General features: G+C 64.3%; 46 protein-coding genes (1 of these 46 cut by a window edge). 22 read left to right on the top strand and 24 right to left on the bottom strand.

The window, feature by feature from the left end:
• Window positions 1–51: 51 nt before the first annotated feature.
• Window positions 52–870, bottom strand: a complete 819-nt coding sequence (locus M1D32_RS18590) for a methyltransferase domain-containing protein (protein ID WP_458780091.1) — start codon at window positions 868–870, stop codon at window positions 52–54.
• A gap of 20 nt (window positions 871–890) precedes the next feature.
• The gene (locus M1D32_RS18585; RefSeq protein WP_458782231.1) at window positions 891–1,397 is read right to left on the bottom strand and encodes a MarR family winged helix-turn-helix transcriptional regulator; all 507 of its coding nucleotides are present in this window, start codon (window positions 1,395–1,397) and stop codon (window positions 891–893) included.
• Window positions 1,398–1,605: 208 nt separating this feature from the next.
• Between M1D32_RS18585 and M1D32_RS18580 the strand changes: the two genes are divergently transcribed.
• The 12 genes from M1D32_RS18580 to M1D32_RS18525 all read left to right on the top strand — a co-directional run bounded on the left by M1D32_RS18580 (window position 1,606) and on the right by M1D32_RS18525 (window position 14,071).
• Window positions 1,606–3,789, top strand: a complete 2,184-nt coding sequence (locus M1D32_RS18580; protein WP_458780090.1) for an MMPL family transporter — start codon at window positions 1,606–1,608, stop codon at window positions 3,787–3,789.
• A 48-nt stretch (window positions 3,790–3,837) separates the two neighbouring features.
• Window positions 3,838–4,134, top strand: coding sequence for a hypothetical protein (locus M1D32_RS18575; protein WP_458780089.1), 297 nt, complete (start codon window positions 3,838–3,840; stop codon window positions 4,132–4,134).
• 245 nt (window positions 4,135–4,379) lie between these two features.
• Entirely contained in the window at window positions 4,380–6,257 is a 1,878-nt protein-coding gene (gene dnaK / locus M1D32_RS18570; protein WP_458780088.1) for a molecular chaperone DnaK, read from the top strand.
• A 2-nt stretch (window positions 6,258–6,259) separates the two neighbouring features.
• Window positions 6,260–6,964 (top strand): nucleotide exchange factor GrpE, encoded by a 705-nt coding sequence (locus M1D32_RS18565; protein ID WP_458780087.1) that lies wholly within the window; start codon window positions 6,260–6,262, stop codon window positions 6,962–6,964.
• A gap of 175 nt (window positions 6,965–7,139) precedes the next feature.
• Complete coding sequence (locus tag M1D32_RS18560) at window positions 7,140–8,111, top strand: DnaJ C-terminal domain-containing protein (RefSeq protein WP_458780086.1); 972 nt, start codon at window positions 7,140–7,142, stop codon at window positions 8,109–8,111.
• A 14-nt stretch (window positions 8,112–8,125) separates the two neighbouring features.
• A complete protein-coding gene (locus M1D32_RS18555) occupies window positions 8,126–8,551 on the top strand; it encodes a heat shock protein transcriptional repressor HspR (RefSeq protein WP_458780085.1) in 426 nt (141 codons plus the stop codon).
• 322 nt (window positions 8,552–8,873) lie between these two features.
• A complete protein-coding gene (gene urtA / locus M1D32_RS18550) occupies window positions 8,874–10,139 on the top strand; it encodes an urea ABC transporter substrate-binding protein (RefSeq protein ID WP_458780084.1) in 1,266 nt (421 codons plus the stop codon).
• A gap of 35 nt (window positions 10,140–10,174) precedes the next feature.
• Window positions 10,175–11,059 (top strand): urea ABC transporter permease subunit UrtB, encoded by an 885-nt coding sequence (gene urtB, locus M1D32_RS18545; protein WP_458780083.1) that lies wholly within the window; start codon window positions 10,175–10,177, stop codon window positions 11,057–11,059.
• Window positions 11,056–12,213, top strand: a complete 1,158-nt coding sequence (gene urtC, locus M1D32_RS18540) for an urea ABC transporter permease subunit UrtC (protein WP_458780082.1) — start codon at window positions 11,056–11,058, stop codon at window positions 12,211–12,213. Before urtB ends, urtC begins: the two co-directional genes overlap by 4 nt.
• Window positions 12,210–13,019 (top strand): urea ABC transporter ATP-binding protein UrtD, encoded by an 810-nt coding sequence (gene urtD / locus M1D32_RS18535; RefSeq protein ID WP_458780081.1) that lies wholly within the window; start codon window positions 12,210–12,212, stop codon window positions 13,017–13,019. The genes urtC and urtD overlap by 4 nt, the downstream gene beginning before the upstream one ends.
• On the top strand, window positions 13,012–13,704 hold the full coding sequence (urtE, locus tag M1D32_RS18530) for an urea ABC transporter ATP-binding subunit UrtE (RefSeq protein ID WP_458780080.1): 693 nt from the start codon (window positions 13,012–13,014) through the stop codon (window positions 13,702–13,704). Before urtD ends, urtE begins: the two co-directional genes overlap by 8 nt.
• Window positions 13,705–13,840: 136 nt before the next feature.
• Window positions 13,841–14,071 carry a hypothetical protein gene (locus M1D32_RS18525; RefSeq protein WP_458780079.1) on the top strand — a complete coding sequence of 77 codons (231 nt, stop codon included), beginning with the start codon at window positions 13,841–13,843 and terminating at the stop codon, window positions 14,069–14,071.
• Window positions 14,072–14,166: 95 nt separating this feature from the next.
• Here M1D32_RS18525 and M1D32_RS18520 read toward each other — a convergent pair whose 3' ends face one another.
• Window positions 14,167–16,545 (bottom strand): hypothetical protein, encoded by a 2,379-nt coding sequence (locus M1D32_RS18520; protein ID WP_458780078.1) that lies wholly within the window; start codon window positions 16,543–16,545, stop codon window positions 14,167–14,169.
• A gap of 391 nt (window positions 16,546–16,936) precedes the next feature.
• Here M1D32_RS18520 and M1D32_RS18515 point away from each other — a divergent pair, with 391 nt between their 5' ends.
• Entirely contained in the window at window positions 16,937–18,844 is a 1,908-nt protein-coding gene (locus M1D32_RS18515; RefSeq protein WP_458780077.1) for an FAD-binding monooxygenase, read from the top strand.
• Here M1D32_RS18515 and M1D32_RS18510 read toward each other — a convergent pair.
• The 5 genes from M1D32_RS18510 to M1D32_RS18490 form a co-directional block, all read right to left on the bottom strand.
• Window positions 18,826–19,683 (bottom strand): prephenate dehydratase, encoded by an 858-nt coding sequence (locus M1D32_RS18510; protein WP_458780076.1) that lies wholly within the window; start codon window positions 19,681–19,683, stop codon window positions 18,826–18,828. The genes M1D32_RS18515 and M1D32_RS18510 overlap by 19 nt on opposite strands.
• A 38-nt stretch (window positions 19,684–19,721) precedes the next feature.
• Window positions 19,722–21,620, bottom strand: a complete 1,899-nt coding sequence (locus tag M1D32_RS18505) for an alpha-amylase family glycosyl hydrolase (protein ID WP_458780075.1) — start codon at window positions 21,618–21,620, stop codon at window positions 19,722–19,724.
• 96 nt (window positions 21,621–21,716) lie between these two features.
• Window positions 21,717–21,923, bottom strand: coding sequence for a hypothetical protein (locus tag M1D32_RS18500; RefSeq protein ID WP_458780074.1), 207 nt, complete (start codon window positions 21,921–21,923; stop codon window positions 21,717–21,719).
• A gap of 37 nt (window positions 21,924–21,960) precedes the next feature.
• Window positions 21,961–23,133, bottom strand: a complete 1,173-nt coding sequence (locus M1D32_RS18495; protein ID WP_458780073.1) for a Gfo/Idh/MocA family protein — start codon at window positions 23,131–23,133, stop codon at window positions 21,961–21,963.
• A gap of 91 nt (window positions 23,134–23,224) precedes the next feature.
• Window positions 23,225–24,268 carry a substrate-binding domain-containing protein gene (locus tag M1D32_RS18490; RefSeq protein ID WP_458780072.1) on the bottom strand — a complete coding sequence of 348 codons (1,044 nt, stop codon included), beginning with the start codon at window positions 24,266–24,268 and terminating at the stop codon, window positions 23,225–23,227.
• A 153-nt stretch (window positions 24,269–24,421) separates the two neighbouring features.
• On the opposite strand from M1D32_RS18490, the gene M1D32_RS18485 reads away from it, so the two are divergent.
• The 4 genes from M1D32_RS18485 to M1D32_RS18470 all read left to right on the top strand — a co-directional run bounded on the left by M1D32_RS18485 (window position 24,422) and on the right by M1D32_RS18470 (window position 29,617).
• Complete coding sequence (locus M1D32_RS18485) at window positions 24,422–25,942, top strand: sugar ABC transporter ATP-binding protein (protein WP_458780071.1); 1,521 nt, start codon at window positions 24,422–24,424, stop codon at window positions 25,940–25,942.
• On the top strand, window positions 25,939–26,991 hold the full coding sequence (locus M1D32_RS18480; protein ID WP_458780070.1) for an ABC transporter permease: 1,053 nt from the start codon (window positions 25,939–25,941) through the stop codon (window positions 26,989–26,991). Before M1D32_RS18485 ends, M1D32_RS18480 begins: the two co-directional genes overlap by 4 nt.
• 71 nt (window positions 26,992–27,062) lie before the next feature.
• Window positions 27,063–28,145 (top strand): polyprenyl synthetase family protein, encoded by a 1,083-nt coding sequence (locus M1D32_RS18475; RefSeq protein ID WP_458780069.1) that lies wholly within the window; start codon window positions 27,063–27,065, stop codon window positions 28,143–28,145.
• A gap of 200 nt (window positions 28,146–28,345) precedes the next feature.
• On the top strand, window positions 28,346–29,617 hold the full coding sequence (locus M1D32_RS18470) for an ROK family protein (protein WP_458780068.1): 1,272 nt from the start codon (window positions 28,346–28,348) through the stop codon (window positions 29,615–29,617).
• A gap of 123 nt (window positions 29,618–29,740) precedes the next feature.
• Here M1D32_RS18470 and M1D32_RS18465 read toward each other — a convergent pair whose 3' ends face one another.
• From M1D32_RS18465 to M1D32_RS18435, 7 genes are all read right to left on the bottom strand, one after another.
• On the bottom strand, window positions 29,741–31,837 hold the full coding sequence (locus M1D32_RS18465) for a PQQ-dependent sugar dehydrogenase (RefSeq protein WP_458780067.1): 2,097 nt from the start codon (window positions 31,835–31,837) through the stop codon (window positions 29,741–29,743).
• Window positions 31,838–32,143: 306 nt separating this feature from the next.
• Window positions 32,144–33,544 (bottom strand): alkaline phosphatase family protein, encoded by a 1,401-nt coding sequence (locus tag M1D32_RS18460; protein WP_458780066.1) that lies wholly within the window; start codon window positions 33,542–33,544, stop codon window positions 32,144–32,146.
• A gap of 22 nt (window positions 33,545–33,566) precedes the next feature.
• Entirely contained in the window at window positions 33,567–34,715 is a 1,149-nt protein-coding gene (gene eboE / locus M1D32_RS18455; RefSeq protein ID WP_458780065.1) for a metabolite traffic protein EboE, read from the bottom strand.
• On the bottom strand, window positions 34,715–35,593 hold the full coding sequence (locus tag M1D32_RS18450; protein WP_458780064.1) for a TatD family hydrolase: 879 nt from the start codon (window positions 35,591–35,593) through the stop codon (window positions 34,715–34,717). Before M1D32_RS18450 ends, eboE begins: the two co-directional genes overlap by 1 nt.
• A gap of 12 nt (window positions 35,594–35,605) precedes the next feature.
• The gene (locus M1D32_RS18445; protein ID WP_458780063.1) at window positions 35,606–37,105 is read right to left on the bottom strand and encodes an EboA domain-containing protein; all 1,500 of its coding nucleotides are present in this window, start codon (window positions 37,103–37,105) and stop codon (window positions 35,606–35,608) included.
• On the bottom strand, window positions 37,102–37,983 hold the full coding sequence (locus M1D32_RS18440) for an SCO3242 family prenyltransferase (RefSeq protein ID WP_458780062.1): 882 nt from the start codon (window positions 37,981–37,983) through the stop codon (window positions 37,102–37,104). The genes M1D32_RS18445 and M1D32_RS18440 overlap by 4 nt, the downstream gene beginning before the upstream one ends.
• The gene (locus tag M1D32_RS18435; protein WP_458780061.1) at window positions 37,980–39,227 is read right to left on the bottom strand and encodes an inositol-3-phosphate synthase; all 1,248 of its coding nucleotides are present in this window, start codon (window positions 39,225–39,227) and stop codon (window positions 37,980–37,982) included. Before M1D32_RS18435 ends, M1D32_RS18440 begins: the two co-directional genes overlap by 4 nt.
• Window positions 39,228–39,557: 330 nt before the next feature.
• On the opposite strand from M1D32_RS18435, the gene M1D32_RS18430 reads away from it, so the two are divergent.
• From M1D32_RS18430 to idi, 3 genes are all read left to right on the top strand, one after another.
• Window positions 39,558–40,763 (top strand): ROK family protein, encoded by a 1,206-nt coding sequence (locus tag M1D32_RS18430; RefSeq protein WP_458780060.1) that lies wholly within the window; start codon window positions 39,558–39,560, stop codon window positions 40,761–40,763.
• Between the two features lie 461 nt (window positions 40,764–41,224).
• Entirely contained in the window at window positions 41,225–42,166 is a 942-nt protein-coding gene (locus tag M1D32_RS18425) for a sugar phosphate isomerase/epimerase family protein (RefSeq protein WP_458780059.1), read from the top strand.
• A 225-nt stretch (window positions 42,167–42,391) separates the two neighbouring features.
• Window positions 42,392–42,940 carry an isopentenyl-diphosphate Delta-isomerase gene (idi, locus tag M1D32_RS18420; protein ID WP_458780058.1) on the top strand — a complete coding sequence of 183 codons (549 nt, stop codon included), beginning with the start codon at window positions 42,392–42,394 and terminating at the stop codon, window positions 42,938–42,940.
• Here the strand turns inward: idi and M1D32_RS18415 are convergent.
• On the bottom strand, window positions 42,937–43,599 hold the full coding sequence (locus M1D32_RS18415) for an AmiS/UreI family transporter (RefSeq protein ID WP_458780057.1): 663 nt from the start codon (window positions 43,597–43,599) through the stop codon (window positions 42,937–42,939). The genes idi and M1D32_RS18415 overlap by 4 nt on opposite strands.
• A gap of 133 nt (window positions 43,600–43,732) precedes the next feature.
• On the opposite strand from M1D32_RS18415, the gene gdhA reads away from it, so the two are divergent.
• Entirely contained in the window at window positions 43,733–45,070 is a 1,338-nt protein-coding gene (gene gdhA, locus M1D32_RS18410) for an NADP-specific glutamate dehydrogenase (RefSeq protein ID WP_458780056.1), read from the top strand.
• Window positions 45,071–45,106: 36 nt separating this feature from the next.
• On the opposite strand, the gene M1D32_RS18405 is transcribed toward gdhA, so the two are convergent.
• From M1D32_RS18405 to M1D32_RS18395, 3 genes are read right to left on the bottom strand one after another with little or no spacing between them, the layout of a single operon-like run.
• Entirely contained in the window at window positions 45,107–46,204 is a 1,098-nt protein-coding gene (locus M1D32_RS18405; RefSeq protein ID WP_458780055.1) for an alanine racemase, read from the bottom strand.
• A 57-nt stretch (window positions 46,205–46,261) separates the two neighbouring features.
• Window positions 46,262–47,011, bottom strand: a complete 750-nt coding sequence (locus M1D32_RS18400) for a ThuA domain-containing protein (RefSeq protein WP_458780054.1) — start codon at window positions 47,009–47,011, stop codon at window positions 46,262–46,264.
• Window positions 47,011–48,090, bottom strand: a complete 1,080-nt coding sequence (locus tag M1D32_RS18395) for a Gfo/Idh/MocA family protein (protein WP_458780053.1) — start codon at window positions 48,088–48,090, stop codon at window positions 47,011–47,013. The genes M1D32_RS18400 and M1D32_RS18395 overlap by 1 nt, the downstream gene beginning before the upstream one ends.
• Window positions 48,091–48,482: 392 nt before the next feature.
• Between M1D32_RS18395 and M1D32_RS18390 the strand changes: the two genes are divergently transcribed.
• A complete protein-coding gene (locus M1D32_RS18390) occupies window positions 48,483–49,772 on the top strand; it encodes an ammonium transporter (RefSeq protein ID WP_458780052.1) in 1,290 nt (429 codons plus the stop codon).
• Window positions 49,773–49,912: 140 nt separating this feature from the next.
• On the opposite strand, the gene M1D32_RS18385 is transcribed toward M1D32_RS18390, so the two are convergent.
• From M1D32_RS18385 to M1D32_RS18365, 5 genes are all read right to left on the bottom strand, one after another.
• Complete coding sequence (locus M1D32_RS18385) at window positions 49,913–50,905, bottom strand: glycoside hydrolase family protein (RefSeq protein ID WP_458780051.1); 993 nt, start codon at window positions 50,903–50,905, stop codon at window positions 49,913–49,915.
• Window positions 50,906–50,998: 93 nt separating this feature from the next.
• On the bottom strand, window positions 50,999–54,451 hold the full coding sequence (locus tag M1D32_RS18380; protein ID WP_458780050.1) for a DEAD/DEAH box helicase: 3,453 nt from the start codon (window positions 54,449–54,451) through the stop codon (window positions 50,999–51,001).
• Window positions 54,452–54,680: 229 nt separating this feature from the next.
• Window positions 54,681–55,802, bottom strand: a complete 1,122-nt coding sequence (locus tag M1D32_RS18375) for an NAD(P)/FAD-dependent oxidoreductase (protein WP_458780049.1) — start codon at window positions 55,800–55,802, stop codon at window positions 54,681–54,683.
• 266 nt (window positions 55,803–56,068) lie between these two features.
• Entirely contained in the window at window positions 56,069–56,836 is a 768-nt protein-coding gene (locus M1D32_RS18370) for an amino acid ABC transporter ATP-binding protein (RefSeq protein WP_458782230.1), read from the bottom strand.
• A gap of 50 nt (window positions 56,837–56,886) precedes the next feature.
• Window positions 56,887–57,671 carry the 3' portion of an amino acid ABC transporter permease gene (locus M1D32_RS18365; protein WP_458780048.1) on the bottom strand. It continues 4 nt past the right edge of the window, so 785 of the gene's 789 nt are visible here — the last part of the coding sequence; its start codon lies off the right edge, out of view — the gene reads right to left on this strand; the stop codon is at window positions 56,887–56,889.

The following is a 57,671-nucleotide window of genomic DNA, read 5'->3' as shown; positions in this document are numbered from 1 at the left end:
TGTGCTCACTGGCACAAAGAGTCCGCCGGTATGTGGACAACGACGTGAATCCTATGCCCGGGCGATGACTTCGCCGTTGGGAATCAGGAACCAGCCGTCGTCGGTGGAACCCCAGCGGTGCCAGCCGGCGGAGATCCTGGCTAAATCGGCGGGATTGGCGAAACCGTATTCCAGTGCCTGCTCCGCGAAAGCCGAATGCAGCACGCGTTCGCCCCAGACGCGGGCCTGCCAGCGGCGCTGCTGCCCCGTGGCGTAAAGCCAATTGCTGCTGGTGGGTGCGACGTCCGTGAACCCGGCCGACTGCGCCCAGCTCACCAGCCGCCGCCCGGCGTCGGGCTCAGCCCCGTTCCTGCGTGCGATCCGCTGGTACAGCTCCATCCACTCGTCCAGTTCAGGGATGGCGGGGTACCAGCTCATGCCGTGGAAGTCGGCGTCGCGGACGGCAACGATGCCACCCGGCTTTGCAACCCGCCGCATCTCCCGCAGCGCCTCCACCGGGTCGGTGAGGTGTTGAAGCACCTGGTGGGCGTGCACGACGTCGAACGTCTCGTCCTCGAAGTCGAGGTCGTAGATATTGCCCGCCACGAACTCCACGTTGGAAATATCCCGCTCGACGGCGAGGGCTTTGGCCTGGGCGATGATGTCCGGTGAGCGGTCCAGGCCGGTGACTTTTCCGGGGTTGACCAGAACGGCGAAATCGCAGGTGATACTGCCCGGGCCGCAGCCGACGTCGAGCACTTCAGAACCGGGCGCGAGGTGTGGCAGGACAAATGCCGCGGAGTTCTCTGCCGTCCTGGCGGCATGGGCGCGGACCACCGACTCGTGGTGGCCGTGCGTGTAAACGTCGTCTTCGGGCTGCTGCGCACTCATAACCAAACGCTACCCCCAACCTACTGGGGCCCGCTGGACGATTCTTCCCGCGCGGCCACCGTGGCTTCCACCATGGCTGTCATAAACAGGGTCACCGTTTCCAATTCCTCCCCGCTGAAATCCGCCATGGCACTGCCCATCCGGCGCGAGAGGGGAGCGAAGATGGCGCCGCCGTCCTGGAAGGCCTTGGGCGTCATGCGAAGGTGAACCTGCCGCCGGTCGGAGCTGTCCCGCTCCCGCACTACGTGTCCTGAGCTGTCCAGCCTGTCGATCAGGGCCGTGGTGGCAGGGGAGCTCAGGTTCAGCTCCTTGCGCAGGAGCCCGGGTGTGACGGTGCCCCCGTTCGCGGTGTGCCGCATGATGACCGCCAGCGCGTTCAGGTCTGTCCGGTGCATGTCCTTGCGTCCACCGGCGGTGTCCACATAACGGTTGGCCTCGAGGGTGAATTCCTGAAGAAGCCGTACCAAGGGGTGGGGTCCCCCGCCTGCCGGCGAACCGGGGGCAGCGGAGGTCTCCTCGCCTGCCATGTCCACCTCCAAGAATTTGTGCTCCAAGCGGCAGGTTCCCCGCCACAGCGCCGGGGGCGCCGCTGGACCGTACTGACGGATATTACTTCAGCTGTGCCGGTACCCTCTTATCCGGCCACGGGAAAAAGCTAGTAAGGCTCTTATCTCGATGGTGGAGATACTCTAGTATGGAACCAATTCTACTCCTGATAGCTGCTCGGAAGGCATCATGAAATCCCACCCCCACGCCAAGGAACGCGTTCCGTTCTGGCTGCGCTGGCTCCTCCCCGTAATCCTCGTGTTGACCTGGCTGGCGCTCGCCGGGATCGGCGGACCCACCTTCGGACGGCTCGAAGAGGTCTCCTCCAATGACCAGGCATCCTTCCTGCCGGCCAGCGCCGAGGCTACTGCCGCCCAGGACTGGCAGGCGAAATTCCGGGACTCTGATGAGGTTCCCGGCGTGATTGTCCTGGAAAGCGACGAAGGCCTCACTCCGGCCCAGTTGGGCGAGGCCGCGTCCCTGCTGACGGAGCTTGAGGGCCTGGGGCTGGGCAGTGCGGTGATTGGTCCAATTCCGTCCGAGGATGGCAGGGCAGTCCAGTTCATTGCGCCCATCGATTCCTCGATTGAGATCAAGGAGGCTGTCCAGGAGTTGCGGAATACTGTTGCCGAGGCAGCGCCCGAGGGAATGCGGACCTATGTCACGGGTCCTGCCGGCCTGGCTGCAGATCTCACAGCAGCTTTCGCCGGCATCGACGGCATCCTCCTGTTGGTGGCGCTGGCCGCGGTTTTTGTGATCCTGCTGATTGTCTACCGCTCGCTGTTGCTTCCGATCATGGTGCTCCTGACCTCAGTCTTCGCCTTGTGTGCGGCCATCCTGCTGGTGTTCGGCATGGCCAAGGCCGGGTGGATCCAGCTCAACGGCCAAAGCCAGGGCATCCTGTCCATCCTCGTCATCGGTGCCGCCACGGACTACGCCCTGCTCTATGTAGCAAGGTTCCGGGAAGCCCTGACCCACACCACCAACCGCACCGCCGCCGTGCTGACGGCCTGGAAAGCCTCCTTCGAGCCCATCCTCGCGTCCGGGGCCACCGTGATCATCGCGCTGCTGTGCCTGCTCTTTTCGGACCTGAACTCCAACAAGGCGCTGGGTCCCGTGGCAGCTGCCGGGATCCTTTGCTCCCTGTTTGCGGCCCTGACCCTGCTGCCTGCCTTGATGGCACTCCTGGGCCGCGCGGCGTTCTGGCCCTTCCGCCCGAAGCTTGCCCCCGAGGACGAGCGTGAGCCGGAGCTCATCACCGGGCTGGAAGGCCAAAAGGGGCTATGGCGTGCCACGGCTTCACTGGTTTCGCGGCGTCCCCGCATCGTCTGGGTTGCCTCGGTCCTGCTTCTGCTGGCCGGTTCCGCCGGCGTCCTTCAGCTCAAGGCCAACGGGGTGCCGCAGACTGAAGTTATCCTGGCGGCGTCCAACGCTGTGGACGGCCAGGACGCCCTGGCGCGCCATTTCGATGCCGGCAGCGGAAGCCCCGCCGTCGTGGTGGTGGATCAAGGCAAGGCGGAGGAGGTTTTGGAGAGCGTGAAAGCTGCCGACGGCGTCGGAGAGGCCTACTTGTTGGCGCAGGGTTCCGTGCCCATCACCGGAGCCCCCGGCGCTCCCGACGTCCGCGACGGCAAGGTGCTGATCAATGCCACGCTGAACTCCGCCGCGGATTCGCTCGAAGCGGAGGAGTCCGTGAAGGCCCTGCGTGAGGAGGTGAAGGCTGTGGACCCGGGCGCGCTGGTAGGAGGTGTGACCGCCACGGCGCTGGATACCAACACCACTGCGCAGCGGGACCTGGTGATCATTATCCCGGTTGTCCTGGTGGTCATCCTCTTCATCCTGATGCTGTTGCTTCGCTCCGTGGTTGCACCGGTCCTGCTGGTGCTCTCGGTGCTCCTCTCCTATGCGGCTGCCATGGGTGTCTCGGCGTTTGTGTTCAACAATGTCCTGGGCTTCCCCGGCGCGGACGCCACTGTTCCCCTGTTCGGCTTTGTGTTCCTGGTGGCACTCGGCGTGGACTACAACATCTTCCTGATGAGCCGCGTTAGGGAGGAATCCCTGAAGCACGGCACCCGGCCCGGCATCCTGCGCGGCCTTGGCGTCACGGGCGGTGTGATTACCTCCGCCGGCGTGGTGCTGGCAGCGACGTTTGCCGCCCTGGGCGTCATTCCCATCATGTTCCTGGTACAGCTGGCATTCATCGTCGCCTTCGGGGTGCTGCTGGACACCGTCCTGGTGCGTTCGCTGCTGGTGCCCGCCCTGGCGTACGACATAGGTCCGCGGATCTGGTGGCCGGGCAAGCTGGGCCGTCAGGAGCTTGAAGAGCGTCCGGGCCAGGCTGATGCCCTGTTGGCAGAAACGCCTGCTGGATAGACTGCAAATGCGCCCGCATGGACGCGGAACTCAAAGGAGAGATGCACCATGAGTGAGAACCAGGAATCCGCAGCCGAGCAGCCCCGCAGGGGAAACAGTGCCCCCGGACTGGAAGGCGAAGGCGGCCAGTATGTATCCGGTGACTACGGCGATGCCGGCACTGCCGGAAATCCGGCGGAAAACCTTGAAGATGGCGAATACCCGGACGGCGACTACGGGGATGCCGGTACCGCTGGAACCGGGCATGAAGCTGACACCGTCCGGGAGGGGCTTACCGACGGACAGGTCAACACCACGGCTGATGAGCGTGGACCCCTTCACGGCGACCGGGACAGCGACAGGTAGAACCGCAAGGTAAGCTGCCCGGCACGCCGCCAGTTCTCCAGCAGCGAAACGAGGGGCCGCCGTCGCGTGCTGCTCAAATCCGGCATACTGCGGAACTCCAGGCCAACTCTCCACTGCCCGAACAGAAAGTTGAGCGCACTACGCTCAACTTGGATTGACATCGCTGGCGCCCTGAGTAAAGTTGAGTGCAGAACGCTCAATCATCAGGGCGCCAGTAAGTTTCCAAGGAAAGAAGGAAGCAACACATGTCACGTGCAGTAGGTATCGACCTCGGAACCACCAACTCCGTCGTCTCCGTTCTCGAAGGTGGCGAGCCCACCGTTATTGCCAACGCCGAGGGTGGCCGCACCACGCCGTCCGTCGTTGCATTCTCCAAGTCCGGCGAGGTCCTGGTGGGCGAGATCGCCAAGCGCCAGGCCGTCAACAACATCGACCGCACCATCGCCTCGGTCAAGCGCCACATGGGCACTGACTGGAAGGTGGACATCGACGGCAAGAAGTACACCCCGCAGGAAATCTCCGCGCGTACGCTCATGAAGCTGAAGAACGACGCCGAGTCCTACCTGGGCGAAAAGGTCACCGACGCTGTGATCACCGTTCCCGCGTACTTCAACGACGCCGAGCGCCAGGCCACCAAGGAAGCCGGCGAAATCGCTGGCCTCAACGTCCTGCGCATCGTCAACGAGCCCACCGCCGCAGCACTCGCCTACGGCCTGGACAAGGGCAAGGAAGACGAACTCATCCTGGTCTTCGACCTCGGCGGCGGCACCTTCGACGTCTCCCTCCTGGAAGTCGGCAAGGACGAGGACAACTTCTCCACCATCCAGGTCCGCGCCACCGCCGGTGACAACCGCCTGGGTGGCGACGACTGGGACAACCGCGTCGTTGAGTACCTGCTGAACCAGCTCAAGGTCAAGGGCATCGACCTGTCCAAGGACAAGATTGCCCTCCAGCGCCTCCGCGAGGCAGCTGAGCAGGCCAAGAAGGAACTGTCCTCCTCCACCAGCACCAACGTCTCGCTCCAGTACCTGTCCGTCACCCCCGACGGCCCGGTCCACCTGGACGAGCAGCTGACCCGCGCCAAGTTCCAGGACCTCACCAAGGACCTGCTGGAGCGCACTAAGAAGCCGTTCCACGATGTGATCAAGGAAGCTGGCATCAAGCTTTCCGACATCAACCACATCGTCCTGGTCGGTGGCTCCACCCGTATGCCCGCAGTCTCCGAGCTGGTCAAGGAACTCGCGGGCGGCAAGGAGCCGAACAAGGGCGTGAACCCGGATGAGGTTGTGGCCGTTGGCGCAGCCCTGCAGGCCGGTGTGCTGAAGGGTGAGCGCAAGGACGTCCTCCTGATCGACGTCACCCCGCTGTCCCTCGGTATCGAAACCAAGGGTGGCGTGATGACGCACCTGATCGAGCGCAACACCGCAATCCCCACCAAGCGGTCCGAGACCTTCACCACCGCTGACGACAACCAGCCGTCCGTGGCCATCCAGGTCTTCCAGGGCGAGCGTGAGTTCACCCGCGACAACAAGCCGCTGGGCACGTTCGAACTGACCGGCATCGCGCCGGCTCCGCGCGGCGTCCCGCAGGTCGAGGTCACCTTCGACATCGACGCCAACGGCATCGTCCACGTCTCCGCGAAGGACAAGGGCACCGGCAAGGAACAGTCCATGACCATCACGGGCGGTTCCAGCCTCTCCAAGGAAGACATCGACCGGATGATCCGGGACGCCGAGGAGCACGCAGCCGAGGACAAGGCGCGCCGCGAGGCCACCGACACCCGCAACACCGCCGAGCAGCTCGCCTACTCGGTGGACAAGCTCATCGCGGACAACGCCGACAAGCTGCCTGAAGAGGTCAAGACCGAGGTCCAGGCCGACGTCGACGATCTGAAGAAGGCACTCGAGGGCACGGACGACGCCGCTGTGAAGGCCGCCTTCGAGAAGCTGCAGGCTTCCCAGGGCAAGCTGGGCGAGGCCATCTACGCCCAGGCCGGTTCCCCCAACGGCGCAACCGGTGCCGCAGGTGCTGAAGGTGCCGCTGGTGCTGCAGGCGGGGAGAAGGCTGCCGACGAGGACATCGTCGACGCCGAGATCATCGACGAAGACGAAGCGAAGAAGTAGCCATGCCGCACCACGGTAACGAGGAAGAGCACATCTCATCCGCGGGCCAGGAGCAGCAAGGCAACGGCCACCAGGAACCGGTCATCCGGGACAACCGCAAGGTTGACCCGGTGACCGGGCAGGCCCGGCACCCTGAGGGCGGTCACGCTGAAGGCGGCAACACAGTCCCGGGCGACGGTTCCGCGGTGGACTCCGACGGCGACGCGCTGGCCCAGGCCGAGGAGATCCTCAACGGCATCGAGGTGCCGGCCGAGGAATCCGTGGCGCAGGGGGTTCCGGCAGGCTCCACCTCCGCTGAGGCGGCCGAGCTGAAGAACGACCTCCTTCGGTTGCAGGCTGAGTACGTCAACTACCGCAAGCGCGTTGAACGCGACCGCGCCGTGGCAGGGGAGATGGCCGTCATCGGCGTCCTGAACTCCCTGCTTCCGGTCCTGGACGACGTCGACGCCGCGCGGCAGCACGGCGACCTCGCCGACGGCCCCTTCGCTGCGATCGCCACCAAGCTGGAGAACGCGCTGAAGACCTACGGCCTGGCACGCATTGATGAGACCGGCGTGGAGTTCGATCCCACGATCCACGAGGCCCTCATCCAGCAGCCCGGCGAGGACATCGAAGTTGACACCGTCAGCCAGGTACTCCGCTCCGGCTACAAGTCAGGCGACCGCGTCCTCCGGGCCGCACAGGTCATCGTGGCAGTGCCGGCCTGACTCACCTTGCGCCTCCGCGGATGAGGGGGCCCCGCCCCTACGCGTGGCGGCTTTGGTCCTACGGACAAAGCCGCCACGCTCCGGCAGGCCCGATGCCACTCCCGGGCCCCCTCATCCGCTCCGGCACAGCGGTAGTCTCGCCTTAACGCTTTTGTACTTTTGAAAGGAAACGCCATTGGCTAGCCAGGATTGGGTGGACAAGGACTTTTACGCGATCCTTGGTATCGCCAAGGACGCTTCCGACGCCGACATCAAAAAGGCTTATCGGAAGCTGGCCAGGCAGCACCACCCTGATACGAACTCGGGGAACACTGCGTCCGAGAAGAAGTTTAAGGACATCTCCGAGGCTTACTCTGTACTTTCCGATCCCGAAGAGCGCCAGCAATATGACGCCATCCGGGCCATGGGGGGCGGAGCACGCTTCGCTCCCGGCGGCGCCGGTGCAGGCAACGGCGGATTCGAGGACATGTTCGGCGGCCTGTTCACGGGCAACACCGGACGTCACGCCGGCGGGTTCAACCCCGCCGCAGGTGGCATCCCGCCAGAATTCGCGGACCTGTTCGGCGGCGGTTTTGGGCAGACGGGCTTCCAGCGGACCCCGCAGAAGGGCGCTGACCGCACAGCCTCCACCAGCATTTCCTTCGCGGGTTCCATCCGCGGCACCACCATCGGGCTGCGGGAACCCAGCGGTGAGGTCATCGACGTCCGCGTGCCCGCCGGCATCAAGGACGGCCAGAAAGTCCGGGTCCGCGGCAAGGGCCAGCCCGGTGCCGCCGGCAACGGTGACCTGGTGGTGTCCGTTTCGGTCCAGCCGCACCAGTTCTACACGCGCGACGGCGACAACCTGCGGATCCACGTTCCCGTCACCTTCCCCGAGGCTGCCATGGGCGCTGACATCGAAGTGCCAACCATCGAGGGCGAAAAGGTTAAGGTCCGCGTGCCGGCCGGTACGCCGTCGGGCCGCACCCTCCGGGTCAAGGGCAAAGGCGTGAAGACGTCCAAGGGGACCGGTGACCTGCTGGTGACCATCGACGTCGCCGTGCCCAAGAACCTGAACAAGGAAGCCGAAGCCGCGGTCAAGGCGTTTGCCGAGGCGACGGCAGGAGCTGACGTCCGAGAGGGCCTGGCCGCCAAGGCCCGGCTTTAGCAGCGGGGTGAGCCATGGACATCAACTCAGACCAGCCGATCTTTGTGATCTCGGTGGCAGCTGAACTGGCGGACATGCACCCCCAGACACTTCGGCAGTACGACCGGATGGGCATCGTCTCGCCCAGCCGTGCGCCGGGCAAGTCCCGCCGGTACTCCCAGCGGGACATCAACATGCTGCGCGAGGTGCAGCGGCTGTCGCAGGAAGGCGTCTCGCTGGAGGGCATCAAGCGGATCCTCGAACTGGAAAACCAGGTCGCTGCCCTTCAGCGCCGGGTCTCCGAGCTCAGCGAAGAACTGAACCGGCGCCCGCAGCCCTTCGATTCACGAATCTTCGCGGCGGGCGCAGCGGGTGACGTGGTGAGCCTGGCACGTGGCCAGCGCCCCCGTCCCCGCTCACAGGCTGTGGTGCTCTGGCGGCCCCGGGCGATCGGACAGTAACTCCCGCCGGCCGGTGAACCAGCAGGTCAGGCCCGATCATCGACGGCCCGCTGGTTTATGTCCGGCCAGCGGGCCAACGTTACGCCGCCCCCGCGTTTCCTCCAAGTTAACTTTCCTTCCCCCACTTTTCCGGCGCTTTTCCGCGTTTCCGGCTGTCCACCGGGAGTCCGGCCGCTACGGGGAGCCAGGACGAAACGGTTTCGAAACCCGCCATCGCAACAAGCGAAACAATCCGCTCCTACATTCATCGCAAGGGGTCACTTCCCACGACCTCGGAGGCGAGCCGCTGCCCACGCAGCGGCGGAGTGAGAAGCAGGTACACATGAGGGTTTCGGTTAACAAACGCGCTTTCCTTCCCCTGGCGGCGGCCGCCATGGCAACAGTCCTGGCGGGCTGCGGCAGCCAGATCGCAGACCCGGCATCCGCGGGCTCAACCGCCAGCACCGGGACCTCCTGTGTGGACACGTCGGGCAGCAGCATCAAAGTGGGCTTCATCAACTCCCTGTCCGGCACCATGGCCATCAGCGAGAGCACAGTCTTCGACTCCCTCACCCTGGCTGCCGAGGAGATCAATGCTTCCGGCGGCGTCCTCGGCAAACAGTTGCAGGTGGTGAGTGAGGACGGCGCCAGCGAACCGACCAAGTTTGCCGAACGGGCAGGAAAACTAATCCAGCAGGATTGCACCGCCGCGGTATTCGGCGGCTGGACGTCGTCAAGCCGGAAAGCGATGCTGCCGGTGTTCGAAGCCAACGACGCGCTGCTGTTCTACCCCGTGCAATATGAAGGCCTGGAGGCATCCAAAAACATCTTCTACACCGGGGCCACCACCAACCAGCAGATCATCCCGGCTTTGGACTACCTGGCCGAGCAGGGAACCAAGTCCCTCTTCCTGGTGGGCAGCGATTATGTCTTCCCGCGGACGGCCAACAAGATCATCCAGGCATACGCCGCCGCCAAGGGCATCGAAATCCTTGGCGAGGAGTACACCCCGCTCGGCTCCACGGAATTTTCCACCATCGTCAACAAAGTCCGGGACTCCAAGGCCGATGCGGTCTTCAACACCCTCAACGGTGACAGCAATGTGGCCTTCTTCCGCCAGTACAAGAGCGTTGGCCTGACAGCGGACACCATGCCCGTGGTCTCGGTTTCCATCGCCGAGGAGGAAGTTCCCGGCGTCGGCCTCGACAATGTGGAAGGGCAGCTGACCGCCTGGGACTACTATCAGACCCTGGATACCCCCGCCAACAAAAAGTTCGTTGCAGCCTTCAAAGCGAAGTTCGGGGCAGAGCGCGTGACGAGCGACCCCATGGAAGCTGCCTACACCTCGCTGTACCTCTGGAAAGCCATGGTGGAGAAGGCCGGGTCCTTTGAGGTGGACAAGGTGCAGGCCGCCGCGGACGGCGTGACCTTCGAAGCGCCCGAAGGACTGGTGACGGTCAACGGGGAAAACAACCACATCACCAAGACCCCCCGGATCGGGAAAATCAATTCGGAGGGGCTCATCGACACTGTCTGGTCCTCGCGGGAGGCAGTTGAACCGGATCCCTTCCTGGCCACGTACGGCTGGGCCAAGGACCTGGCCAAGTAACGGCCACCGGAAACATTGAGGAAAGGCCTGCTGGAATGGAACTCCTGATAGGGCAGATGTTCGCCGGACTCAGCCTCGGCTCAGTGCTGCTCCTGGCAGCGCTGGGACTGTCGTTGACTTTCGGCCAGATGGGGGTCATCAACATGGCCCACGGCGAGTTCATGATGGCCGGGGCCTACACAGCCTTCGTGGTCCAGCAGGCCATCTCCGATGCCGGCGTTTCACTGCTGGTTTCCGTTCCTGCGGGTTTCCTGGTGGGAGGTGTCCTGGGGCTGGTGCTCGAGGCGGTGCTGTTGCGCCGCATGTACCACCGGCCCCTGGACACGCTCCTGGTCACCTTCGGGGTGGCGCTCATTTTGCAGCAAGCCGCGCGGGACATTTTCGGCGCCCCCAGCGTGGATGTGCGCGCGCCGGCCTGGCTGCAGGGAAACATCGAGGTGCTGGGCGCACCGATCCCGCTGACCCGGCTTTTTATCCTGGCACTCTCGCTGGTGTGCCTGGCAGGACTGGTCCTTCTCCTCAGGACTACCCCGCTGGGCCGCCGCATCCGGGCCGTGGTGCTCAACAGGGACCTGGCGGAAACCAGCGGCATCTCAACCCGCCGCAGCGATCAGCTGACGTTCTTCATCGGGTCCGGCCTGGCCGGAGTAGCGGGTGTCGCCGTCACCCTCATAGGTTCCACCAGCCCCTATCTCGGCACCAACTACATTGTGGATGCCTTCCTGGTGGTAGTGGCCGGCGGCATAGGCCAGATCAAGGGGGCGGTCATCGCGGCGTTCGCCCTCGGGGTGCTGCAGTCTGTCTTCGAGTACTCGACGACAGCAAGCATCGGAAAGGTCCTGATCCTGATCGTGATCGTGGTGTTCCTCCAGCTTCGGCCGCAGGGAATCTTCAGCCTCAAGACAAGGAGCCTGGCATGAGGGGCCTGTTGCGCGGACAAACTGGTACTGCCGCCGGATTCGCCCTCGGGGCAGTCCTGCTGCTGGTGGTTGCACCCGCGGTGCTCCCGGCCTTCAGCCTGGGTCTGCTGGGAAAGTTCCTCTGCTTCGCGATCGTGGCGGTCGGCATCGGCCTGGCCTGGGGACGCGGCGGCATGCTTACCCTGGGCCAGGGCGTGTTTTTCGGGCTTGGCGCCTACATCATGGCCATGCATATGAAGCTGGCGGACGCCTCGCTCTTCGGCGGCTCCGGGGTTCCGGACTTTATGTCCCTTTACGGCAGCGGCGAGGTGCCCGGCTGGTGGGAACCGTTTCGGAGTCCCGCCGTAACGTTGCTGGCGGTGGTGCTGATACCGGGGCTGGTGGCCCTTGTCCTTGGCCTGGCGGTCTTCAAGCGCCGTGTCAAAGGGGCCTATTTCGCGATTCTTAGCCAAGCGCTCGCGGCAGCATTCGCCGTGTTCCTGATCGGGCAGCAGGCCACCACCGGTGGTTCAAACGGCCTCAGCGGGTTCCGGTCATTTTTCGGCTTCGATCTGAAGGACCCGAACAACAAGGTGATGCTGTACCTGATCGCGGCGGTGGTCCTCCTGCTGTCCATAGCCCTTGCCCGGCAGCTGATGCACAGCAGGTTTGGCGAGTTGCTGGTTGCGGTCCGGGACCAGGAGGAACGGGTCCGCTTCCTGGGCTATGACCCGGCAACCATCAAAACGGTCACCTATGTAGTTGCCGCTGTGCTGGCAGGCATTGCGGGCGCCTTGTTTGTCCCGCTCGTGGGAATCATTTCACCGGCGGATGTAGGCGTGATCCCTTCCATCGCCTTCCTCATCGGTGTGGCTATCGGCGGCCGGGCCACGCTCCTGGGACCAGTCCTTGGTGCTGTCAGTGTCGCCGCCGCCCAGTCAGCACTGTCCTCCACCTTTCCCTCCTTCTGGGTGTACTTCCAGGGCCTGCTGTTTGTCCTGGTTATCGGGTTCATGCCGGGCGGACTGGCTTCCTTGCCCGCGCTCCTGGGCAGGCGGCGCAGACTCCGCCCAGCATCAACGGCGGGAACACCGGAAAACCCAACCCCGGCATCCCTGGCGGAATCACCGGAACCTGAAGAAAAATCGACCGTGCCTGAGGAGGCCCGCAGATGACCACGCCCACCCTGCTCCCAGACGGAGAGCCGCTGGCCGGAGGGCTGCGCCATGGCAGACCGAAGTACCTCGAAGTCCGCGACCTGTCCGTCTCCTTTGACGGGTTCCTCGCCGTCGAGAACGTCAACCTCGATGTAATCCAGGGTGACCTGCGGTTCCTGATCGGCCCCAACGGTGCCGGGAAGACCACCGTGATCGATGCCATCACCGGCCTGGTACCGGCCACGGGCTCGGTGAACCACACCGGCACGGAAATCCTCGGACGCAAAGTGCATCAGATCGCCCGGCTGGGCGTGGGGCGTACGTTTCAAACCGCCAGTGTTTTTGAGAATCTTTCCCTACTCCAAAACCTCGACATCGCGGCCGGTGCCGGCCGCGGCCCGCTTCGCATGCTCCGGCGCCGCAAGACCGTGGACGCGGTGGTGGAAGAAGCGCTGGAGATCATTGGACTGGAGGGCGCTGCCGGGAAGAAGGCGGGGACCCTCGCCCACGGACAAAAGCAATGGCTGGAGATCGGCATGCTCCTCGTTCAGAATTCGGACCTCCTCCTCCTGGACGAGCCAATCGCCGGGATGAGCCAGGACGAGCGTGCGGAAACCGGGGAGCTGCTGCGGCGGATCGCCGCCAGCCGCATCACCTTGGTGGTTGAACACGACATGGATTTCGTCCGGGAGTTCGCAACGTCGGTCACGGTCCTGGCAGCGGGCAAGGTCCTCAGTGAGGGAAGTGTGGCGCAGGTGCAGGCGGACAAAAAGGTGCAGGACGTCTACCTGGGGTCCTCGGGAGTGGAGGCCAGGGATGCTTGAAGTTGATAGCCTGCAGACCGGTTACGGCCGCACGCAGGTAATCACCGGAGTAAGCCTGACGGTCCCGGACGGAGCCGTTGTCTCCGTCCTGGGGCACAATGGTGCCGGCAAAACAACGCTGCTGCGCGCCGTCGTCGGACTTCTCAAACCCACCGCCGGGCACATCAGGCTGGACGGGGAGGACATCTCGGCGCTCCGCCCGCACCGGCGGGTGGACCGTGGAATGGCGTACGTGCCGCAGGGCCAGCAGTCATTCGGGCAGCTCTCCGTCCTGGAAAATCTGCAGCTGGTGGCGGACGGGCGCAGGAACGGCACCGGGCGCGTGGCGGAGGCACTGGACATGTTTCCGGCGCTCCGGCCATTACTGGCGCGGCGGGCCGGGCTGCTCTCCGGCGGCCAACGGCAGCAGCTGGCCATCGCCCGCGCACTCATCACGGACCCGCGCCTGCTGATCCTCGATGAACCCACCGAAGGCATCCAGCCAAACGTCGTGGCCGAGATCGAAGCAACCATTATCAAGCTTTCCCAGCGCAACGGAATGAGCATCCTCCTGGTGGAGCAGCACATCGGCTTCGCCCTGCAGGCCGCGGACAGCTACCACGTCCTCTCGGCCGGAAGGGTTTCCTCCTCAGGGTCAGGAGGCGCCGGATCCGCGGCTGACGTTCGCAAGGCACTGCTTATTTGAGTACCGGAGAACGTCGCTGACCGGAAAATTGAGTACTCACTACTCGCGACGGTACGGGCCCCGGAAACTTGAATGGAACCACTGCCGGATCAGCAGCGGTGGTTCCAAAGGTCCTGGGGTTTCATGTTTGGTTCTCATGGGCACACGCCCGCTTTCCGTCGTCCACGCCGTGGGACAACCGGTGAGCCCGGGGATGGAAGCAGTTGCCTCATTCAGCGGCTCGCTTCCTGGCCAGATGCCCGTCATCTTCCGCCTGCACCACGACAAGGACGAGGACAACTGGTGGAAGGGCAGGGGCAGGAAGCTCGCCCGCTGGGCCCGCCGACAGTTTACCGGCGGGACCGCCGCCGCCCCTGTGATGGCGTAGCCGGTGCCGTAGGCCGCGTCTGGGGGCGGCGATGGCGGGTCAGCACCGCTGGTCGCGGACTGTTGCGCAAGGGGACGTGCGGCGAGGTGAGCGGATCACGGCAACAAACTTGAAATGTCGCTCAGTCCGACGACCTTTTCTGGCTTGGTACCTTTTCTTTCGCCCGTGTTGGAGCCCCAGGCCCAAACTGTCCCGTCGCTTAGCAATGCTTGTGCGGTGGTGTGGATTGAAGCCACGGACTTCACGCTGGTCTGGCTGTGGATCTGCACGGGAACGCTGCTGTTGATGGTGTCGCCAGTGCCCAACTGGCCTTGACTGTTATCACCCCAGGCCCATAGTGTTCCGTCGCCAAGTACAGCGTAGGCGGAGCGAAAGCCAGCAGCCATCGATGTGACTCCGGTCAATCCCGCGACCTCAGCGGGAAGGGCGCTGCTCGTTGTGGTGCCATTACCCAGCTGACCGCTGGCACCCCGACCCCATGCCCGCACGGTTCCATCGGAAAGGACGGCGTACGCCGTAAGGCCCGAGGAGGAAACCATCGAGACAACGTTGCTGAGTCCAACTACCTGCACCGGAACATTACTGTCGATTGCAGTACCGTTACCCAGCTGTCCAAAACCGTTGTTTCCCCAGGAACGGACGCTGCCGTCTTCGAGGACGGCATAAGCCGTGTTTGCGATAGTTGCGATTGATTTGACTCCTGTGAGGCCGGGGACGGGCACCGGAATGCTGCTGTTGGCAGTAGTGCCATTACCCAACTGCCCATTGCCGTTCCAGCCCCATGCCCGGACTGTTCCATCTGTAAGTACCGCATAAGCCGTGAATGCGGTGGTAGTCAGGGATTTAACTCCTGTTAGGCCGGAAACCTGTACGGGAACGCTGCTGTCAGTTTCTGTGCCATTTCCCAGAATCCCATAAAGGTTTGCACCCCACGCCAAGACGGTCCCGTTCCCCAAAACGGAGAATCCGGACGCGTAGCTGGCAGACACAGACTTAACATCCGTCAGCCCGGATACCTGCACAGGGCGGACGCTGTACGTGAGCATACCTTCAGTTATGGTGCCGTTGCCGAATTGTCCAACGGAGTTGTTGCCCCATGCCCGCACGGTTCCATCGTGTAGAAGGGCATATTTCGTGGAGGTTCCGGCCAATTCCGTTACACCCGACAGCCCCGATATCTGGTAAGGGACGGTCCCGGTCTCCTGATAGTAAGCTCCCCAAGTCCAAACGGAACCCGCTGCAGAACCGGGCAGGTAGTAGCCGGCGACGTCGGCGATGAGTTGCGTAGTGCCGGAGGACCGGTTGAAGAGCGTGACTTTGCCATCAGTTCCAACCGGGACTGTGACGAGGTTCGGGACGGTTTGGCCGCCACGGAAGTTCAGGTTGGAGGTGTCCGGGCGCGGCGGCCCGGAGGGGTAGGCGCTGATGAACCCGTGGGACTGGGCCTCGGTGACAGTCAGGTTGAACACGACGGCAGAGACTGCGGCAGGAACCCCATCCCGGCCGGCCACTTGGAAAGATACCGATGAATCCGGCCCCACGGCGGCGGCAGCCCGGGTGTCCAGCATCCGGGTAGGAGCCAGGGAAGAGAAGGCCCCCGGCAGGTTCGGGGTTCCGGGAAGGTAGTAGCCCGCCACGTCGGCGATGAGGTGGGTAGTGCCTGAGGACCGGTTGTAGAGGGTGACTTTTCCATCAGTTCCAACCGGGACTGTTAGGAGGTTTGGGACGGTTTGGCCGCCACCGAAGTTCAGGTTGGAGGTGTCCGGGCGCAGTGCACCGAAGGGGTAGGCGCTGATGAACCCGTAAGACTGGGCCTCGGTGACAGTCAGGTTGAAGACGACGGCAGAGACTGCGGCCGGAACCCCATTCCGGCCGGCCACTTGGAAAGACACTGATGAATCCGGCCTCACAGCTGTGCTGGTCCGGGTGTCCAGCATCCGGGTAGGGGTGAGGGAAGAGAAGGCCCCCGGCAGGTTCGGGGTTCCGGGGAGGTAATAACCGGTGACGTCGGCGATGAGGTGGGTAGTGCCGGAGGACCGGTTGAAGAGCGTGACTTTGCCATCAGTTCCAACCGGGACTGTGACGAGGTTTGGGACGGTTTGGCCGCCACCGAAGTTCAGGTTGGAGGTGTCCGGGCGCGGCGAGCCGGAGGCGTAGGCGCTGATGAACCCGTAAGACTGGGCCTCGGTGACAGTCAGGTTGAAGACGACGGCAGAGACTGCGGCAGGAATCCCATCCCGGCCGGCGACCCGGAAAGATATTGATGAGTCCGGTCCGACGGCGTCGGCAGTCCGGGTGTCAAGCATCCGGGTAGGGGACACGGGTACCAGCGCGCCCGGAGATTCGGGTCCCCCGGAGCCGCCGATGGCACCTGACGGGCCGCTGCCTATGCCTATCGCTTCGGCAGGCGAGGGCGGCAGGATCACGAGAGCCAGGACTGTTGCCAAGGCTGTCAACGCCGATAGCCGTCGCACCTTACGCCAAGGATCAACCAGGCGGACTTCAACACTTCCAGACCGTACGACACCCACAACGCGCCCCCCATTTCCCCAAGCCCACCCTGTAGCAGGCTTTATGCGTTCACCCCCTTTTTGCCAAAGGCAAAAGAGGGCCGGACGTAATCCTACGGTTCAACCCCCTTATTGAGAATGTCCAGGTCAAGCCCGAGCTTGGCACCGTCAGTAGCTGGTGGGGCCGCCATCGCCGGAAGGCTGGATGTACCGGCGGCGAAAGCTCCCTTGTCGTCCATGTCACAGGTGGCGTACAGTGTTGCTCCACGGCAGAGTTTTCTCATATGGAAACCAAAGTTCTATTATCGAACAGGGGCTTCTGGCCCAACCGTCCCACAATGAAGTGAGGAATCCCGTGCAGTTTCATCACCACGGTTATGTATCCGGCGACCCGCGGGTCAAGCCCGCAGCCGGCGTCGGCATTAACCGTCCTGCCGAACTCCCTGACGAAGTGGACGTGCTCATCGTCGGCACGGGGCCCGCCGGCATGCTGGCGGCAGCGCAGCTCTCCATGTTCCCGGGCGTCACGACGCGCATCATCGAGCGCCGTCCCGGGCGCCTCGCGATTGGCCAGGCCGACGGTATCCAGGCCCGGAGCGTCGAGACTTTCCAGGCCTTTGGCTTCGCCGAGCGGATTATTGCGGAAGCGTACCGGATCACCGAGATGGCGTTCTGGAAGCCGGACCCTGCGGACCGCACCCGCATTATCCGGACGGCCCGCACGCCGGATGACCCCACTGGCATCAGCGAATTCCCACACCTGATTGTGAACCAGGCCCGCGTGCTGGACTACTTCGCCGAATTTGCGGCCAACTCGCCTACCCGCCTGAAGCCCGACTACGGCTATGAGTTCCGCGGCCTCGAAGTAGGGGAGGGGGAGTACCCCGTCACCGCGACGCTGCTCCTCACCGCCGGTCCCAGTGAGGGGCAGGAGCGCGTTGTCCGGGCCAAGTATGTTGTGGGGGCCGACGGCGCGCGGAGCAAGGTGCGCGAAGCGATCGGCTGCCGCCTTGCCGGGGACCAGGCCAACCATGCGTGGGGCGTGATGGACACCCTTGCGGTCACGGACTTCCCCGACATCCGCACCAAGTGTGCCATCCAGGGTGAAAAAGGCAGCATCCTGCTGATTCCGCGCGAAGGCGGACACCTGTTCCGCATGTATGTGGACCTGGGCGTGGTGGATCCGGCCACCCACCACGCCGTGCGGAACACCAGCATCGAGCAGATCATCCACAAGGCAAACGAGATCCTCCACCCGTACACCCTTGACGTGCGCAACGTCGCCTGGCACAGCGTCTACGAGGTGGGCCACCGGCTGACGGACAGGTTCGACGACGTCCTGCCGGAGGACCGCGGCAAGAGGACTCCTCGGGTGTTCATCACTGGCGATGCCTGCCACACCCACAGCGCCAAGGCCGGCCAGGGCATGAACGTTTCGATGCAGGACGGCTTCAACATCGCCTGGAAGCTTGGGCACGTACTCGAGGGGCGCAGCCCGGAAAGCCTGCTGTCCACCTACTCGGCGGAGCGGCAGGTGGTGGCAAAAAACCTGATCGACTTCGACAAGGAATGGTCCACCATGATGGCCAAGAAGCCCGAAGAGTTTGAGAATCCTTCGGACCTCGAGGACTTCTACGTGCGCACCGCCGAGTTCCCGGCCGGGTTCATGACCGAATACTCGCCCTCCATGCTCGTGGCCCCGGCGAAGCACCAGGAGCTCGCAACCGGTTTTCCCGTGGGTAAGCGCTTCAAGTCGGCACCCGTCGTGCGGGTGGGCGATACCAACCCCATGCACCTTGGCCACCATGCCACCGCCGATGGCCGGTGGCGCATCTACGTCTTTGCCGACGCAGCAACCGCCGGTGAACCGTCAGGTGTGGCGGACTTCGTTGAGTGGATCTCAAACTCGCCGGACTCGCCCCTGGCCGCGACGCCGTCGGGCGCTGATCCTGACGCCTGGTTCGACGTGAAGGTGATTTACCAGCAGCCGCACACGGCCGTTGACATCGGTGCCGTTCCTGCCGTGTTCAAGCCGCAGGTGGGCCCGTTCAAGCTGACAGACTACGAAAAGGTCTATGCCACCGATCCCACCGCAGACATCTTTGAACTCCGCGGCCTGGACCGCGGCGGCGTTGTGGTGGTGGTGCGCCCGGACCAGTACGTCGCCAACGTCCTGCCGCTGACCGCAACGGCCGGGCTGGGGGAGTTTTTCGCACCCCTGCTGAAGCCGCGCCGCACCGCTGGTCACGCTGTGACGGTCTGACCTGTCCTGTACTCAGCAGCTGAATAGACACCGAGGACCCGCACCTCGGTGGTGAAGAAGTCCAGTTCCTCAAGGGCCAGTTTCAGCGGCAGGTCCTCGGGGTGGCCTTCGACGTCGGCCATAAACATGGTGGCAGCGAATTCGTTGCCCACCATGTAGCTTTCCAGCCGGGTCATGTTCACGCCGTTGGTCGCGAAGCCGCCCAGTGCCTTGTACAGGGCTGAAGGGACGTTGCGGACGCGGAACACAAAGCTGGTGACAGCCGGCCCGGGCAGTTCGTCCCGGGTGGGCAGTTGCGCTTCGCGGGCAAGGACCACAAACCGGGTGGTGTTGGAAGGATCGTCCTCAACCCGGGAGGCCAGCACTTCCAGGCCGTAGATCTGTGCGGCCAGCGGTGGAGCGAGGGACAGCTTGCGCGGATCGTTCCACTCACTGACTTCGCGGGCCGAACCGGCAGTGTCGCCGGCAATGACGGGCTTGAGTCCGTGGTCGCGGATGAGGCGGCGGCACTGGCCGAGGGCGTGGATGTGGCTGTGCACCTCGGTGGCGGCCTCGATGGTGCTGCCCGGGATGCCCAGCAGGTCGAAGTGGATCGGCAGGAAAAACTCACCCACGATCTGCAGGTTGGACTGCGGAAGCAGGATGTGGATGTCCGCCACCCGGCCTGCGATCGAATTCTCGATGGGGATCATGGCCAGGTCCGCCTCGCCGCTTGAGACGAGTTCGAACGCATCCTCAAAGCTCGCGCAGGGCACGCTTTCGAGGTCGGGGAACATTTGCTTGCACGCGATATTGGAGTTGGCGCCGGGCTCACCCTGGTACGCAATCTTTTGGACCATGATCCGTATGGTTTCACGCCCCGCGCCCGCGGTCCCAATCAAGGGGTGGGGGTGACGCGCAGCCAGACGTACTGGCGCGGCAGGAGCGTGACGCTCTCGTCGAGTTGCAGCGCGGCTTCGGAGAGGAGGTCGACGGCGGACGCTGAGAACCCGGCGAAGATGTCAGCAGGAAGGGTCTGCGGTTGGTCGCTGAAGTTGGCCAGTGCAAGGATCCGGGTGCGTTCCCCGGGCCGCTGGTACGCCAAAACCCCGCGGTTGTTGGTATCGAAGTCGATGAGGCGGGTTCCGGCCAGCTCGGGGGCGGCGGCCCGGACCTGGATCATCCGCTCCAGGCCGGCGAAAACCGCGCCTTCAGGAGTGGACGGGTCAAGGCGGCGTTCGTACTGCTCTTCCGGATAGCGGGGCCGGTGCACCCAGCGGCTGTCGTTTTCATGGCCTGGCTCCCGGTCGTATCCGTAGTCGTTGACCTGGGCCACCTCGTCGCCCAGGTACAGCAACGGAATACCGCCGGTGCTGAAGGCAACGGAGTGGGCCAGCAGGATCCGTTCCACGGCCTCGGCCGGGTTAACCTCCATTCCGCACAGTGACGCCGTCGTGCCTGAGATCCTGCAGTCGCCTGTCTTGGGGTTGTCCTGGAACGGAACCCCCCGGGCGAAGCTGCCGGGGAAGCGGTTGACGTAGAACGAGTTCAGGAAGCGGCGGTGGTCAAAGCCGTTGATTTCCAGCCCGGCTGCGTCCTCGTCTGCCAACGTCCAGCCGATGTCGTCGTGGCTGCGGACGTAGTTCACCCAGGTGGTGCCCTCCGGGATGTTGTGCCGGCGCTTCAGCGCCTGGGCCAGCAGTGAGACGTCGCGGGTGGCAAGGGACTCCCAGATCAGGGCCATCTGCAGCGGGTTGTAGGAGATCTGGCATTCGGCGGGGTCGATATAAAGTGCCACCTCGTCCGGATGCACGATGGCCTCGGACTTGAACAGCAGCGACGGCGCCGCCAGCCGGCATACGGCGTTGAAGGCCCGGAGGAGAGTGTGAGCTTCGGGAAGGTTCTCGCAGGGGGTGCCGAGCTGTTTCCAGATAAAGGCCACGGCATCCATGCGCAGGATATCCACGCCCTGGTTGGCCAGGAAGAGCATCTCGCCGGCCATGGCCCGGAAAACGTCCGGGTTGGAGTAGTTGAGGTCCCATTGGTAGGTGTGAAACGTGGCCCAGACCCAGCGGCCGTCCTCCAGCTGGATGAAGGACCCGGGGTGGTCCTCGGGAAAGATCTCGCGCACGTTCTGCTCAAAGGCGTCGGGCATGGTGCGGTCCGGGAAGATCCAGTAGTAGTTGCCGTACTCCGGATCGCCCGCAGCGGCCCGACGCGCCCACTCATGTTCGTCGGAGGTGTGGTTGAAGATGAAATCCACTACCAGGCTGATGCCGCTGGCCCGCAGCTCGGCGGCCAGGCCACGGAGCTGTTCCATGGTGCCCAGCTTCGGGTTCACCTCACGGTAGCTGGAGACCGCGTAACCGCCGTCTGAGTGCGGTTCCGGTGCCAGGAACAGCGGCATGAGGTGCAGGTAGGTGAGCCCCAGTTCCTTGAAGTACGGAATCCGGGCCCGGACTCCTTCCAGGTTTTCCGCGTACCGGTCCACGTAGCAGACCCCGCCGAGCATGTCGTTGGAGAGGAACCAGCCGCTGCCGGCTTCCCGCTCGGCGTCAAGGACCTTCAGTTCGGCGGGGCGTTCCTGCCAGGAGCGGGCGCTCTGGAGTACAAGGGCGGTGAGCTGTTCCGCCCAGTCGTTGCGGGAACCGTACAACGAGTGGAAGAGGCGGTGCAGGTCGGGGAAATGCCGGTGGAACCGCTGCTCAAAACCGGCTCCTGCTTCAATGCCGGCTTTGGCAATGGCTTCGACGACGTGCTGCCGAAGCATCTCGTCATCACCGACGAATTCCTGCATGGAGGGTCCCCTTCCGGCCACCGGCCGGCTGGTCCGGCAGGCACTTGTTATCGGAGTATCCCATGCCGCGCTGCCCGGGTTTCGGCACGTATTGGGCTAGAAGGTGGCGAGGGCACTGTAGAACGCGCGCAGGGCAGCCGTTGGCTGTCCGTCGGTTTCCGTGGATTGGACGTGGTGCTGGGGGAGCGCCGCAGCGGTGAAGCGGCGCCGCCTAATCCAGCCGGTCGGCCAGCACCGGCTCCAGGTCGGCCGGGCGGGCCGGGCGGGCTGGGCGATGCTGGAATTGCGCGGTGGGGTGGGCATTCTGCGTCCCTTGCTGGTGCATTTTGAGACTGCTGGCCTAGATGGTTTTCGTCCAGATGCTGTCGGCTTCCGCGCTGCGTTCCACGGCGTGGAGTACCTTCTGTACCTGGAGCCCATCTGCGAATGACGGTTCCGGACGACGGCCCTCTGCGATGGCTTCAACGAAGTCCTTTGCCTGGTGGGCGAAGCCGTGCTCGTAGCCCAGGGTGTGTCCAGCAGGCCACCAGGCAGATAGGTACGGGTGGGCGGGTTCGGTAACCATGATGTTGGTGAAGCCTTGGCGGGTGCCGGGAGCCGTTGCATCGTAGAAGCCGAGCGAGTTCATGTTTTCAAGGTCGAAGGAGACGGCCCCCGTGGAGCCCGACACTTCAATGCGCAGCGCATTCTTGCGACCCGTGGACATCCGGGTGGCCTCGAATGAGCCGACTGCGCCGGCGTCGAAGCGGCCGGTGAACAGGGCGAGGTCATCGACGGTGACGTCGCCACGCTCTGCAGCGGCGGAGCCTGAGAGCCCGGATGCTCCGGCCAGCAGGGGGCGCTCGTGGACGAAGGTGTTCAGGATTCCACTGACCCCGGTGATCTTTTGGCCAGTGATGAACTGGGACAGATCGACAGCATGTGCGCCGAGGTCGCCGAGTGCGCCGGATCCGGCGTGGTCTTTCTGCAATCGCCATGTCAGGGGGGCTTCAGCGTCAACCAGCCAGTCCTGCAGGTATGCAGCACGCACCTGGCGGACTTCACCGATCGCTCCGGACAGGACGAGGTCCCTCGCGAACGCGGCCGCAGGAACGCGGCGGTAGGTGAAGCCAACCATTGCCATGACGTCCTTGCCCGCGCGGTCCGCGGCCGCTGCCATTGCTTCAGCTTCTTCAAGGGTGTTCGCGAGGGGCTTTTCGCACAGGACGTGCTTGCCTGCCTCCAGTGCAGCAATGGCAATCTCGGCATGGGACCCGCCGGGAGTAACGATGTCTATCACGTCAATGTCGTCCCGGGCGATGGCCGCCCGCCAGTCGGTAGCGGTCTCTTCCCAACCCCATTTCCTCGCCGAAGCCTCCACTCCGCGGGCATTGCGTCCCACGAGGAGCGTCATCTCCGGCGTGGCCGGCAGGTCGTAGAATCGCGGTGCCACCCGCCATCCCTGCGAATGGGCGGCACCCATAAACCCGTGTCCGATCAGGGCAACCTTGAGGGGTGGTACGTCGTTCAGCATGTTTCCTCTTTGTCCGGCGGCAGTTGTATAAACGGTTGAACGGAGGTGGGGCGCCCCTGCCAGCGGCAGGAGCGCCCCACTTATCGCGGTCCTACGATGCGAAAGCAGTCGGCAAGTACTGCTCGACGTTCTCCCCGGTGACAACCGGGGCGTTCAGGACGATGCGCTTCGGGACTTCAACTTCCACGAGGTCGCTCATGGCCTTGTTCTGGGAGATCAGGCGGGCGAGGCGGACACCGTCAGCTGCCTGGGTCGAGGGGTAGATAACGGTTGCCTTCAGGACGCCCTGGCCGGACTTGATTTCGTTCATGGCATTTGCCGAACCGGCACCGCCAACCATAAAGAACTCTTTGCGGCCTGCATTATCGATTGCGGCCAGGACGCCGACGCCCTGGTCATCGTCGTGGTTCCAGATGGCATCGATTTTCGGTGCTGCCGACAGCAGCTGCGAGGTGGCAGCTTCGCCGCCCTGCACGGTGAAGTCAGCGGCTACGCGGTTGTCGACGTCCAGGCCGCAAGACTCCAATGCGTCCTTGAAGCCCTTGCTGCGGTCCTGGGTCAGGGGCAAGGAGTCGATGCCGGCGATCTCGGCGACGACTGCATCCTTCTTGTCCCCGAGCTCTTCACAGATGTAGGTGCCGGCGCTGACACCCATGCCGTAGTTATCACCCAGGATCGTGGTGCGGGCAGCGAAGGAGCTGGAGAATTCACGGTCTACGTTGATGACGGGAATGCCGGCCTCCATTGCCTGGGTGGCAACGGGAGTGAGGGCGGCGCCGTCCGTGGGCAGCAGGACGATGGCGTTGACGCGGTCGTTAATGAACTGCTCGACCTGGCTGATCTGCAGGTTGGCGTCATTGGTTCCTTCGGCAACCCGCAGCTCCACGTCCTGGTACTTCTTTGCCTCGGCAATGGCGGCGGAGTTGATGGCGCCCAGCCACCCGTGGTCTGCGGCGGGGCCGGAGAAGCCGATGACTACTTTGTCACCCTGTGCCTGGTTGCCTTCAACCGATGCGTTGGTGGGCTGGGTGTTGGTCTCGCCCGCGCCTTCTGTACACCCCGTAACAAGGGCGCCAACAGCAAGAAAGGCAGCGGTGGTGACGAGCATCTTCCGGCCCGTACGAACTGCAAGCATGTGTATCTCCTCAATGAGTTAAGTGCGTCTCCGCGTGGTGCAGCATGCTCTTTCATGCCCGCTACTTTGCGTGACTGCCCTCACAATAACAGAAGATTGTGAGAAATCGGCGAAGTTATACCGATCGCCGACATAATGTGTTAGGTTCGTCGCATGTTCGAAGAAGATCAGCCACAGCCGTTGCTCGAAGTTCGGGGACTTACCAAGCGCTTCGCTGGCGTCCAGGCGCTGAAAGGCGTCGATTTGCAGGTACTTCCCGGGGAAGTCCATTGCGTTATGGGTCAGAACGGGGCCGGTAAATCCACCCTCATCAAGACACTCGCGGGCGTCCATCAGCCTGACAGTGGAGAAATCCTCTGGGAGGGCAAACAAATTACGCTGCCTGGTCCCACTGCAGCACTCGACTTGGGCATCGCCACGATGTACCAGGAGCTCGACGTCGTCGATGGGCTTTCGGTTGCCGAGAACATCTTCCTCGGCCACGAACGCGCCACGGGGGGCGTCCTCCACGTGAAGAAGGCGAACGCGGTTGCGCGTACCCTTTTGAAGCGGCTCGGGCACGGCAGCCTGTCGCCGTCCACGGAAGTCGGGACGCTTTCCGCCGCCAACAAGCAGATCGTCAGCATGGCCCGTGCACTGTCGCGGGATACGAAGCTGATCATCATGGACGAGCCCAGCGCCATCCTCGATTCCGGTGAAGTTTCCAACCTCTTCCGCGTGGTCCGGGAACTTACGGCCCAGGGCATCGCCGTTGTTTACATTTCCCACCGCCTCGAGGAAATCCGGCAGATTGGCGACCGCATCTCGGTGATTAAGGACGGGCGCAGCACGGCGAACGGCCTCAGCGTCACGGAAACACCCAAATCGGAGCTGATCCGCCTGATGACCGGGCGTGAGGTCGCGAATGTGTTCCCGGAGAGAAAGCCCCTCCCGGCCGACGCTCCCGTGGTGCTCGACGTGGATAACCTTGAGCTTTCAGGACACTTCGACAAGGTCAGCTTCACTGTCCGCGCGGGTGAGATCATCGGCTTCGCCGGATTGGTGGGCTCGAAGCGCTCCGAGATCCTTGAAACCATCTACGGTGCGCGCAAGGCCTCGTCGGGCAGGGTTTCGGTAAATGGCAAGGTTCTCCGGCCGGGATCCGTTACATCGGCGGTCAACGCTGGAATCGGTCTTTCGCCGGAGGAGCGCAAGAGCCAGGGGCTCATCCTGGACGAACCGATATTCAAGAACGTCACACTGTCCACCTTTGAGCGGTTCGCCCGTGCAGGGCTCCTGGACGAATCAGCTGAACGCCAGGCGGCGCGTGAACAGATCACCGCGCTGGAGTTGCGCCCAGCTGACCCGGAGCGGCCGGCCCGCACGCTCTCAGGAGGTAATCAGCAAAAGATCCTCCTGGCCCGCTGGCTGGTGCACGGCACCCCGGTGCTGCTGCTGGACGAACCGACCCGTGGAGTCGACGTCGGCGCCCGCTCGGAAATCTACCAACTCATCCGCAAACTCGCGGCAGCCGGAACGGCAATCATCGTCGTATCGAGCGAAATCGAAGAAGTCCTGGGCCTTGCCGACAAGGTACTGGTCATCGACGACGGCAACGTCCTCACCCAAACCAAAGCAAGCGATATAGACGAGCATGGAGTGCTCGACCTCGTCATGAAGGGAAGTGCCGCGTGAGCGAGCAGATTACCAAGGTGGCTAAACCACAACCCGTGGCACCGGCCGGCCACAGCACCCCCCAGGCCAATTCCCTGAAGAAGTTCATGGAGGGATCCGCCGGCCGCAGTATGGGGCTCGTCATCGCTCTTGCGCTGCTCTTTGTCATAGGCGCCGTCACCAGCGGGGACCGGTTCCTCAGTGTTGAGAACGTGCTCACCATCCTCAGGCTCGCCTCCATTACCGGCGTGGTTGCTATTGGCGTCACTTTCGTTATTACTGCAGGCGGCATCGACCTTTCCGTCGGCTCTGTCCTGGGCCTGACCACGGTTGTTGCAAGCCTGGCCAGCATCCAGCTTGCCGCTACGCAGTCGTCTTGGCTCCTCATTGTTGTCGTTGCCCTTGCAGTCGGCGTCGCCGCAGGCCTGATCAATGGCCTTGTCATCGCCTATGGCAACGTCGTGGCCTTCATTGCCACGCTGGCGGTGCTGGTGGGTGCGCGGGGTCTGGCCGAGCTTATTTCCGGCCGACGTACCCAGATCGTCAGCAACCGCGACTTGCTGCAGGTCATGCGGGCTGAATTCCTCGGTGTCCCGATCCTGATCTGGATCTTCGTCCTCGTAGCCGTTGCGGGTTGGTTCCTCCTGAACCGCACCACTTTCGGTCGTCGCACGGTCGCTATCGGCGGAAACCTTGAAGCATCCAAGCTGGCCGGTATCAAGGTGAAGCGGCACCTGGTTTACCTGTATGTGCTTTCAGGACTCGCGGCCGGTATCGCCGGCGTCATGATGCTGGGGCGTACCACGGCAGGAACGTCCACGCACGGGTACCTTTTGGAATTGGACGTCATTGCTGCAGTTGTTGTCGGTGGAACATTGCTCGCCGGCGGACGCGGCACCATCATGGGCACGGTTCTCGGGGTGCTGATCTTCAGCACCCTGACCAATGTCTTCACCCAGAACAACCTGGATACTTCCGTCCAGGCGCTCGCCAAGGGCCTGATCATTGTCGTCGCAGTCCTCCTGCAGCAGCGCTTCGCAGCCCGCGGTCCACGCAAGGTGAAAAGCTAGGTCCGCCTGGCGGCGGGCATAAGCGGACCCCGGCATCCCGGGAGCCAGGACGAGAAGCGAAGGGCGGCGCAGTGAACTTCCTGAACGTGGACTACCTGCTGAACGGCAGCAGGGACCTCGAGTTGGTTGAGGATGCGCTCCAGCGATTCTTTGCCGACGCGAAGCTGCGCGCTGTCTCCGTAAACGCTGCCTATCTGGGCCTTTGGGAAGCACTTGAAAGAGCAACCGCGGGCGGCAAACGCTCCCGCCCGCGGTTGGTCATGCTGGCGTACCGCCAGCTTGGCGGCACTGACTTCTCCAGCGCCGCGGAGCTCGCGGCCTCGTACGAACTCCTGCACAGCGCGCTCATCATCCACGATGACGTTATTGACCGGGATTTCGTTCGGCGCGGCACCCCCAACGTGTCCGGCCACTACAGAAACAGGGCAGTGCGTGCCGGTGAGAGCCCGGTGGCCGCAGACCATGCCGGGGTCTCGGCCGGAATTCTTGCCGGGGATCTCGCACTGTCCAGTGCTTACCGCCTGCTGAGGGCCATTGACGCGCCGGCCTCAGTGCAGCACCGGCTAAACGGGATCCTCGATGAGGCAATTTTCTCTTCCGTGGGCGGGGAGGTTCTGGACATCGAGTTCAGCCGGACTCCTGAAATGCCTTCACTGGAGGACATCACCAAGACGGCCCACCAAAAGACTTCGGTCTATTCGTTCGAGGCGCCCTTGCAGGCGGGCGCCGTGCTGGCGCAGGCCCCGGAACCGGTTGTGACTGCACTGACTGCTTTTGGGCGTTACGCCGGCATCGCCTACCAGATCGCCGATGACGTCCTGGGCGTCTTCGGCAAGGAAAGCCTCACCGGGAAAACCAGTTGGGGGGACCTCAGGGAGGGCAAACGGACGGCCCTGCTTTCCTACGCAGCCACCCGGCCGGAATGGAGCAGGATTGCTTCTCTCATTGGATCCCAGGAGATGACCGCAGCTGATGCCGAGTACGTGCGCTCCGTTCTGGTGTCCTGTGGGGCAAAGGACTACGCCATCAAGCTCGCCACCGACAATGCCCACCTTGCCGTGATGCACCTGGAGTCCGACGGAGTGCCGGATGCCGTGCACAAGTGCCTTGAACGAATGCTGTTCGCTCTCATCTCCAACGTGGAGTCACACTAGCCGGACCGGCGTTCCCGCCTCGTAGATCCTGCCTGGTCTGCCGTTATCATGAAAGAACAAATCCGGCACCGAGGCGATCTGCCAGGAAGGACCTGAACCGGGGTGGAAGGGAAGACGTCGGCTATTGTCGTGGTGCCCTGCCGTCGCCGTACAGTTCCTCATTGGATTGCTGGCGATGCAGCCGGACAAGTTGCCGCGGAATGACTTCGCCATCGCACGATGAACGCGTTCGGCGCACCGTTGCCGGTACTAACCTCGGAAACAACCGCGATTCAACCCGGCAGCATAATCTTTCCACCGTGCTGGGCCTGGTTCACTCGATGGCTGGTGTCTCCCGCGCGCAACTAACGCGGGCCACCGGGCTCAACCGGTCAACCATTGCGGCGCTTGTCGGTGAACTCGTCCACCTCGGCCTGGTCGTCGAGAGCGACCTCGACCAGGCACAACAGCACGGCCGCCCCAGTATCATGATTGAGCCAAGCCCCGGCGCACTGGCACTGTCGGTCAACCCGGATATCGACGTCGTGAGCGTTGCGCTCGTTTCCCTCGGCGGGCACATAGTGAACCCTGTCCGCTTCCATACCGTTCGTGCGCCCTCGGTAGCGGAAGTGGTGAACATCGTGACGGCGGTCTACACCGGGATGCGCACTTCGCTGCCCGCCCGGAGCCGGATCGTCGGCGTAGGGCTGGCCATACCGGGGCTGGTAGATCCCGTGGATGGCACTGTCATCGAAGCGCCGCATCTTGGCTGGCGCGACCAGCCCCTCGGGGCACTCCTTAGCGACGCCCTGAAACTCCCGGTGACCGCAGCAAACGACGCCGTTGCCGGTGCCCGGGCGCAGGCCACCTTCGGTGCGGGCCGCGACAGCCAGGACCTTGTCTACCTTTACGGGGGTGCGAGCGGCATCGGCGGAGGCGTCATCAGCGGAGGCCGCCTCATTCGCGGTGCCACCGGATTCGCCGGCCAGCTTGGTCACACTCATGTGCGCTCGGGCGGCACCGCCTGCACGTGCGGATCGTTCGGCTGCCTCGAAGCCGAGATCACCCGTGAAGAGCTGATCGCCGCCGTCGGCCTCCCGGCAGGTGAGATGGAGAACCTCGAAGAAGCCGTCTTGGAGAAACTGCAGGACGAGTCTGCGTCCCGTGAGCTGCGGGAGATTATCGACCGGCAGGTCCAGCTGCTGGCCGTCGGGTTGAAGAGTGTGGTCAACCTGCTGAACCCGTCGCTGATTGTCCTGGGCGGGTTCCTGCGTATCCTCGTCCGTGCCGCACCGGACGCGCTCAGCGAAGCGCTGCGCACTCCCGGAACGCGGGGCCCGCGGGAGAGCGTGGCCATCGAGTTGGCGCCCCTGGGCGAAGATCCCATCCTCGTCGGGGCCGCGGAGCTGGCCTTTGAACCCCTCATCCGGGATCCCGCAGGCTTCCTGCGCCCACAAGACGACGACGCCGCCGCGCCGGTTCCGTCCCCGTAGCTTCCAGGCGGCTGGCCGGCACATGAAAAAGCGGACCCTGTCCCAGCTTTGGCTGGGACAGGGTCCGCTTCCTTCTTATGGCCGGTGGCCCTTATTTCGATGGCACTGGTACTCGGACGAGCATCAGTTGGCTGCCATCAGCACTACCTCGGCGGTTCCGGTCAGCGGCGCAGATGCGGCGTCCCCGGCGTCGGTGTAGCTGGCGCTGAAGACGGCCGAGAGGTCGTCAACTGCGGGGTCATGGCCCTCGGGGACGGTAGTGGTGAGGGTGCCGACGCAGCCGGAGGTGGTGGTCTGCGGGTGTCCGTGCGTGTGGTGGCCCAGGATGTAGGTCACCTGGACAAGCGAGCAGTCGACCGGCTGGTCATCCGTGACGCGGACCTCGTAGCTGACGGTGTCGCCGAAGCGGAAGTCCTGGCCTGCGACCGGGGTGATGAACTCAACGACCGGTGCCTGGTTGCCTACCTCGATTGCCACCTCTGCGGAGGAGTGGCGCCCGCGGTGCTTGCCGCCCAGGTCGGTGACCTTCAGGCTCGCGGTGTAGGTTCCGATTTCCTCGTAGGTCCATTTGGGGTTTGCCGCCTCGGAGTCCACGACGCCGTCAGAGTTGAAGTCCCACTCGTAGCGGATCTTGTCGCCATCAGCGTCAGCCGTGCCTTCGCTTGAGAACTGCACGGTCAGCGGTGATGCGCCCGCAGTCGGGGTGCCGGAGGCTACTGCCACGGGGCTGTGGTTGCCACCCTCGCCGATGTAGTCGATGCGGGAAAGCTGCGCGTCGGGGTTCTCGCCGAAGTAGCCGTCGCCGTATTCGAGGACGTAGAGGGCACCGTTGGGGCCGAACTCCATGTCGATCGGGTTGTCGACCACGAGTGAGTCGACGACCTTCTCAATGGAGGCGAGTTCACCGTTCTCCAACGTCATGCCCTTGATGTAGTCCCGGGTCCACTCGTAGAAGAAGGACTTGCCGTCGTAGTAGGAAGGCCAGGCGACGGGGGCGTGGCCCTTGGTTGCCTTCTCGTCGAACTCATAGGCAGGGCCGGCCATCGGGCCGATTCCGCCGGTTTCCAGCTCGGGGAACTGTGCTGAGGCGCCGTAGGAGTACCAGACCTCGGGCTGGGCTACCGGGGGCAGCTCACGCAGGCCGGTGTTGTTCGGTGATTCGTTTACCGGAGCAGCACAGTTGAATGCTGCACCGGAGGTGCTGGTCGCGAAGTCGTAATCGACGTAGGGCAGTTCGGCGGTGGCGCAGTAAGGCCAGCCGTAGTTAGAGGGTTCAGTAACTGACATCCACTTGCCGGTGCCTGCAGGGCCGCGGAGGGGGTTGGCCGAACGTGCGTCAGGCGAGTAGTCGGCGATGTACAGTTCGCCGGTCTTCTGGTTGAGGTCGACGCGGAAGGGGTTGCGCAGGCCCATCACGTAGATTTCGGGCCGGGTCTGGGGAGTGCCAGGCTGGAACAGGTTGCCTTCGGGGATGGTGTAGCCACCGCCGTCCTTGGGCGTGATGCGCAGGACCTTGCCGCGCAGGTCATTGGTGTTCGCGGAGGTCCGCTGCGCATCGAGCGCGGGGTTGCTGGTGGGGCGCTCATCGATCGGCGTATAGCCGCCCGACTGGAACGGGTTGGTGTCGTCACCGGTGGAAAGGTAGAGGTTGCCTTCGGCGTCGAAAACGATGTCGCCGCCGACGTGGCAGCAGATGCCGCGGTCGACGGGCACTTCGATGATCTCCTGCTCGGTGGCCAGGTCGATGGCGGAACCGTTGAACTGGAAACGGGAAAGCACCAGGGAGCCCTTGAACTTCTCAAAGTCGGCCGCCGTGCCGCTGAAGGGTGCGTCACCCTCGTTGACGCCGGGGGTTGCGGGATCATCCACAGGAGTGTTTTGCGGCGGCGAGTAGTACAAGTAGACCCAGTTGTTGCCCTTGGTCCCAAATTTGGGGTCAAGCGCGATGCTCTGCAGGCCCTCTTCGTCATGCTGGTAGACGTCCAGGGTTGCCGCCAGGGTGTTCAGGCCAGTCTTTGCGTCATTGAGCCAGACTTCGCCCCCGCGGGTGGTGTGCAGGACGTCGTTGTTCGGAAGCACGGCCAGGTCAACAGGCTCACCCGGACCGTCGTTGAGAGTTACCTTTTGAAAGTTGGCATCAGGCGGAGCTACGTCGGGGGCCCCGCCCTGCTGGGCCTGCGCCGGTCCGACGGCAAAGGAGGTGGCGATCAGGGCCGCCATGGCCAGACCGGCACCTGCTCGCGCTGAACGTCTCCTTGTAAAGCCGGTGGCATCGGCCGGATGCCCGGAAGCTTGCGCTTTCCCGTGTCGATTAAGTGTCATCGTTCACTTTCTTCTCGTCATTGAGGACCCGGACCAGCCGGACTCAGGTCTCTTAGAACGCTAATGGAAGGATGTCTCGTTTAGCTAGTGGTTTCAGAAAACAAAATTGATGAAATCTTGAGCACCGGCCGTTTTTTGGCACAAAAAGGGGCAGTAAAAGCGGAATAAGCACTTTTACTGCTTTGTTGTTTCGCGCTGCAATTCCTAGCTCGTCAGTCCCTGTGTCTGGAGAACGAGCTCCTTCACGGCAGCGGCGGGCACCTGCCGGCCACTGTTCAGCAGGGCCTCGACCGAGGAGGGAATCCGGTCCTCGGAGCCGATGATCAGGGGCGTTCCTTCCGGTGAATCAGGCAGCCGTCCATGCGTGCCCCGCACATGGGTCGGATCCAGGGGCACGGTACTCATGGCGTACCGCAGGCCCAGCTTCTTTTTGACCAGGTTGAGGCCGGCTTTTGCCTTTGCCAGCCTGTCCGCCGGGTTGAAGAAGAGTTCGGCTGGGTCGTAGCCGGGTTTTCGGTGGATATCGACGCCGCGCGCGTATTCGGGCGCCCGGTCATCGTCGAGCCAGAAGTAGTAGGTGAACCAGGCACGCGGTTCCGCTATGGCAACGAGCTCCCCGGACCTTTCATGATCGAGCCCGTAGCGCGCCTGCGCCTCCCGGTCCAGGACCTCATCCACTCCGTCCGTCCCGCGAAGCACCGCTGCCACCCGCTCCACGTCCGAGGGGTCAGAGACGTAGACATGGGCAACCTGGTGGTCAGCGACCGCAAAGGCCCGCGACGTCCACGGGTCCAGTTGCTCCCTGCCATTCTGGACATAGACCTCGAGCAGCCCTTCCCTGCGCAGGACGCGGTTGATATCCACTGGTGTGCGCGCTTCTTCGATCCCGTACTCGGCCACCGCAATCACCGCGTAGCCGCGCGCATCGGCCTCATCCAACAGTGGAGTGAGGGCGCGGTCGAGGTCGGCAGCCGCACGTGCGGCCTGCGGCGAATCGGGTCCAAACCGTTGGAGGTCGTAGTCCAGGTGCGGCAGGTAGGCCATCAGCAGATTCGGAGACTGGTTCCGCATGACGTGCCGTGTTGAGTTGATGATCCACTCACTCGACCGGATGGTCGCCGTTGGGCCCCAGTACTGGAAGAGCGGGAACTCGCCATAGCTGGACACCAGTTCCTCGTGAAGTTCCGCCGGCCGTACGTAGGCGTCCGGTGACTTGCGGCCGTCCGCGTGATAGATCGGGCGGGGAGTCACCGTCAGGTCCGTGGACATCCCCATGGCGTACCACCAGCAGATATTGCCCGCGCGGTACCCGGGATCCTGCCTGCGGGCAGCCTCCCAAATATTCTCGCCGCTGACGAGCCTGTTGTGCTGGCGCCACAGGAAAACATCGCCGAGATCCCGGAAGTACCAGCCGTTTCCCACGACTCCGTGCTGGGCCGGCGCCAGGCCCGTCAGCATAGTGGACTGAACGGTGCACGTCACGGCAGGCAGGACCGTAGCCAGTTCCGACGACCATCCCTGCGCCGCAAGGCGCGAGAGGCGCGGCATCTGGACCAGGGCCTTGGCCGTCAATCCAACGACGTTCAGCAGAAGTACTGGTTTCACGGTTTTTCCTTGCTTCAGATTGTCAGGGGCGTCCGGCGACAGGAGTCCAGGGAGCAGGGGCGGCAGCGAACAGATTCGACTGCGCCCATGTAATCTCCGCTGCAATTCCCTCGGTGATTCCTACCGAGGCGCCGGGCAGCACGCTCCAGGTGTACGTCTCAATATCGAGGTGTACCTCGGACCCGTATGGCAGCTGACGGACTTCTTCCACGGCACGCTTGAGCACGTTTACGGTGGTCTCCAGCGGTGCAGCGGGCACATGGTGGAGCGGTATGTGGAAGTGGACCCGCCACGGGTTTTCCGCCGGCAGGTCGGCGAGGGCTTCGCCAAGATCATCGGCAGCCACAATACCGGCCGGCTGAGACTCCCGTACCTGGTGGAGGTAGCGCGGTTCAACGAACTCCGCCAGGGCTTCCCTTGCTGCACGGTCGGCTGGATCGGTGACGTGCAGCGCCGCTGACGCCTGTACCTTCACGATCCGCAGACCTGCCGCGTCAATCTGCTTGATGGCGCCGGCCGGATCCGCGAACGAAACTGCGAGGTGGCAGGTGTCCACGCACAAGCCCACGAATTCCGGATCCACGCCGCGCCCGATTCGTGTTTCCAGCCACCCCACGACGTCGGCGACGGTGTCGAGCACACACCCCGGTTCCGGTTCGACGGCGACGCGGACGGTCTTTCCCGTACGGTCCCGCAGCTCACGCAAGCGGGAGCTCAGCTCGGCAAAAGCGGAGGTGGCGGCGTCGTCGTCGTGCTGTGTCCATGGCTGGCGCCACGCAAGGGGCAAGGTGGAGATCGAGCCTGCAGTGTCCTCGGGCAGAAGGGCTGCCAGCACCTCGGCGCAGTCCAGCGTGTACTCCAGCCGCTGATGCTCCGCCCACGTCGGCTTATATACGTCGAGCTTAACTACCTCGTTGTGGAAGCCGCCGTAAGGGAACGCATTGATGGTGTGCAGCTGCAGCCCTTCAGCATCGAGGACGCCGCGGAGGGCGGCACGGTCCTCGGTACTCCGGGCCAGCTGACGGGCCAGCCCGGCGGGAAGCCACAGACCCACGCCGAGCGTGTCGAGGCCAACGGTGCGCCGGATCGGACCGGCATATTCGCGGAGTTGCCGGATGACGCCGTCGAGATCCTCAGCGGGGTGGACATTGGTGCAGTATGAAAGGAGCATCAGACCCGGGCCCCCCGCAGGACCGAGTTGCCCTCGAAGCCCGCTGCCGCGTCCGGCAGGTCAGCCGCATCGAACCCGGGGATCGGATCAAGGATCAGCTGGCCGCTTTGCCCGTAGAACTCAACGGGATTGCGCCAGAGCACCTTGTCCACGTCGTCGGCCGTGAAGCCTGCCGCGAGCATCGCGTTGGCGGTGCTGACTGTTTTCAGGGGGTCCGACCTGCCCCAGTCAGCCGCTGAGTTGACCAGGACCTTGTCGGTTCCGTACTGGCTGAGGATGGCCACCATGCGGTGCTCGTCCATTTTGGTGTCGGGGTAGATGGAGAACCCCATCCACGCGCCGGCGTTCTTTACCATCCCGACATTCGTCTCATTGAGGTGGTCAACAACCACCATGCCGGGTTCGACGCCTGACTCGCGGACGACGTCGAGCGTCCTCTGCGTGCCGGCGAGCTTCTCCCGGTGCGGGGTGTGCACCATCACCGGCAGTGAATATTCCAGCGCAAGCTGCAACTGGCGGCTGAACGCTTCGTCCTCAGCGGGAGTCATTGAGTCATAGCCGATCTCGCCGATGGCCACCACTCCCTCCTTCACCAGATACCGGGGGATCTCATCCAGGACGGGAACGCACCTCGGATCGTTCGCCTCCTTGGGGTTGAGGGCAATCGTGGCGTGATGCCGGATCCCGAACTGGGCGGCCCTGAACCGTTCCCAACCCAGCAGGGAGTCAAAGTAGTCGATGAAGGAGCCCACGTTGGTGCGCGGCTGGCCCATCCAGAACGCAGGTTCAACGAGGGCGCGCACTCCGTTGGCGTACAGCGCCTCGTAATCGTTGGTAGTCCTGCTTGTCATGTGAATGTGGGGGTCGAAAATACGCATGGCTGGCTTCCCTTAAGAAGAGGTGGAATAGCTGGATGAGGACTGCAGGAGCAGCTGGACGTCCTCCGGGACCGGACGCCCTGCGGCGGTGCGCTCCGCGGCAAAGTCGCGTGCCATCCGGGCGAGTTCGTTATCCGCCCGTTCCCGGAGATCAGTGACGGTGCTGAGGCTGATGCCCATAAAAACCAGCTTCAGAACGGCGTGGCGCCAGTTGTGCTGGTCAAGGTAGGCTGCGGCGAACGGACCGACGGCGGCTGCAACAATGCCGTTCTCGCTGGTCCGCAGGGCCTCCGCTGTCAGGCGCAGTCCCGCCGCGACGACGGCGGCCGGAAGTTTGGGTGTGCGTGTGGCCAGCACTCCCAATCCCCTGAGCACGCCACGGCGTTCTGCCGAATCCCCGCCGTCGTAGAGGGCCAGCAAGGCTTCGGCCAGTTCAGCCGGGGACAGGAACTCCCCAAGCCGGCCGATCAGTTCGCCTCTTGCATGGTCGCTGACGGTGCCGAACAACACACCGGCGGGGTCGGCGTCCGGGCGAAGAGGGCTGCGGCCGACGCGACGACCGGCCATGGCGAAGATTCTGGCCAGGCTGCCGGGGTCGGCAGTGATCGCCGTTGTGCTCTCCTGCAGCCAGCGTTCGGATTCCCTGATGGTTCCTGCTTCATGCCAGCCGGCGCGGAGCGCATCCATGCTGCGCGCTGCCAGTCCCGGAGCGTCATGGGAGTGCCGCGGCAGCTCGACGGCGGCGACACCGCTGTAGCCCAGTTCGGCCAGCGTCGCGAGTGCTAGCGGCAGGTTAACGGTGCCTTCGCCAAAGGGCAGGTGCTCGTGGGCGTGCGGGCGCATGTCGTCCAGCTGGACGTTGGCCAGCAACGGACCTGCCTGCAGGAGGGCTCCGCGCACCCCGCCCGGCTCCACCACTACACAGTGGCCGATATCGACGGTCACGCGCAGGTTCTCCGGGTCACCCAGTTTCGCCCGAAGGCGCAGCACGTCGGAGACCGTTTCGATCAGCATTCCCGGTTCGGGTTCCACGGCGAGAAGTACATCCTTGCCGCGGGCATATTCAACGATGTCGGCGACCCGGGATGTGAGCCGCTGCCATCCCGTTTCGGGGGTGGTGCCCGCAGGAAGTATGCCGGAAAAGAAGGAGACGCACTCTGCGTTAACGGCCGCAGCTATGTCGACGGCGCGGCGCAGGAAGGCAACGCGTGCTGCGGCCTCTGGGTCCACCAGCGCGGGCCGGTGCTTGTGCCGCGGGTCGAGCAGGAAGCGGGTGCCGGTTTCAATGACGATGCGAAGGCCCAGCCCATCAAGCCGGTGTCGCAGTGACAGCAGCTGTGCATCCAGGTCCTCGGCAAACGGATCCAGGTGCGGGTGGCCCAGGGTCAGTGCCACAGCGCCGTACCCCTGCTCGGCGAGGAGTTCAAGCGCTACGGGAAGGGGGTGGTCGGTGAAACCGTTCGTCCCGTATCCCAGGCTGAAAGGCATGGTGGATGCTGTGGTTGCTGTCATGACTCGCTGATCCTCGAACTCCGGGGACGGGAACGCAGGACCTTGCCGAGCACGTCCACCGACGCAAGCACGCCGGCCGCAGCCACGTTTCCCTGCCGCAGCGTGAGTGCTGTCTGAAGGGGGACCATAGCCCGGATGCCTGCTTTGGTGGCTTCAAGAGCGTTCTTTGCCACCGGATTGCGTGCGGCCCGCACTTGGGCTGGAGCGCAGCGGACGGCATAGGCGGCAGCCGCGGCTAGCACAGCGAACACCTGGTTGCCGGGTACCGCAGAACCGGCCACTACTGCGCTGGCCAGCAGGCCGGTGCCTGCAGCCGCGCCGGAAGCGGTCGCCGTCGTTGTTCCCTCGACTTCACCACGGGAGAGGAGGGTTACGGCTACCGTGTGGCCGCCCATGATGCCCGCGGCGGCCAGGGCTGGCCGGAAGTGGCCGGAACCGGCGCCCATGAGGACGTCAAGGGCACGGCAGGAGCCCATGGTGATCGCGCCGGATATGGCATGGCGCTTGGCCAGCAGGTCATAGGTCCAAATTGCGGCGGCGAGCGGAAGCGCCACGCTGAAAGCCTGCCTGCCGCCTCCCGCCGCACTGAAGGCGAGGCCCGCCACTGTGAGGGCTGCCGCCGCGGTGAGGCCGTTGCGGGCGCTGATCCGACCGGATGGAATGGGCCGTTCCGGCCGCTCGCGTGCATCGGTCCCGCGATCGGCGTAGTCATTCAGGGCCATGCCGCCGGCGTAGAGGCAGGCGCTCGCCAGGGGGAGAACCACGCGGCGGCCGCTAAGCGAGTGCCCGGCGGCCGACCCGCCCACGAGCGTATCGCCGAGGACGGTAAGGACGGCCGGCGCACGGACCAGTTCGAGGTAGTCATTAATGCGGCTCACTGCTGCTCGAGGCTCCCGGTGCCGGCCGCCAGCTTCGCAGTCGCCGATTGCGCCCACTCCACGAGGTTGCCGGTCTGGTTCGCAAAGGAGTGTTCGTCGCTGCCCCAGGGATCCTTGAAGAAGAATCCGAGGGCGCCTATATGGCCTTCCTCTCCGGCAGCGTGGGCCAGCGCCATCAGACGCGAGAGGTCCAGCACCATCGGTGCGGCCAGCATGGAGTCGTAGGCGCTCCAGGTGGTTTGCAGCGTGAGGCGGGAACCGAGGAATCCTTCAACATTAATGTGGTCCCAGGCCACCTTCGTCTCGCCCAGATCCTGGACATTGTCGATGTGAAGTGGAGTAACGGCACCTCCGGTCAACTCCTGAAGGCCGCGGTTCTTGGACTGCAGTTTCCCCGAAACGGCCAGCGGGTCAGCGAGCGTGGCTCCGTCACCGCCGCCGAGGAGGTTGGTCCCGGCCCAGGACAGGACACGCAGCCCGCGGGCGGCAAAGGCCGGAGCCAGAACGGACCGCAGCCAGGTTTGACCCGTCTTCCCATCCTGCCCGGCGCTCGGGATGTGGTGCTGGACAGCCAGTTCACGCAGTGCAGGCACACTAAGGGCGGCGGAGGGTGTGAAACAGACGTAAGGCGAGCCGGCAAGGATGGCAGCGTAAGCGCTGACGGAGCTGGGCGGAAGCACCGAACGCTCCGGGTCCTCCAGCGCGGCCAGCAGCAGATCCACGTCACTGAATTCAGGGATTGGCTCAATCGGGGCCTCGGTGGAAGCGACGTCGAGAACAATGACCCGGCTCAAGCCGTTGGAGCGCTTGAAATCCGTGATGTCCCCGGCCAGCCGGCGCGCCACCTCGGCCTGCGACTCCGATTTTTGCGCGGGGTTGTACCCGGGCCGCACGCGCTGGTCCGTTTCCACGAGGTGAGGCCGGACGGATTCGAGCAAGTGAAGCGGCAGCATCCCCGATTCAACGAGGGCTTCGGCGCGCTTGGCCATGCACACGTCGCTGATGTCATGGCCGCCCATCACGAAGTCCGCGAAGTCTGGAAGGGCCACGTCGCCGAAGGCTTCCTGCTCCGTGACGCAGCCGGTGGGGACCGCAAGTCCGGCGGTGATGGCCGCCAGGCCCACGGTGGCCGTAGTTGCCACCGACCCTCGCGCGCCGATGAGCCAGATGCCCGTCTTGCCGTAGGCCGGCGGGGTAGATGCCCGCTGCCGGCCGGCACGGCCGGAGTTGAGGTCCCTAATCAAAATCTTCCTCCTTGAAGTGACGCTGCATCTGCCTCCGGGCCCACCTTCCCCTTGTGAAGGGGGATCGTGGCTGGTGAGGCGCTGGTCACAAGAACCTAGCACGACTAATGACGGCAAACAACGAATGTTCCTTCTCCTTCGATGTATCCGTGTCCCGGGCAGTGCGTCTTAAATCGAATGCCCCGCCTGGTTTCGCGGATTCTTTGAAGAAGTGGGTGCGGCGGCGATGCCGGTGCTACGGAAACGACACGCCCCTCGGCGTATATCGGGGAGGCCGCCAGTAGCTGCTCCGCCCGACCCTTTTGTCGAAAGGTGTGCTTTAATTAGTCGATGAGTGACATAAGTAGTTTCAATGGCCTCGGGTCCTCCGGAGCGAGCGAATTGTTTCAGATCCTGCGGGACGGACGGCCCCGTACCCGGACTGAATTGGCGGAGCAGATGGGGCTCGCGCGCTCCACGGTGACGCTGCGCATCGAGGCACTCATGGAACTAGGTCTGGTGGGCTTCGTCGATGATGCTGTCTCGACGGGCGGCCGCCCCTCCTCCCGAATTGCCTTGAAGGCCGGCAGCAAGGTTGTCCTTGGAGTGGACATCGGCGCATCGCACTTGAGCGTTGCCGTGACGGACCTTACCGGTCACCGCCTGCGTGAGGCCGCGCGCACCATCGAGGTCACCCGGGGACCGGATGTTGTGCTGGAGGCCGTTGTGGAAGTGGCTACCGAACTGCTCAAGGACTCAGGGCGGGCCATGACTGACCTCCTGGCCATCGGTATCGGCCTGCCCGGGCCTGTCGAGCACAGGACGGGCAGGCCCATCAATCCGCCCATCATGCCCGGCTGGAACGGCTTCGACGTTCCGGGCCACCTGCAGGCCCACTTCCACGTTCCGGTCCTCGTCGATAACGACGTGAACATCATGGCGCTCGGGGAACGGAATGTGGCATGGCCGAACGTGGACAACCTCATTTTCGTTAAAGTTGCCACGGGCATCGGCTCGGGCATCGTCTCCAGCGGCATGCTGCAGCGGGGCGCCGACGGCGTTGCCGGCGACATCGGGCATATCAGGGTCCATAACGGCACGGGTGTTCCGTGCCACTGTGGAAATTTGGACTGCCTTGAGGCTGTCGCTTCAGGACCGGCCGTCGCGTCGAAGTTGCGTGAGGTTGGCCTGGAGGCCAACACCAGCGAAGACGTGGTGCGGCTTGTCGGGGCCGGCAGTACGGAAGCCGTGCGGGCAGTGCGCCAGGCGGGCAGGGACGTTGGCGAGGTCCTTTCGGCCTGCGTCAGCCTTATCAATCCGTCCGTCATCGTTATCGGCGGCTCCATGGCCTTGACCGGGGAGCACTTCATTGCAGGAATCCGCGAGGTGGTTTACTCGCGCACCATTCCTCTGGCAACCCAGCACCTCCAGATTGTTCAGTCCAGTTCCGGACTCGACGCCGGCGTCCTGGGTGCCAGCATGCTGGCAATCCACCATGCCATGTCTCCGCAGCGCATCGATGCCATGGTTCTGGGCCTCTCGGGGGCCGTGGGCTGACAGGTGGGCACCCTCCACAACCTCCCGTCGACTTTTGCTTGACAGGCAACAAAATCCCCGATTAGTCTCAAACCCAAGCCCGGTCGACGGCGACGCTACTTGGAGTTGTAGGCGCCGGTGACCGGCCAGGCTGAAAGCCAAACACGCTTTCCGTCTGGGGTTTTGGGCGTGAATAAGCGCATGAAACCGGGGAACTCATGTCAGCGAAAGCGTGCACCACATCTGCAGTCATGAGCTCCTGTCCCCATCGCGTCTGATGCTTACGACGGCAACGGTGGAGTGCGACGCGCACGGCGAGGACGCTGTGGGTGAAGCAACCAACCGTGGGCGGCGTTGCCGCTTCGCCGTCTCGGCCTCTGCCGCGAGCCCCCGTAAACAACCGGCTGCGCTGCAGCTTCGCATGCTTCCCCTCACCAAGGCCGGTGAAGGAACGCATTTCACTGCCAGGAAAGGCAAACAATATGTGCTTTGGTTTCAATGCCCCAGGCGCCCTTCGTCGTTCATTGGAGGAGAAGGGCGTCGACCGGCGTGGCTTCCTGAGGGGAGCAGTGGCGGCAGGCGTGGGTGTCGGCCTCGCCGGTATCGGCGGGACCGCTGCGGTGGCCGCTCCGGCTGCCCAGGGTGCAGGCCGGCCTGTTCCCCCCGGACTCATCAGCATCCAGCTGTACACACTGCGTTCGATCATGCGGGGCGAAGGTGTGGACACCACGTTGGCGAGCCTCGCCAACTATGGCTTCACCAAGGTTGAGCTCGCCGGGCTGTACGGCCGAACCGCTGAGGCGATGCGCTCGACACTTGATTCACTTGGCATCACCGCTTCCTCGAGCCATGACGGAATCAGTGCCACTCCTGCCGCGCTGGAGACCAAGATCGCCAACGCCGTAACCCTCGGCCAGACCCACATCAACGTGCCATACCTGGTTTCCAGCTCCGCAGCCGACTGGTACCGCTGGGCTGACCAGATGAACGAGGAAGCTGCTGTTGCCAACCAGGCCGGCCTGAAGTACGGCTACCACAACCACGCGCACGAGTTCACTACTGACCTCGGCGGCGGCCTCACCCCCTGGGACATCTTCACCAGCCGCCTGGACCCCAAGCTGGTCCATTTGGAGGTGGACCTCTACTGGGCGGTCACGGCCGGCTTTGGCGTGGGTGCGAAGGATCCCATCCAGTTCGCTATCGACACCATCCAGCAGGCTCCGCAGAAGGTCCTGCAGTATCACGTGAAGGACCGCGACGCCGCGGGTGGTTTCGCTGACCTCGGAACCGGAGAGATCGACTTTGCGCGCATCTTCCGGGCGCATACTCCGAAGGAGTTCATCGTCGAGAACGACCAGCCCGACGTCACGCCTCTGCAGACGGCCGAGGTGGGCTACAACTACCTTCGGGCACTCCGCTTCTAGCAGGCCACTTACGTGGAAAGCCGGGCTTGCCTGCAATTGGGCAGTGCAGGTCCGGCTTTCGCCATCCGGGACCCATCACCTGGCAGCCGGCCATAGAGTCCATCGCTGGCATTGCCGGGAAAGTCGGACCGGGTGCCCTCATCTCCGCCTAAAAGCAGGGATAGTTGGAGCTATCCGTTTCGTTATGTTCACGCTGATTACCCGCAGCCTGGAAGGAGTTGTTCTGTGAACGCTGCAAACGCCGTATTTAGCACGGAGCAAGAGCAGGTGGTCCTCCTGGACGCAAACGGCCAGCCCTGCGGGACAGCGCCGAAAAAAGATATCCACCATCGACAAACCCCGCTTCACCTGGCCTTCTCCTGCTACGTATTCGACCGGATGGGCCGATTGCTGGTTACCCGGCGTGCCCTCGTGAAGGCTGCCTGGCCCGGGGTATGGACCAACTCCTTCTGCGGACATCCAGCGCCTGGTGAAGACATGCTTGACGCGGTCCGGCGAAGGGGCCAGTGGGAACTGGGAATCGACGTCTTCGACGTGGAGCAGCGACTGCCACATTTCAGGTACAGGGCGGTTGACCCGAATGGCATCGTTGAAAATGAGCTGTGCCCTGTCTTCACCGCCGTAACCGACGATTCCGTAGCACCCCGAAAGTCAGAGGTGTGCGAATACCAGTGGGTTTCGATGTCCGACCTGGCGGACGCAGTGAAGTCCGCTCCCTGGGCTTTCAGTCCATGGCTCGTCCTGCAACTCAGGGAGCTGCACACCAGCCGCTAATGGCGCCCTTGCGCATCACGAAGGTCCGCGTGGGATGGCTGAACGTCCCCGCCGGGAGCAGATGCTCCGTGTCGGACCTGCGTGCGCCTGGCCAGTGCGCCGGCAGCAAGGAACACCCCTGTCAGTAGTACCGCTGCGCCGGCAGCAGCATCCAGGCTGCGTGGCCACAGGCCGGTGATCCCCAGAACGGCGGGAAGGGTCGCCGTTACCTGGCTGGTGAGCACGAGGGACCAGCCGGTAAATACGTCCACCCGGGTCAGTCCCAAGGCCATCGAGGCAAAGAACAGCCCCCACAGGGTGGACCAGCACAGCCAAAGGACGGCCAGCAGCGGATCGTCGCGCAACCATGCCGCCGCAAGGAGCAGGCCGACAAAGGCCACCATCCCGCAGAACCAGCCAAGCCCCTTCGACCCCAGGTCAAGCATGACGTCCAACCCCGCGTAGGCGTAGGTCAGGCCAAACAGGATCATGCCGGCAGCGCTCAGAAGTCCGGGCGCTTCGGTGCCCGTGGTGGACAGGTATCCCAGGGCGAGTGCCGTCTGGATGCTGCCGACCGCCAGGCTGAAGAATCCCGCGTCACGCCGCGGAAGGTATCCGAGCATCGCCAGGCCGTTGATGAGGAGCGCTGCTCCTGACAGCAGCAGGCACAAGTGTGGCATCAGGATCCCTTCTGCATGGGCTTCCCAAGCGCTGGGGGAAACCAGCCGTGGGGGCGCGCTGTCCTTGGCGCTTCCGGCATGCGAAATATTGCTACCATAAAATGGAATGGTAGTTCATTTGAAGGAGACAAGCATGGATGCACGACTCGAGGCCGTCAAGGAGACCGTCCTGGCCAGGAGCCCTGGTGAGGCGGAATTCCATCAGGCCATCACTGAAGTCTTCGAAAGCCTCGGCCCGGTCCATGACCGCCACCCCGAGTTCCTGCAAGGGGCTGTCCTCGAACGGCTTTGCGAACCTGAACGCCAGATTATCTTCCGGGTGCCCTGGACCGACGACGAGGGCCGCGTGCAGATTAACCGCGGCTTCCGGGTTGAATTCAACTCCGCGCTCGGGCCCTACAAGGGCGGGTTGCGGTTCCACCCCTCGGTCAACCTTGGCATCGTAAAATTCCTCGGGTTCGAGCAGATCTTCAAGAACGCCCTGACGGGAATGCCCATTGGTGGCGGTAAAGGCGGCTCCGACTTTGACCCCCGCGGCCGCAGCGATGCCGAAGTCATGCGGTTCTGCCAGTCCTTTATGACCGAGCTCTACCGCCACATCGGGGAGTACACCGACGTCCCGGCCGGCGACATCGGGGTGGGCGGGCGCGAAATCGGCTATCTGTTCGGACAGTACAAACGCATCACCAACCGCTACGAATCCGGGGTGCTCACCGGCAAGGGCATCTCCTGGGGCGGATCACTGGTCCGGCCGGAGGCAACCGGCTTCGGAACGGTCATCTTCACCAACGAAATGCTCAAAACGCGGGGGCTGTCCTTCGAGGGGCAGCGGGTTGTGGTTTCAGGCTCCGGCAACGTCGCCATCCACGCCATCGCCAAGGCACAGGACCTGGGCGCCACGGTGGTAGCGTGCTCGGATTCCAGCGGCTACATCGTGGACGAGGGCGGTATCGACGTTCCGCTGCTGCGGGAGATCAAGGAAGTGCAGCGCGGCCGGCTCAAGGAATACGCCGCCCAAACGCCCGAGTCCACGTACTTCGAAGGCGGTTCCGTCTGGGACGCAGGCGCCACGGTTGCCCTGCCATGCGCCACCCAGAACGAGCTCGACGGCGCCGCTGCAGCCGGCCTCGTCAGTGGCGGCGTGCTCGCGGTGGGTGAAGGGGCCAACATGCCCAGCACTCCCGATGCGGTGTCCATTTTCCAGCAGGCCGGAGTGCTCTTCGGCCCGGGCAAGGCGGCCAACGCCGGCGGGGTGGCCACCTCCGCTTTGGAAATGCAGCAGAACGCCAGCCGCGATTCCTGGTCCTTCGAGCACACCGAGCAGCGCCTCACCGAGATCATGGTGGGCATCCACGACGTCTGTGCCGCCACGGCGGAAGAGTACGGTGCGCCAGGTGATTACGTCCTGGGCGCGAACATCGGGGGATTTGTGAAGGTGGCAGACGCCATGCTGGCGCAGGGGCTGATCTAGCCGGCACCCGCACGAAGGGTTCCGCGGTTAGGTGCGCTATTTGTTTTTGCCCCGGGCTGCCACGTTCCACCGGTCCACGAGTTGTCCCTGCCGTACGACGGCTACCTCGTCCACGAGGTTGATGGCCAGGCACACATGGTTGGGGACGACCCGCAGCCGGGTGCCGATGGGTGGCGGCGCGGCGCCGTCGTGCCATTCCACCGTGGCGTGGTGCTCCGAGAGGGCGATGACCCGGGCCTCGAGGTAATCGATCAGCCGGCCAAATCCAGTTGCCCAGGCGGGGCGGTCGCTGCCCAGGATCTTGCTGCCGGCGTCAACGATGAAGCGTGCAGGGGTGCCCGGCGGAGTGGTGTGATGGCTGACCACCGTGGTTGCCACCGTGAGGGAAATGTCGTCAAGGGCGCAGCGGCCCAGCTCGAATTGCTGGGCGTCGCCAAACACGTAGACTCCGGGCCGCACTTCGGTGGCAGCGGAACCCTCAGTGAGCAGTGCCGTTGGGGTCGATCCGCCACTTCGGACCTTCGCCTCGAATCCGGCCGCCGTAAGGACTTCTGCCGCCTGCGTCAGTGCTGCCTGCTCCTGTTCCGCCGCCTCGGCGGGCATCCCTGGGGCGTAGCTGTGGCCCGGGAAGGTGAACACTCCTGCCACCTGCAAACCGGCGTCGGAGGCTGCCCGGGCCACCGTTGCCGCGGCTTCCGGCCGGACGCCGCTACGGTGGTGGCCGCTGTCGATTTCCACCAGCACGGCCACTGCCCCGGCAGCATCGCCCAGGCCCTCGCCAAGCATTGCCGCGCCGGGTGCAGAGTCCACGCCTACTGAGATCACTGCCGTTGCGGCCAGCCGCCGGAGCCGCTCGGCCTTCAGGGACGAAACCCACAAAGGGTAGGCGATGAAGATGTTGTCCACACCCCGGGCCGCAAACACCTCCGCTTCGCCGATGGTTGCCACTGTCAGGCCGGCAGCACCAGCGGCCAGCTGCCGGGCGGCGATCTCGGGGATCTTGTGGGTCTTCGCGTGCGGGCGCAGGGCCAGGCCCTTTGCCTTGACGGCCTGGGCCATCCTGGCGATGTTCCGGTCCAGGGCGTCCACGTCCACCAGGATTTCCGGCGTATCAACCTCGGTGGGAATCGTCATTTTCCTGCATCCCTCGGTCCTGAAGCTACACAAAACTGGTTGCAGCCTTCCTGGCTCCTAGGCTTCCTCGAACCAGCCGCGGGCAGGGTTGGTCACTTCCGGAATGGAGCGGTGCAGCTCCGGCTGCGCGGCCCAGCGCACACCGTTGGCCAGGACCCGCTGGATCTGCGGGTGGTGGTACACGGGGTATTCCTGGTCGCCGGGGCTGAAGTAGAAGATGCGGCCCTTGCCCCGGGTGAACGTGACGCCGGAACGGAACACCTCGCCGCCCGCGAAGGAGCTGATGAAGATCAGGTCGTCCGGGTCCGGGATGTCGAACAGTTCCCCGTACATCTCCTGCTCGGGGATAACGATCGGGCTGTCCACGCCGTCGGCAATAGGATGCGATGGCTTCACGGTCCACACCAGCTCGCGCTCGCCGTCATTCCGCCAGGCGAGGGAGCAACTGGTGCCCAGCAGCTTGGTGAACACCTTGGCGAAGTGCCCCGAGTGGAGAACGATCAGCCCCATCCCGCCCAGGACGTGGCGCTGGACGCGTTCGACGACGGAGTCGCTCACCTCGTGGTGGGCCATGTGTCCCCACCAGAGCAGGACGTCCGTCTCGGCAAGAACCTCCTCGTCGAGGCCGTGTTCGTCGTCGGTGGCCAGGACCGCCGTCGTGATCTCTGCCTCGGGGTAGTAGGAACGGAGCCCTGCGGCGATGGCGCCGTGGATGCCGTCAGGGTAGATCTCCCCGATGTGGGACGGCTCGTTGATGGCTTCGTGGACGCCCTCGTTCCAGACCCGGATCCTCAGTTTGCCGTTCATTAGAGACGAACCTCCTTTTGCTCCCGCGCGGACTGGTAGCACGCGTCGATGATCTGTGCGCGATACAGCGCCAGGGATCCATCGTGCTCACCCCATACATCCTTGCCGCCAAGCACCGCCGTCACGAAATCTTCCACAACTCCGTCATGCGCGCGTCCAGGCAATACCGGCGGCACGTAATCGGCGCTCTCGCCGTCTTTTTCCGTGAACACCCGAAGCTGTCCTACGGGCGGAAAGGGTGCGCCCTGCACTTTGAGTTCAGCGCCGCCGTCCGTCCCGTAGACCGTGAAGTCCAGGAGGTCGTCCGTTTCCCGGTAGGTGGCCCAACTCGCCTCGATCAGCAGGGTCCCACCGCCTTCAAGCCGGAGGAATGCGGACGCGAAGTCTTCCACCTCAAAGGCGTGGCTGGAGGCTAGGGCTGAGTACGCACTGCCGCCGCCCCGCCCCTGCGGGCCCAGCTCCGAGTGGGTGGCAGCGGAGACGGCCACCACTTTGGGCTCGCCGAGCAGATGCAGTGCGTAGTCCAGCGCGTGGACGCCGATGTCTGCCAGCGGTCCGCCGCCTGCAAGTTCGGGATTGGTGAACCAGCTGCCCAGCGTCGGGATGCCGGAGCGGCGCAGCCAGGATGCTTTAGCGTAGTACGGCCGGCCCAGCCCGCCGTCGTCGATCACACCCTTCAGGGCCTGGATGTCGCCGCGGCGGCGGTGGTTGAAGGCGACGTCGAGGACGCGTCCTGCCTTGCGCGCCGCGTCCACCATGGACTGGCCTTCGGCGGCGTTGCGCGCGATCGGCTTCTCGCTCAGCACGTGTATCCCGCGTTCCAGCGCGGCGACGGCGATAGGTGCGTGCAGGAAAGTTGGCACTGCCACGCTGATCGCGTCCAGTCCGCCATGCTCCAGCATGTCTTTCCAGTCTGCGAACGCATTGGCGATGGCGTATTCAGCCTGCAGGGAGTCGCGGAGTTCCTGCTCCATGCCTGCCAGGGACACGATGCGGACCCCTGGCAGGGAATCGTAGGCTTTGAGATGCTGTTGTCCCGCCCAGCCGATGCCGACGACCCCCACCCTCAGTTCTTTCACAGGTTCATTCTCCAAGGGAGCAGCGCCCTGCGCTGAGGACTGGTCCTTGTTCACTGATCTTCCTTATCTCTTGGGAGGCGGGGGAAGGATGCGAAGCTACGGTACCGGGGCGGTACGTGGCTGCGTGGGTTTTCAACAGCATAGCCGCCTGCCGGTTACGGGGCTTGAAACTACGTTGCTGCTATCAGTGGGACAGCTGAAACTCGCGCGTGAATGACTGAAACCATCATTTAACACACCGGAAACCCACCCCAAGACGGCCGCCATACAGTTGGAACCAGACGGCAATAGCTGCCCTCCGATGAACGTGGTACTGACTCCGCGTCCCTCCTCCGGAGTGGCTCCAACGGGCGATTTGGCGTTCTCTCCTCGCATCACGAAAGGGGTTTCCCATGGATTCGGGAAATGTCGCTTGGATTCTGGCCAGTTCCGCGCTGGTTTGTATGATGATCCCCGCCCTGGCCCTGTTTTACGGGGGCATGGTGGGATCCCGCCGCATTCTGAACATGATGATGATGTGCTTCGGCGGCGCCAGCCTGGTGGCCGTCCTCTGGGCGCTCTTTGGCTACTCCATGGCTTTTGGAAACTCGGTAGGCGGCCTGGGGCTCATCGGGGACGTCACCGAATTCCCGGGCATGGGGCAGCTGCTCGCCGCAAATGAGGGCGCTTCCATCCCGGTCGCCCTGTTCGCCGCGTTCCAGCTGTTCTTCGCCTGCGTCACCACTGCCCTGGTTGCCGGGGCAGCGGCCGGGCGGATGAAGTTCGGCGCTTGGATGCTGTTTGCTGGCATCTGGGCAACCATTGTCTATTTCCCCATCGCGCACTGGGTGTTCGCCTTCTCCTCGGCTGACGGCAGTGTCACCGGCGGCTGGATCGCCAGCGGCATCAAGGCCATCGACTTCGCCGGCGGAACCGCTGTGCACATGAACGCCGGCGCTGCTGCCCTGGCTTTGGCCCTCGTCCTGGGCAAGAGCTCTGGCTGGCCGAAGGTGGAACACGCCAAGCCGCACAGCCGGCCGCTGGTGCTCATCGGCGCCGGGCTGCTGTGGGTGGGCTGGTTCGGCTTCAACGCCGGCTCCGCGCTCTCCGCCGGCCAGTCGGCCTCGGTGGTTTTCCTCAACACCGCTGTTGCTGCTTCGGCGGGTCTCCTCGCCTGGGCACTCGTTGAGCGCCTTCGCCGCGGGGCAGCCACCAGCATGGGTGCCGCGTCCGGCCTGATCTCAGCACTGGTCGCCATCACCCCCGCATGTGGCGCCGTCAGTCCTCTCGGCGCGGTGGCCATCGGCGCCATCGCCGGGGCCGTCTGCTCCCTGGCCATCGAGCTGAAGTTCCGCCTGGGCTATGACGATTCGCTCGACGTCGTAGGTGTCCACCTGGTGGGCGGCATCCTCGGCACGCTGCTGATCGGGCTGTTTGCTACCGACGCCGCACCGAACGCTGTCAACGGACTCTTCTATGGCGGCGGTGTCGAACTCCTGGGTGTCCAGTCGCTGGCAACTGTCACGGTGCTCGCCTACTCGTTCGGCATCACCTGGATCCTGGCGAAGATCCTGGACAAGACCATTGGGCTGCGCATCAAGCCCGAAGACGAGATGCGGGGCATAGACCTCGCCGCCCACTCCGAACTGGCTTACCTGACGGATGAAGATCCGGTGGAGCTCGGCTCGCCGCAGCGGACCTGACGGGTACTTGAGAAGCCGGGCGGAGCGCCCGGAGTACACGTCAGGCAGAGGGCCAAGCCTTGGACCGGTGCCGGCAGCAGCCGGCTTATAGTTCCAGGGTTTGGCCCTTTGTCGTGTTCCGGCGTGCTTGGTATTCCTGCTTATTGTTCGCTGCAGACGAGGGTCCCGTCGCGGACTTCCAAGGCCGCCGCCCGGACGTGGCTGAGGCGGGTTTTGGCGTCAAATCCCATGGTGTCGATGTCTTCGCCGCCCCAAAACGGGTGGGTGAAGTAGACCAGTAAGGCACGTTCCGTCCCGTCTTCCTTGGCTTCGAGGGGAACCACGTCAGCATGGCGTCCGACGACGGGCCTGCCGTGCACGTGCTCCGGTTGCGTCAGGATAAGCCCGCCCAGGTGTTCCTGCCGGACCCAGCTGCCAGCGGCGTCATCCGACTGATAGATCGCCTGGCCCCGCCACTCGTCAACGATCATCCAGTAGTTTCCCTCGAGTTGGAAGACCTTCGGCCCTTCATGCGGGCGGCCGGGGATCGTGAGTCCTTCAAGAATCCACGACGACGGGTCCTGGGGTTTATCACTGACCGCGCTGTACGTGTTCGAGCCGCGGTCTTCGTCCTTGTACCAGAGGCGGTAGCGGCCATCCCCGCAGAGTGCCACGGCGGCGTCGATGACCCGCGGGGAATCCAGATCAACGGCGCCGAGGTACTCCCAAGAGACGAGATCATGGCTGGCAAACTGGACGATGGACGCGGTACCGGTCCAGTCCATCCGTACCCCGCTGACGACCGTCAGGTACATGATCCACTGATCACCGATTCTTACGACGTCGGGAGCCCAGAGGGTAGCGGGCTGTTCCGTTTCCGGAGGCACCAGTCCGTCCACGGTGCCTTGGTAGCTCCACGTCAGTCCGCCGTCCGAGGACCTTGCAACGCCGATTGCCGTGCCGTGCACCCATTCGACACCGGTCAGTCCGGCCGCCGTGGCACGCCGCTGGGTATAGAACAGCACCCACTCGCCGGTGAGGTGGTCCGGAACCAGGATCGGGTCGGTGGGCCCGTCCCAGACGGGGTCGCGGTAAGGGACCGTGAAGGCGTCCGGGTGCAGGGGAGTAAGGGCAGTTACTGGCTGTTGCGACACGCGCTTCTCCAACGTTGTAGTTATGGTTGGGTGTCCAGCATATGGGCTGTGGATGAAGCGCTGATACGGCGGCGCCAGACAGATTCTCTGCTGCTACTCCTGGAACAGCCCTGCCAGGTCTTCGGCCGTGATGGCGCCACCGGCCAGGGCGTCACCTTCCATCACGTCCGCGAACAGCTGCGACTTCCGGGCCTTGAGCGCCATGACCTTTTCCTCGATGGTGTCCTTGGCGACGAGCCGGTAGACCATCACGTTCCGGGCCTGCCCGATCCGGTGGGTCCGGTCCACGGCCTGGGCCTCGGATGCGGGGTTCCACCAGGGATCCAGCAGGAACACGTAGTCCGCCTCGGTGAGGTTCAATCCAAACCCGCCGGCCTTCAGCGAAATCAGGAACACCGGAGCAGTGCCGTTCTTGAACTCGCTGACCACATCCGCACGGTTGCGGGTGCCGCCATCGAGGTAGCAGTACTCGATCTTCTCCTCGTCCAGCCGTTCCCGGACCTTGCCCAGGAACCCGGTGAACTGGCTGAAGATCAGGGCGCGGTGGCCTTCCGCGACCAAGTCCTCAAGCTGCTCGAACAGCACGTCGAGCTTGCTGGAGCGGACTGACGAAAGGGCTGGATCCACAAGTGAGGCGTCCAGGCTGAGCTGCCGCAGCAGGGTCAGCGACTGGAAGATGGTGAAGCGGTTCTTGTTGACGTCCTCGATCAGCCCCAGGATCTTCTGCCGTTCGCGCTGCAGGTGTGTCTGGTACACCTTTTGGTGGCGCGGGTTCAGCACCACTTCCAGGATCTGTTCCTGCTTCGGCGGCAGGTCCTTGATCACCTGGTCCTTGGTGCGGCGCATCATCAGCGGGCGGACCCGACGGCGGAGCTTGTCCAGCTGCCCCTTGTCGCCGTTCTTCTCCACCGGCTTCTGGTAGTACTCGGCGAAGCGCTTGGGACTGGAAAACAGGCCAGGGGCGACGATGGAGGTAAGTGCCCAGAATTCCATGAGGTTGTTTTCCAGCGGCGTGCCCGTGATGGCGAGCTTGAAGGGTGCCGGCAGTTTGCGGGCGCACTGGTACGCCTTGGACTGGTGGTTCTTCACGAACTGGGCTTCATCCAGCACCAGGCCGGACCATTCGCGTGAGGCGTACGCGTCGTAGTCGATGCGGAACAGGGCGTAGGAGGTGATCACGATGTCGGCCCCGGCCAGTGCCGCAGCCACGTCCTGCCCACCCTTTGCGAATGTCTCACCGACCGCCTGGACCTTCAAACCGGGAGCGAACCGCGCTGCTTCCAGGGCCCAGTTGCCCACAACACTGGTGGGGGCCACCACCAAAAAGGGAGCGACGGCGTCGGGCGTTGAAGCGTCTGCTGCCGCCAGCGCCAATTCCTTCGCCGCGCACATCAGGGCAAGGGCCTGCACGGTCTTGCCGAGGCCCATGTCATCCGCGAGGATCCCGCCGAGGCTGTGCCGGTACAGGAAGGTGAGCCAGTTAAAGCCCTCCAGCTGGTAGGGGCGCAGCTCCGCGTTCAGGGTGGCGGGCAGCGGCAGGCCGTCCACGCCGCCCTCCAGCAAGCCGCCCACCGCCGAGCGCCAGGCTGCCGCCTGCTCGTCCACGATCCCCAGCTGGGCCAGCTCGTCCCACAGTCCCGCCTGGAACCGGCTGATTTGCAGGGGCGCGTCCTTGTTGTCCTGCAGGGAGCGGGCTTCTTCGATCAGCGCCCGCAGCTGGTGCAGTTCGGGCAGGTCCAGCGAGAAGTAGGCGCCGCTGGGCAGCAGCATCTTGGTCTGCCCCGCGGCCAGCGCGGAGAACACCGCGGCGAAGGACACCGGTTGGCCCTCGAGGGTGATCTGGATGCCGAGGTCGAACCAGTCGCGCTGTTCAGTGGCTTTGGTGGAGATGGAAACCACCGGTGCTTCCTCAGCTTCCCGGTAGTCGGCGATGTCGCCCACGGTGTCGACGTCGACGTCCGGAGCCTGGCGCAGGCGGGGCAGCACTTCCTCCGTGAACGCGAGCGTGTCCAGGCCCTTCAGCTCCACGGACGCCGCGAGCCGGGGGGTGCCCCAGCCGCCGGTGGCGGATTCACCCAAGGCGGGAACCACGTCCCACGGCTGGCCGATGCCTTCAAGGATGCGGGCTTCAGCGGTGTCGTCGCGGTAGCCATGGTCGCCGGGATGCCGCCACAGCGGCTGGGCAGTGACCAGGTTTCCCGATGTGTAGTGCCATTCCCAGTGCAGCCGCACCCGGTGGTCAGCACCATAGTTCGCCAGCAGGGAGAGTGTAGGGACAGCCAAGGTGGGCAGTTCAACGGACTCGTCACGGGCAGTGACCCGGGCCGTTTGCTTCAGCTTGGGGTAGAAACCGGTGAGGAAGCGCGACTCATCCTTGGCCGGAATGTGGAGGGTGCTGCCCGCCGTCACGAACGCCAGCAGTTCCTCGCTCAGGCCGCTTTCCAATGGTGCCAGCGTGATGATGCCGTCAGGGTCCGGGACACCAGGCAAAGCAGCCTCTCCCGTGGTGAAGAAGATTCCGTGCGCCGGGCGGCCGATCGTCCCCACCGCAGCGGGATCAACCTCGACCCCCTCAACGGCGATGGTGGGCGCAAGCTCCAGCCCGCCGTCGGACGCCATGCCCTGCCGGGGCGCGGCGCCGGCAGCCTCAGCTGCAGCACCCTCCGCGTCGGCAGGCGCGCCGTACCTTCCCAAATTAAGCCCGACGGCGGCCGGGGACTCCGCGAGCCGCACCGGCTCGGTGCCGCGCGAGTGGACCAGCGCCAGGCCGATCTTTTTGGCGTCGGGCAGCAGGCTCCAGAGGTTCTTTCCCGAGTAGGTGTTCAGGCCCAGCCAGAGGCCGGAGGAGTTGTGCATGCGGCTGGCCGAAGCGGAGTGGGCGGCCAGGAATTCCTGCATCCACTCCACATGCGACTCATTGCACTCACCGCGGAAGTTCAGGTAGCTCAGGGTGTTCCAGGAGACGTCCCCGCGGATCCATTTGCCCTTGGCCCCCATGATCACCGGGCGCGCCTTGAGCTGGCGGACACTGCGGAGCGGATCCCGGCGGCCTGTGTAGGAGAAGTGGGGTGCCGGTTCCTCGATCTCGAACTGGAGGGCCAGGGGGGCGCCGTTGCTGGAGGGAGCGGCACCGGGCTGCGAGATGAGGGGGCTGAGGGCGCGCTCCCAGTCAGGAACGGCACCGGATGGTTCGCGCGCTACCTGGGTGGCGGTGGCCGGTGAAAGGAGCTGGACGCGCGTGGCCGGGTTGTCCTCCGCCGCGAAGAGCAGCGCCGCTACGTGCTTGCAGTCCTTCCGGACCGGGCAGCTGCACACGCCCACCGTGCAGCTCCAGCCGCCCCCCTTGCGGACCAGTTTGGCGGTGGTGGAATAGGGCGCGTCAGCACCGCCGCGGACCTTGCCCAGCATGAGGCCGGTGGCGGCGTCGAACGAAATACCGGAGACGCGGCTTCCCATGGCATAAGCGAGCCCGGCCGCCAGGGAACGGTCGTTAATGGCGGGGGTCTGTATTGCCAGTGCCGCACTCTCGTCCGGTTGGGATGGCATGGTGCGCGCTACTTTCAGCAGGCCACGGCGGGGCCGGGGCCGGTGGTTGGTTATCTGATCCATCTTAGTTCGCCCAAGGGGGAGGGCGTGCCGCCGTTTCTTCGAGGGCGGAAGGCATGGCGGACAAACAACAGGGTGGAACAGCAACGGCCGTGGCACGCCGCTGTACGAAACAGCAGCACGCCACGGCCGGTTCTTTACGAACTTCGCGCAGGCATCGGTTGCAGGACTAGGAGAACCGCTCCGGCCGGAAAGTTTCCAGCATCGGGTGCCGGGATCCGGTGAGGATTTCGCCTGCCAGGAGCTCGCCGGCGATCAGCCCGAGCGTTGCCCCCGAGTGGGTGAAGGCGACAAAGCAGCCGGGTACTTTTTCGAGTTCGCCGAAGACAGGCTCGCCGTCGCCCGGAATGGGTTTGTAGCCGATCTTCCACGACGCCGGCTTGAGCTCCGGGTTGCCAGCGATGAGCTTGGAAGCCTCGCCGGCGAGTTCCTGCACCACTTCATCCGGGATGCTGAAGGTCCCGTCAGCGTGTTCGGTGATGCTCTCCTCGTACCAGTCGTGGTCGAGGGCAAGGGTGTTTCCGGGGTTTGGCCGGACAGCGGCCCGCGGCGTGTTCAGGACAGGAGCGAGCCCATGGTCGATCGGTTTTGTGATGACGAGCATCGAAACCGGTGATCCGTTAGGGATATCCACTCCCAAGGGGGCCACCACAGAAGGGGTTGCAGCACCGCAGGCCACCAGGACGGCGTCGGCGTCATGCACAGCACCCGAAGCGGCCCGGACGCCGACAGCGCGCCCGCCTTCAACCACCACAGAGGCTTTTCCTGCGTTCAGGACCAGTTCACCGCCGAGTTCGTGGAACTCCGCCATCAGGAATTCCACCAGGTCCGGCAGGCTCACCCAGCCTTCACCAGGGTTGAAGATCGCCTTGCCGGATACGGCGGAGGCATCCACCCCGGGAGCAATTGGTGCGATCTCCTCGGGTGCCAGCAGCTTGGAATCGTAGCCCTTGTTCAGCTCATACTGGTGCCGGGCAGTCGTGACGTCAGCCTGTCCCGGTGGGTTCCACATGAGGCCGCCGCCGAAGTGGAGCCATTCCCGGGAGGGGTCCGAGGCGAACAGCGTCCGGTACCGGTCCACGCCGGCCATGCGGAGCTGGTGGTAGGGCGTGGAGCGTTCGCCCGCGGAATTCAGCCACGAGAGCGACCGGCCTGAAGCCTCGCTGGTCAAGCCGCTTTCGGTCAGGAGGAACACCGATGCGCCTTCTCGCAGGAGATGGACGGCGGTGGAAACACCAAGGATTCCACCGCCGGTGACGGCGACTTTGCTGGCGGGACTGGTGGAAGACATAGAAACTCGCTTTCCCGGGTTTGGGGGATGTGCCGTGACGGGGCTGCGCCAGGCGAGGGCACCTCTTGAATGACTTTCAAAACTGCGACGGCGTCTGCCGGGCTGAGCCGGGGCCAGCGCTCCTCCCAGGAGCGCGCCGGCGGGGAGCCGGTAGAAAGGGGAGAGTCCCCCCATCCGGCGGGATAGGCGCTCGTCGGGCCATCCACTCCCAGGACCCCCCAAGAGTCCTGGGCGTGGATGGCGTAGCCCGGATCAGTGGGGAAACATCACAGGACTTCTGAGAGGAAGCGTTGGAGGCGTTCGCTTTTGGGGTTGTCGAAGAGGTCGGCGGGGGTGCCGGCTTCGACGACTTCGCCTTCGTCCATGAAGACGACCTGGTCGGCGACTTTGCGGGCGAAGCCCATTTCGTGGGTGACGACGAGCATGGTCATGCCGCGGCGGCCCAGTCCTGCCATGAGGTTCAGGACGCCTTTGACGAGTTCGGGGTCCAGGGCGCTGGTGGCTTCGTCGAAGAGCATGACTTCCGGTTCCATGGCCAGGGCCCGGGCGATCGCGACGCGTTGTTGTTGTCCGCCGGAGAGGTCCCGGGGGCGGTGGTCGGCGCGTTCGGCCAGGCCTACTTCTGCCAGGCGGCGGCGGGCGTGTTCGCGTGCTTCGGCTTTGGGCATTTTCTTCACGCTCCACAGGGCCAGGGCCACGTTTTCCAGGGCGGTGTGGTCCGGGAAGAGGTTGAAGTGCTGGAAGACCATGCCGATCCGGGCGCGCAGGATGTCGGGGTTGACTTTAAGGGCGCTTTCGCCGGCGAGGAGCACGTCCCCGCTTTTGGGTTCGTGCAGGCGGTTGACGCCGCGCAGGAGGGTGGACTTGCCCGAGCCGGAGGGCCCGATGATGCAGGTGGTGGTGCCGGGTTTGACGGTGAGGTTCACGTTGCGCAGGACCTCGATGTCGCCGTAGGCCATGGTGAGGTTCTGCAGTTCCAGGCTGGAGCCGTGGAACGTCTCGATGTCCGGGGCGGTGGTCTTACGTGCGGTCATGGCTGGGGTCGTGTTGTGTGAGGTGTTGGGTGTGGTGTTGCTGGTGAGGTTCATGTGTTGCTCCCGGTGATCAGAGGCGAGGATGCGTCGAGTTCTTTGACTTCCTTCAGGCCGCTGGTGGGGGCGGCGGGGCGGCGCCGGCCGGTGCGGAACCTGTTGTCGAAGTAGTTGACCAGGTGGGTCAGGGGCACGGTGATGACGAGGTAGAAGAGCCCGGCCATGACCAGCGGGGAGAGGTTGCCTGAGAGGACTGCGGCGTCCTGGCCGACGCGGAAGAGTTCGCGTTCGGTGACCAGCAGGCCCAGGAAGTACACGAGCGAGGAGTCCTTGACGATGGCGATGAACTGGTTCACCAGGGCCGGCAGGACGCGGCGGATGCCTTGGGGGATGACGACCAGGGCCATGGATTTGCTGTAGCTCATGCCCAGGGCGCGGCAGGCCTCGCCCTGGCCTTTGTCCACGCTTTGGATGCCGGCGCGGAAGATCTCGCCGATGTAGGCGCTGGCGATCAGGCTCAGCGCGATGATCCCCAGCGGGTAGGGGGAGGGCCCGAAGATGGACTGGCTGAGCCGGGCGAAGCCCTGGCCGATCAGCAGGATGGTCAGGATCGCGGGCAGGCCGCGGAACAGGTCGGTGTAGATCCGGGCCGGGACGCGCAGCCATTTGGACGGGGAGATGCCCATCACGGCGATCACCATGCCCATGAACACGCCCAGGATGGTGGCCGCGACAGAGATGATCAGGGTGTTCAGGAGCCCGACTCCGAGGAGTTGCGGGAAGACTTCGGCCATGGCCTTGAAGTCAAAGAAAGTGCGGATGATGGTGTTGAACCAGT

The organism is Arthrobacter sp. D3-16, from assembly GCF_054408515.1.
The sequence above is the reverse complement of the archived record's forward strand: the minus strand, read 5'-3'. Positions and strand labels throughout refer to the sequence as shown.

What these genes read in the sequence shown, in the direction of transcription:
- M1D32_RS18590 (WP_458780091.1), bottom strand. Translation starts at nt 870, where the DNA reads ATGAGTGCGCAGCAGCCCGAAGACGACGTTTACACGCACGGCCACCAC.
- M1D32_RS18585 (WP_458782231.1), bottom strand. Translation starts at nt 1,397, where the DNA reads ATGGCAGGCGAGGAGACCTCCGCTGCCCCCGGTTCGCCGGCAGGCGGG.
- M1D32_RS18580 (WP_458780090.1), top strand. Translation starts at nt 1,606, where the DNA reads ATGAAATCCCACCCCCACGCCAAGGAACGCGTTCCGTTCTGGCTGCGC.
- M1D32_RS18575 (WP_458780089.1), top strand. Translation starts at nt 3,838, where the DNA reads ATGAGTGAGAACCAGGAATCCGCAGCCGAGCAGCCCCGCAGGGGAAAC.
- dnaK (WP_458780088.1), top strand. Translation starts at nt 4,380, where the DNA reads ATGTCACGTGCAGTAGGTATCGACCTCGGAACCACCAACTCCGTCGTC.
- M1D32_RS18565 (WP_458780087.1), top strand. Translation starts at nt 6,260, where the DNA reads ATGCCGCACCACGGTAACGAGGAAGAGCACATCTCATCCGCGGGCCAG.
- M1D32_RS18555 (WP_458780085.1), top strand. Translation starts at nt 8,126, where the DNA reads ATGGACATCAACTCAGACCAGCCGATCTTTGTGATCTCGGTGGCAGCT.
- urtA (WP_458780084.1), top strand. Translation starts at nt 8,874, where the DNA reads ATGAGGGTTTCGGTTAACAAACGCGCTTTCCTTCCCCTGGCGGCGGCC.
- urtB (WP_458780083.1), top strand. Translation starts at nt 10,175, where the DNA reads ATGGAACTCCTGATAGGGCAGATGTTCGCCGGACTCAGCCTCGGCTCA.
- urtC (WP_458780082.1), top strand. Translation starts at nt 11,056, where the DNA reads ATGAGGGGCCTGTTGCGCGGACAAACTGGTACTGCCGCCGGATTCGCC.
- urtD (WP_458780081.1), top strand. Translation starts at nt 12,210, where the DNA reads ATGACCACGCCCACCCTGCTCCCAGACGGAGAGCCGCTGGCCGGAGGG.
- urtE (WP_458780080.1), top strand. Translation starts at nt 13,012, where the DNA reads ATGCTTGAAGTTGATAGCCTGCAGACCGGTTACGGCCGCACGCAGGTA.
- M1D32_RS18525 (WP_458780079.1), top strand. Translation starts at nt 13,841, where the DNA reads ATGGGCACACGCCCGCTTTCCGTCGTCCACGCCGTGGGACAACCGGTG.
- M1D32_RS18510 (WP_458780076.1), bottom strand. Translation starts at nt 19,683, where the DNA reads ATGGTCCAAAAGATTGCGTACCAGGGTGAGCCCGGCGCCAACTCCAAT.
- M1D32_RS18505 (WP_458780075.1), bottom strand. Translation starts at nt 21,620, where the DNA reads ATGCAGGAATTCGTCGGTGATGACGAGATGCTTCGGCAGCACGTCGTC.
- M1D32_RS18500 (WP_458780074.1), bottom strand. Translation starts at nt 21,923, where the DNA reads ATGCCCACCCCACCGCGCAATTCCAGCATCGCCCAGCCCGCCCGGCCC.
- M1D32_RS18495 (WP_458780073.1), bottom strand. Translation starts at nt 23,133, where the DNA reads ATGCTGAACGACGTACCACCCCTCAAGGTTGCCCTGATCGGACACGGG.
- M1D32_RS18490 (WP_458780072.1), bottom strand. Translation starts at nt 24,268, where the DNA reads ATGCTTGCAGTTCGTACGGGCCGGAAGATGCTCGTCACCACCGCTGCC.
- M1D32_RS18485 (WP_458780071.1), top strand. Translation starts at nt 24,422, where the DNA reads ATGTTCGAAGAAGATCAGCCACAGCCGTTGCTCGAAGTTCGGGGACTT.
- M1D32_RS18470 (WP_458780068.1), top strand. Translation starts at nt 28,346, where the DNA reads ATGACTTCGCCATCGCACGATGAACGCGTTCGGCGCACCGTTGCCGGT.
- M1D32_RS18465 (WP_458780067.1), bottom strand. Translation starts at nt 31,837, where the DNA reads ATGGCGGCCCTGATCGCCACCTCCTTTGCCGTCGGACCGGCGCAGGCC.
- eboE (WP_458780065.1), bottom strand. Translation starts at nt 34,715, where the DNA reads ATGCTCCTTTCATACTGCACCAATGTCCACCCCGCTGAGGATCTCGAC.
- M1D32_RS18450 (WP_458780064.1), bottom strand. Translation starts at nt 35,593, where the DNA reads ATGCGTATTTTCGACCCCCACATTCACATGACAAGCAGGACTACCAAC.
- M1D32_RS18445 (WP_458780063.1), bottom strand. Translation starts at nt 37,105, where the DNA reads ATGACAGCAACCACAGCATCCACCATGCCTTTCAGCCTGGGATACGGG.
- M1D32_RS18430 (WP_458780060.1), top strand. Translation starts at nt 39,558, where the DNA reads ATGAGTGACATAAGTAGTTTCAATGGCCTCGGGTCCTCCGGAGCGAGC.
- M1D32_RS18425 (WP_458780059.1), top strand. Translation starts at nt 41,225, where the DNA reads ATGTGCTTTGGTTTCAATGCCCCAGGCGCCCTTCGTCGTTCATTGGAG.
- M1D32_RS18415 (WP_458780057.1), bottom strand. Translation starts at nt 43,599, where the DNA reads ATGCCACACTTGTGCCTGCTGCTGTCAGGAGCAGCGCTCCTCATCAAC.
- gdhA (WP_458780056.1), top strand. Translation starts at nt 43,733, where the DNA reads ATGGATGCACGACTCGAGGCCGTCAAGGAGACCGTCCTGGCCAGGAGC.
- M1D32_RS18405 (WP_458780055.1), bottom strand. Translation starts at nt 46,204, where the DNA reads ATGACGATTCCCACCGAGGTTGATACGCCGGAAATCCTGGTGGACGTG.
- M1D32_RS18400 (WP_458780054.1), bottom strand. Translation starts at nt 47,011, where the DNA reads ATGAACGGCAAACTGAGGATCCGGGTCTGGAACGAGGGCGTCCACGAA.
- M1D32_RS18390 (WP_458780052.1), top strand. Translation starts at nt 48,483, where the DNA reads ATGGATTCGGGAAATGTCGCTTGGATTCTGGCCAGTTCCGCGCTGGTT.
- M1D32_RS18380 (WP_458780050.1), bottom strand. Translation starts at nt 54,451, where the DNA reads ATGCCATCCCAACCGGACGAGAGTGCGGCACTGGCAATACAGACCCCC.
- M1D32_RS18375 (WP_458780049.1), bottom strand. Translation starts at nt 55,802, where the DNA reads ATGTCTTCCACCAGTCCCGCCAGCAAAGTCGCCGTCACCGGCGGTGGA.
- M1D32_RS18370 (WP_458782230.1), bottom strand. Translation starts at nt 56,836, where the DNA reads ATGACCGCACGTAAGACCACCGCCCCGGACATCGAGACGTTCCACGGC.